This is a genomic window from Pseudomonas sp. NDM (genome assembly GCF_003105095.1).
GTDB lineage: Bacteria > Pseudomonadota > Gammaproteobacteria > Pseudomonadales > Pseudomonadaceae > Aquipseudomonas > Aquipseudomonas moraviensis_A.
On sequence record NZ_QETJ01000008.1, the window covers coordinates 1 to 57671 of the forward strand.

The following is a 57671-nucleotide window of genomic DNA, read 5'->3' on the forward strand; positions in this document are numbered from 1 at the left end:
AGGCTCGCTCCCACATTTGATACGCGTTCCCCTGTGGGAGCGAGCCTGCTCGCGAAGGCGGATTCAAATTCAATCGATAACTCCTGACGGGTTGGAAGGCCCTCCATATCCCCGCGACTCTGCACCGCGCGACTGCCAATCCAGTTCGCCCGCTGCACCGCCTCGGCAAAACTTTGATGCTCGAGAAGGGCGCTGATCATCCCCACCGCAAAGCCATCTCCGGCACCCACCGTATCGACCACGTTGGTCACCGGCACGCCAGCGACAAAACCCTGATCCAGCTGCGTGCGGTAGTAAGCGCCTTCAGGCCCGAGCTTGATCGCCACCGCTTCCGCACCTTGATCAAGATAAAACGCAGCGATGTCCGCCGGGTCGTCAAAACCGGTGAGCAAACGTCCTTCGCTCAAACCCGGCAGCACCCAATGAGCAAGGGCGGCGAGGCGGTTGATCTCGCGGATCATCTCGCCCTCGCTGGCCCAAAGGCTCGGGCGCAGGTTCGGATCGAACGACACACTGCGTCCGGCGTTGCGCATGCAGGTCATCAGTTCAACGGACATGTCCCGCGCCGAAGCCGACAGCGCCGGCGGAATGCCGGTGGCGTGCAGATGGCGGGCGCTGAGCAGGTTGTCGGTGATGGAGCGCGGCGACAGATGGCTGGCCGCGGAGCCACGGCGGAAATACTCGACTTGCGGGTCGCTGCCATCGTCATTGCGCGATTTGAACTGGAACCCGGTCGGATGGGTTTTATCGACTTCAACGTGGCTGCAATCCAGACCTTCCTTGATCAGCGTCTCGACCACAAAGCGCCCGAGTGAATCATTACCGACGCGGCTCAGCCACGCGACATTGAAACCCAGCCGCGACAAGCCGATCGCGACATTGCTGTCGGCCCCGGCAATACGTTTATGAAACTGCTCGACCTTCGCCAGATCACCGGTCTGCTCGGCAACCAGCATCGCCATGGTTTCACCGAAAGAAAGAATATCGATCTCAGACATGAGCTGGCTCCAGGCGCGATTGCCCCAGGCGGGCGAGGGCGGCGACGTGTTCGCGGGTCAGTTGCACCAGGTCATCGCCTTGCAACGGGTATTCGGCGGCGCGCATAACGCCTTGGTCCATGTGCCGCAGCAGTTGTTCCCACAGATGCAGGTCGCTGATGGCTGGCGGTACGGCGACCAGTTTGCCGTCGGCTCGGCGCGCAACGGCCTTGCAATGCACATAACCGACATGTCGCCCCAGCGCGCGGGCGGCACTGGCGGCGGACTGGTCCTGCCAATGCCAGTTGCCAATGTCGAAGGTCATTTTGATCGGCAGGTGGTGCTGTTCGACGGCGGCGAAGAAACGCTGAAACGGCTCGATGCGCCCGCCATGCAAGGTCTGGTCGTTCTCTACCAGCAATTGCACCGGGCTTTGCTGGAGTCGCTCGGCCAGTGCCTGCAAATCAGAGTTGTCGGTGAAGTAGCCGAGCGACACTTTCAGCCATTTCGACCCGAACGCCTGGGCCTGATGCAGCGCAGTAATCAATTCGGGATTCGGCTGCGCTTGCCCTGCGAGCCACAGTTCGGTGGGCGAGGAATAAATGCTTTGCAGGCCTTGCGCTTGCGTGGCCTGGGCCAGTTGCGCCGGATCCTCACGGGTCAACAGCTCTTCACGCCACTCGATGCGATTGGCCCCGGCCGCCGCGAGAATATCGATGAAGGAATCCTGGCCACGCTGGCGCACAAGGTCGGCACCGTAGCTGGACAGACTGATGGAAACGGCTGGTTTGTTCATTGTTATTGACCTCTGAAACCGGTTTCATTTTTGTTCAAAAAAATATCGGGTGTTTATGTGTTGTTCTCTCGGGTGCTATCGCGAGCAGGCTCACTGCTTTATTTGCAATGCGCTCTCCTGTAGGAGTGATCCTGCTCGCGATAGCGTCAGCTCAAACACCACAAATCCCCAGAGTAGACCCCCGCTCAATCAGCACCGGCGCAAAATCCATCACCCGCGCCACCTCGTTATCCCCGCGCAGGCGCCTGAGCAGACACTCAAACGCCCACGCACCAATCTCTTGCGTCGGCTGCGCCAGCGCAGTAATCCCGCTGCCCACCAACGGATACCAATCCAGATCATCCAGGGCGATAAGCCCCACATCCTCGAACAACCGGCAACCGATTTGGCGTAACGCCGTCGTCGCGGCTAACGCTGCCACACCATTGGCGCAAAACAGTGCTTTCGGCCCTGCATTGGTCGTGTTCATGAACTGCTGAAGTTGGCTCGCCAGACCATCACCGGTTTCAACAACTGCCCCGGTTAACCCCGAGCGCTGCGCGATCTGTGCCTGGAAACTGCTGACCCGTTCGATCCGCGAACTGGTGCCATCAAACGGTTCGGTGATTAATAAAACATCGCGATACCCTCGCTGCCCGAGGTGCGCGAGCGCCATCTCCACCGCTTGCGGGTTATTCAGCCCGACCATGTCGCTGTCGAGGCCGTCCACCTTGCGATCCACCAGCACCAGCGGCATCTCGCGGCGCAGTTCGTGCAATTCGTCACGGTGGTGGCCAAGCGTGTTCACGATCAGCCCTTCTATGTTGTACGAGCGCAACAGCGCCAGATGCTGGCGCTCCTGCTCGTCATCGCGGTCGGTGTTGCACACCACCAGGCTGTAACCGTGCGCACGGCAGGCGGTTTCCACCCCGTGCATCACGGCAATTGAATAAGGGTTACGGATATCGGCGACGAGCATGCCGATCAGGCGCGTGCGCCCGCGCTTGAGCCCACGGGCCATCTGGTTCGGGCGGTAGCCAAGTTCGCTGATGGCCTGCTCGATGCGCAGGGCGATTGCTTCGGAGAGCAGGGCGCGGTCATCACCGATGAAGCGCGATACGCTGGCCTTGGACACGCCCGCGCGTTCGGCGACATCGAGCATGGTGACGCGGCTGCGCTGGGCGGCGGAAAAGTCGTGCACGGTCTTAAACCTTGTTATTGGATTTATAGGCCCAAGGCGGAAAGATGCCCTGAAACCGGTTTCAGGAAACACCAGAAACAAATAGGGCGTCAAGTGAATGATCGTGAGATTGCCCGCTGATACCGACGGGCGGGCGCTGCCTACCCGAATAATCCGGCAGCGATGTTGATCGAAAAACCCAGAATCGCAGTGTTGAACACAAAGCCGATCAGGGACTGCGCCAGTACGATTTTGCGGATGCCCCGCGTCGCTACGCCCACATCCGACGTTTGGACCGCGACGCCGACAGTGAACGAGAAGTACAGAAAATCCCAATAATTGGGGGTGGTCAGACCCTCGGCGAAACGCAGGGCGGGCTCCTTACCGTCCCAGGTGTAAAACAGCCTGGCGTAGTGCACACAGAAAATCACCCCGATCAGCAGCCATGAACCAATTACCGTGAGTGCTGTGAACGCGTAATGGAGCAGTTTGTGGGTGCTATCCAGATCCTTGCTGCCGGCCAGTTCGAAGGTGATGGTGGCCAGACTCGCCAGCGCGGCAATGCACACCACGAACAACACCAGGCCGGCGTTTTCGTCTTCGACTTCAGCGATGCGTTTGACGTCCGGGGCCTTGGCGCTCACGGTCAGCCAGAACATCAGGATCAGGTAAGTCCATACACCGGCGTTCCAGCCGATGAGGATTTTGCTGACGATCGAATCGGCGGGGAACAGCAGGCCGGTGGCGAGTCCGAGCAGAGCGGCGGCGGAGAGGCGAGGGTGGGTGCGGGCGAGGAAGCGCATGGAGACTCACGTTGGAGAATGGTCTCTGCACCATAGCGTACGCAACCCTGATTTTGTAGGAGCTGCCGATGGCTCGGGCCGCGATCGGACGATCTTTTGGTTTTAGCTTTTCAAAATCAAAAGATCGCAGCCTCGTTGCACTCGACAGCTCCTACATTTGGATCAGTGGGGTTTGGTGAATCGTTGTACGAGTTTCATCACTACGACGAAGAATACGGGTACGAAGATCACCGCCAGCGTCGCAGTAATCATCCCGCCGATCACGCCAGTGCCGATCGCCTGCTGGCTGGCCGAACTGGCACCCGTGGCAATCGCCAACGGCACCACGCCAAGAATGAACGCCAGCGACGTCATCACGATCGGTCGCAGACGCAGACGCGCTGCCTGCAACGTCGCATCGATCAGGTCATGACCTTCGTCATACAGGCTCTTGGCGAACTCGATGATCAGGATCGCGTTCTTCGCCGACAGACCGATGATCGTGATCAAACCAACTTTGAAGAACACATCATTAGGCATCCCACGCAACGTCACAGCCAACACCGCACCGAGAACACCCAGCGGCACGACCAGCAACACCGAGGTTGGAATCGACCAGCTCTCATACAGCGCCGCCAGACACAGGAACACCACCAGCAACGACAACCCGAGCAGGATCGGCGCCTGATTGCCGGACAAGCGTTCCTGCAACGACAGGCCGGTCCATTCCTGGCCCAGACCTTTCGGCCCTTGCGCCACCAGCCGTTCGATTTCCGCCATGGCCTCACCGGTACTGTGCCCCGCTGACGGTTCGCCGGAAATAGCAATGGCCGGGTAACCGTTGTAGCGGGTCAGCTGCGCCGGGCCTTGAATCCAGTTGGCCTGGACGAACGCCGACAGCGGCACCATGCTCCCGGCGTTGTTGCGCACGTGCATTTTCAGCAAATCATCCACCTGACTGCGCTGATCACCTTCAGCTTGCACCACCACCCGCTGCATGCGGCCCTGATTGGGGAAATCGTTGATGTAGCTGGACCCCACTGCGGTGGATAACACGTTACCAATGTCGGCAAACGAAACGCCCAGGGCATTCGCCTGTTTACGGTCGACGATCAGCTGCACTTGCGGCGCTTCCGCCAGTGCGCTTTCCCGGACGTTCATCAATAACGGACTTTTCTCGGCCGCGGCGAGCAGTTCCGTACGCGCCTGCATCAACGTCGCATGCCCGAGCCCACCACGATCCTGCAAGCGGAACTCGAAACCGCTGGACGTGCCGAGCCCATCCACCGGCGGCGGCAGTACTGAGAACGCCATGGCGTCCTTGATCTGGCTGAGGGCAGCGTTCGCGCGGTCAGCGATCGAACTGGCGGCATCGTCACTGCCGCGTTCCGACCAATCCTTGAGGGTCGAAAACGCCAGCGCTGCGTTCTGTCCGCTACCGGAGAAGCTGAAACCGAGAATCACCACACTGTCACTGATCCCCGGCTCACCCGCGTTGTGCGCTTCGAGCTGTTCGGCCACTTGCACCGTGCGGTTCTTCGTCGCCCCCGGTGGCAGTTGGATATCGGTAATGGTGTAGCCCTGATCCTCGGTCGGCAGAAAAGAGGAGGGCAGGCGCGCAAAACATATCCCGAGCCCGATCAGCAGGACGACGTAGATCAACAGGTAGCGACCGGTGCGCTTCAGCGCATAGCCGACCCAGCCCTGATAGCGATCGGTCAATTGCTCGAAACGACGATTGAACCAGCCAAAGAAGCCCGATTTCTCGTGATGTTCGCCCTTGGCAACAGGCTTGAGCAAGGTCGCGCACAACGCCGGCGTCAGCGTCAGGGCGAGGAACGCCGAGAACAGGATCGAGGTGGCCATCGATAGCGAGAACTGCTGGTAGATGACCCCGACCGACCCTTGCATGAACGCCATCGGAATAAACACTGCGACCAACACCAGAGTAATGCCGATGATCGCCCCGGTGATCTGCGTCATGGCCTTGCGCGTGGCTTCCTTGGGTGACAAGCCCTCGGTGGCCATGATCCGTTCGACGTTTTCCACCACGACGATGGCATCGTCGACCAGAATGCCGATGGCCAGCACCATACCGAACATGGTCAGCACGTTGATCGAGAACCCCAGCGCCAGCATGGTCGCGAACGTGCCCATCAGCGCCACCGGCACCACCAGCGTCGGGATCAGCGTGTAGCGCACGTTCTGCAGGAACAGGAACATCACCGCAAACACCAGCAGCATCGCTTCGCCGAGGGTATAGATCACTTTGGTGATCGAGACCTTGACGAAGGGCGAAGTATCGTAAGGAATCTTGTATTCCACGCCGACCGGGAAGTAGCGCGCCAGCTCGTCCATCTTCGCCCGCACCAGCGTCGCGGTGTTCAGCGCGTTGGCACCTGGTGACAGTTGCACGCCGACGGCGGTGGACGGTTTACCGTTCAGGCGTGTGCCGAACTGGTATTCCTGACTGCCGATCTCCACCCGCGCGACGTCACCGATGCGCACCGTGGAGCCATCGCGATTGGCCTTGAGCACGATGTCGGCGAATTCCTGGGGTGTCGACAATTGCCCTTTGACCAGAATCGTCGCGGTGATTTCCTGCGTTGAAGGTGACGGCAGATCACCGATGCTGCCGGCGGACACCTGGGCATTCTGCGCCACGATGGCTGCGTTGACGTCTGCCGGTGTCAGATTGAACGCGATCAGCTTCTGCGGATCGATCCAGATGCGCATGGCCCGTTCGGCGCCGTACAGCTGGGCCTTGCCGACACCGTCCAGACGCTTGATCTCATTCATCACGTTGCGCGCCAGGTAATCGCTGAGCGCGACGTCATCGAGCTTACCGTCGCTGGAGGTCAGGGTGATCAGCAACAGAAAACCGGAAGAAACCTTCTCCACCTGCAGACCTTGCTGGTTGACCGCTTGCGGTAGACGCGACTCGACAACCTTCAGACGGTTTTGCACGTCGACCTGCGCCAGCTCGGGGTTGGTGCCCGGCTGAAAGGTTGCCTTGATCGTCGCACTGCCAAGGCTGCTCTGCGATTCGAAATAGAGCAGGTGATCGGCACCGTTAAGCTCTTCCTCGATCAGGCTGACCACGCTTTCATCGACGGTTTGCGCCGAGGCGCCTGGGTAGACGGCGTAGATTTCGATCTGCGGCGGCGCGACGTCGGGGTATTGCGCCACCGGCAACTGTGGGATGGCCAGCGCACCGGCCAACAGGATGAACAACGCGACCACCCAGGCGAATACCGGGCGGTCGATAAAGAACTGCGGCATAGAAAAGCGTCCTGCTTACTGACCAGGGGTCTGGGCAAGTGGAAGAGGGGTTTCGTCGATCTGTACTTTTTCCCCGGGACGGGCGTGTTGCAGGCCTTCGATGACAATACGGTCGCCGGGCTTGAGGCCGCCGGTGACGATCCAGCGATTGTTCTGCACCGCACCCAGTTGCACCGGTTGCTCGGCAACGCGCATCTGTTCGTCGACGGTCAGCACTTGGGCAATGCCGGCGCTGTCACGCTGCACCGCGCGTTGCGGCACGGTGATGCCGTTCTGGATGGTCGCCTGTTCAAGGCGTACCCGGATGAAGCTGCCCGGCAGCAGGTCGAGATCGGGGTTGGGGAATTCGCTGCGCAGGATGATCTGACCAGTGCCCGGATCGACTGTGATGTCGCTGAATAACAGTTTGCCGGGCAGCGGGTACAGGCTGCCGTCATCTTGAATCAGTGTGGCCTTGACCTGATCCTGACCGACTTCCTGCAACTGCCCGGAACGGAATGCGCGACGCAGTTCGTTGAGCTCGCGGGTCGACTGGGTCAGGTCGGCGTGGATCGGGTTGAGTTGCTGAATCAGCGCCAGCGGCGTGGTTTCGTTCTGCCCGACCAGCGCACCTTCGGTGACCAGCGCGCGGCCGATACGCCCGGAAATCGGCGCGGTGACAGTGGCGTAGCCGAGGTTCAGTTTCGCCCGTTCAAGCGCTGCCTTGCTGGCCGCGACATCAGCTGCCGTTTGCCGGGCAGCGGCGCGGGCGTTGTCGTAGTCCTGACCGCTGATGGCCTTGTCTTCGATCAATTGCCCGTAGCGTTGTTCTTGCAATCTGGCCTGAAAGGCATTGGCCTCGGCTTTGCGCAGTGCGGCTTCGGCACTGTCGAGATCGGCCTTGAACGGCGCCGGGTCGATGCGGAACAGCACATCACCCTTTTTCACGTCGCTGCCTTCGCGATAAGTGCGCTGCAACACCACGCCGGCCACTCGCGCACGCACTTCGGCAATCCGTGGCGCGGCGATGCGCCCGCTCAATTCGCTGCTGATCGATAGTGGCTGGGTTTTGATGGTCTCGATGCGTACCGTGGCTGGTGGCGCTTGCTCTTCGGCATTCGAGGACGAATCACAAGCGCTCAGCGTCAGCGCCAATGCGATCAGGCCGAGCCCGGCCAGCAGTTTTCCAGACATGTACAACCCCCAATATTGAAGGCCGCATCCTACGGCCAGACGGGGAGGTTAGCGGTGAAGCTTTGTAGTTGCTGTGTGAAATTGTGTAAGGGTTTTGCTCAGTGGCGGTTGAGGGCGTATATCCTGCAGGCCTTGAAATTTATTGCGACAGTTCGATCGCTTTCGCACATTTCAATGTGCGAGCGAATGAGCCCTGACTGTCGCCCCAGCATTTTTCTGGAACACCCCATGCCCAACATCCTCCTGGTCGAAGACGACACCGCCCTCGCCGAACTGATTTCCAGCTACCTGGAACGCAACGGTTATTCCGTCAGCGTCATTGGCCGTGGCGACCATGTGCGCGAGCGGGCGCGGATCAGTCCGCCGGATCTGGTGATCCTCGACCTCATGCTGCCGGGCCTCGATGGCCTGCAAGTCTGCCGTTTGTTGCGCGCCGATTCGGCGACGCTGCCAATCCTCATGCTCACGGCCCGCGATGACAGTCATGATCAGGTGCTGGGCCTGGAGATGGGCGCTGACGACTACGTGACCAAACCCTGCGAGCCCCGGGTGCTGCTGGCGCGGGTGCGTACGTTGCTGCGACGCAGCAGCCTCGGCGAACCGCTGGCGGTCAATGACCGGATCATAATGGGCAATCTGTGCATTGACCTGTCCGAACGCACCGTGACCTGGCGCGATCAAGCGGTCGAACTGTCCAGCGGCGAATACAATTTGCTGGTGGTGCTGGCGCGGCACGCCGGCGAAGTGCTGAGTCGCGATCAGATTCTGCAGCGACTGCGCGGTATCGAATTCAACGGCACCGACCGCTCGGTGGACGTGGCAATTTCCAAGCTGCGGCGCAAATTCGATGATCACGCCGGCGAGGCGCGCAAGATCAAGACCGTGTGGGGCAAGGGCTATCTGTTCAGCCGCTCGGAATGGGAATGCTGAACTGATGTTTCGCATCCTGTTTCGCCTGTATCTGGTGACGATCGTCTCCTATAGCGCGGCGATCTATCTGGTGCCGGATCTGGTGGTGATGGTTTTTCGGGATCGCTTCGTCACCTACAACCTGGAGTTCTCCCGAGGCCTGCAATCACTGATCACCCGTCAGTTTCATGCCGCGCCGCAAGAACAGTGGCCGGCGATTGCTGCGTCGATGGACAAGGAGTTCCAGCCTTTGCACATCGTCCTGACGCCAATCGACGACCCGGTATTCACGCCCATTGAGCAGGAACGATTACACCGTGGTGAAAACGTTGTGCGTATCGGCGACTGGGGCTGGCGGACGCTGGCGGTCACTCCGCTGAATGCGGACATGGCCGTGCGCATGGTCGTGCCGCCGGATCCGGTCGACGTTGACCTGTTGTACTGGAGCATCAACGTGCTGATCGGCGCGATGTTGCTCGGCTGCCTGCTGCTTTGGCTGCGCCCGCACTGGCGCGATCTGGAACGCTTGAAAGGCACCGCTGAGCGCTTCGGCAAAGGCCATTTGAGCGAACGGACCAAAATCGCGCCCAGTTCGAACATCGGCAGTCTCGCCAACGTGTTCGACACCATGGCCGGTGATATCGAAAACCTGCTCAACCAGCAACGCGACCTGCTCAACGCTGTTTCCCACGAACTGCGTACGCCGCTGACGCGTCTGGATTTCGGCCTGGCGCTGGCGCTCTCCGAAGACTTGCCGGCCGCCAGCCGCGAGCGCTTGCAGAGCCTGGTCGCGCATATTCGTGAGCTGGATGAACTGGTGCTGGAATTGCTTTCCTACAGCCGCTTGCAGAACCCCGCGCAATCGCCCGAGCGTATCGAGGTTTCGCTGGACGAGTTCATCGACAGCATTCTCGGGAGCGTCGATGAAGAGCTGGAGTCGCCGGAGATCGTTATTGATGTGTTGCTGCACGGTCAGTTGGAGCGTTTTTCGCTCGATCCACGCCTGACCGCGCGGGCGATCCAGAACCTGCTGCGCAACGCCATGCGCTATTGCGGGAAGCGCATCCAGATTGGCGTGCAGGTGAATGCCGAGGGCTGCGAGATCTGGGTCGATGACGACGGCATCGGGATTCCCGACGACGAGCGAGAGCGGATATTCGAGCCGTTCTATCGACTCGACCGCAGCCGTGATCGCGCCACCGGTGGTTTTGGTCTGGGCCTGGCGATCAGCCGCCGGGCACTGGAAGCGCAGGGGGGCGTGTTGACCGTGGAGCCCTCGCCGTTGGGCGGCGCACGGTTCCGGTTGTGGTTGCCCACCAACGCCTGAGATTCATGTCTCTGAGTAGTGACCCGGGGGAGCTGGCTTGCTCGCGAAGGCGTCGGGTCAGTCAGCGCATATTCAGCTGATATACCGTCATCGCGAGCAGGCTCGCTTCACAGTGGGATTGTGTTTTCCGACCAATGGAAACGTTTTGCACCGGTTTCATAGGGGTACCTGTCAGGTTTGACAGTAGGCAACCGCAGCCGATGGGTGTCTCATGCGCAGGACATGCCTCTTCGCCACCCATCGCATCGGATCCCGATTGGAAAAGGATGACCACCATGAACGTCAAGACCCTCGAAAAACCACGAATCCCTGGCATGAGTCAGCCAGTCCTCGGACCGGAAAATGCAGACGCCGGGCTGCCTCTGGCACTCACTTATCTGTACCCCGAGGGGGTGAAGGTGTTCATCGAACCCGCCACTACCGCGCAGGACGATGACACCTATGTCGTGCGCTTGAACGGAGAGCGGGTTGCTGACAAAACCATCGCCATCGGCGAGACGACTCAACAGGTAATCGTTTATGTGGCTGCGGATAAATGGAAGAGTCCGCTGAACGTTCTCGAGTACGGGTTGGAGCGAGGAGGCATGGAGCTCGAAACTTCGGCGCCTTTGACGGTCATTTATCACGACAAGCGTCCGGGTAACGTGGACCGTTTTCCTGAGGAGGCAGGCCATTCCGAATTGGTGCTTGAAGTGGATCAGGATGCAGTGGATGAAGGTATCGACGCTGAGCGCGCGCTTGCAGGTGTAAGCGCCAGGGTGGCCTACCCGTTGATGAGAGCGTTCGACACCATCGTGTTGTATTGCAATGGTAAAACCTTGCGCCACCCGGTCAGTGAGGAAGAGGCGAATCGACAGCAGCCCATCCAGATGATCATCGATGAGGCAACCTTCGACGAGGCGGGTGACAGTCCGCGCTTCGAAGTGCGTTTCACGGTACTTGATCGCGTGGGCAACAGTCCGGATGTCAACAGTCCTGCCTCGGCCAGCCAGTACCTTTATGTCAATCGGAAGGGCAATTGGTATGACCCGCCGATCCTCAGCGAGAAGCCCGATGATCCTGACGATGACGTCAGGATCATCGACCTGAACAAGCTGGCTGGTGGACCAGCGATTGCACAAATCTATGTATCGCGCAGTTGGCTCAGAGACGATGAAATCCGTTTGACGGGGCGCTTCTACGCTGAGGACGGAGTGTTACTGGACCATTTGACGCTGAGCGAAAAAGTGAAGAATGCGCCGTTTTCCTACTCGATCCCTGTGCCTTACGCAGCGTTTGCCGCCGCCGCGAAGGGCCATGCAGTGTTTACCTATAGGCGCGTCAGCCAAGGGGCCGAGCTCGATCGGTCCTACGCCCTGAAAGCCAGCATCACTGGCGAACCCGCTGTGACACTTCCGCCACCTGCATTGGTGGGCTCCGGTTACCTGATCGACCCTCTGGATGTGCCCAACGGCGTGACAGCCCGAGTCGAGTATCTGGAGGATCAACCGGGTGACGAAGCGCGATTGTTGATCCAGGGCGCAGCCGGGCCCGTCTCGCCGGTCTTTGCTCCAACCGCATTCAACAAGAATCACCGGGCCAACTTTCTGATCGAGTCTCCAGTGCTGGCGGCCAGTCATGGCAAGACAATCCAGCTGTCATGGGAGCTGCTGCGTGGTGCGGCCCCTCAACCCTCCATGCACCGTGACGTGGTGCTCAAGCGGATCGAGGATCGGGATCGACGGCTGCCGACACCCGATATTCCTCAGGCCCGCAACGGGATACTTGATCTGGCTGATTTTAGCGGTGGTGCGCAGGCGCAATGTGCGGTGTGGCCATCGATGGCGGTGGGGCAGTTGCGTTGGTTCCGCTTGTACGGCACCGGTATCAACGGTGACGATCACCCGATTGTCATCGCCAAGGCTGCTCCAGTGACAGCGCCGGAGAAAGACAGTGGGCTGGATAATGCGCTGCCTCGCAGCGAACTTCTGAAGCTCAAGCCAGGTACGCCCCTGCGCATGGAATTGAAAGTTGCCTATGACGGGCTCGATGATGAAACCACGGCGGTGGTGTTCAATGCGCCGACATTTACCGTGCTGAATTCTCCAGCGACGCTAATGGAAGATTTCACCGGGGTACCGAATCAGACGGCACGGCAGGGCGCAATCATGGAAACGCCCACTATGCAGATCACGTTCAAATCCGGTGACGGCGAATGCGCGATCATGCCGCGTTCCGACATCGGCGAATCCTTTCCCGGCCAAATCGAAGGTCAGGTACTGAGCATCGGTCGCGACGCGTTTGGCCAGGCTGCGCAAGTCGTAGAAATAAAGCTGAAAAATACCTGCTCGCGAATCAGCTTCTTTCATTTAAGCGTGAACTATGAGGACAGCACCGTGGCTTACTTCGCCAGCAACGGGACGCTCCTGGGGCGTCGGACGTTAGGCATGTCGTACGGCAAACCGGTCAATGTTGCCTTTGATGCACCGGGGATCGCACGCCTGGAGTTCCACATGCCGACGCCGGACTGGTTTTCCCTCGATACTTTCAAAGTGGATGCCTGATTCCCTCAGGGCACTAACCGATGAACCGCGATTTCAATAGCGGTGCCATCTGCTAGGCGATAGGCATAAATAGTACGGTCGGCGTCCGGCAGCAGGCTGCTGGTTTGCAGCACGCATTTCTGCGTTTTGCTGTCCCAGACCTGGCCTTTCGGGCATTCGGGTTTCTGGACGGGGTCTTTTTCGTCACCACTGGCCACGACCAATTGGCTGGACATCGCCGCGACCAGCAGCAACGGGGCGGCGAACATAACGGGACGGATATTCATGGAAGGCTCCACAGAAGGTTGTGTTTCACTTTGAACACCCACAGGGTGAATTTTTATTCATTGCTTTATCAGTGACTGTTCAAGTTCAGCGTAAATTCAAGCGCTATGCTCGGAAGCGTCTGCCGTTGATCCGATGTTTTGCCTGAAGGAGCATTGTCATGAACGATCAGGTCCATCACTCAGCCGCTGCCGGCTACAAAAGCGCTGCCGACACCTACGTCAAAGGACGGCCGGACTATCCGCCGCAGGTCAGTCAATGGTTGACCGCGATGCTGGGCCTGGATGGGCATAAAACCGTGATTGATCTGGGTGCCGGAACCGGCAAGTTCACTGGCCGGCTGCTGGCGACCGGCGCGCAAGTCATCGCCGTCGAACCGGTGGCACAGATGCTGGAAAAACTGTCTGACGCATGGCCCCAGGTCTTGGCGGTGAGCGGCACCGCAACCGACCTGCCGTTGCCGGATGCTTCAGTGGATGTGGTGATCTGCGCACAAGCGTTTCACTGGTTCGCCAGCACCGAGGCGCTGACAGAAATCGCGCGGGTGCTCAAGCCCGGTGGCAAGTTGGGGCTGATCTGGAACCTGCGTGACACTGAAGTCAGTTGGGTGCCGAAACTGGATGCCATCGTCAACGCGCTGGAAGGTGACACGCCGCGCTATTACACCGGCGTCTGGCGCGAAGCGTTTCCGCACCCTGCATTCGCGCCCTTGCAGGTTGAACGGTTTCACCATGGTCATACCGGATCGCCGGAAGACGTGATCTTCAACCGTGTGCGTTCCACCAGTTTCATCGCCGCGCTGCCGGAGGCGCAGCGGGCGCAGGTTGATGAGCAGATTCGTGCGTTGATTGCCGCAGAACCAGAATTGCGCGGCAGGGACACGGTGACAGTGCCTTATGAAACCGCCGCGTTCGTCGCCGTAAAAAAGGCTGAATCCCATGACATTCCATTGTAGGAGTGAGCCTGTTCGCGATAACGGAGCGTCAGTCACCTCATCTTTGGCTGACACTCCGCCATCGCGAGCAGGCTCACTCCTACAGGGTTTTCAGGTGTTCATAGTATCTGGCTGCACTTTTCCACTGCCTTGCGCCGCTCGCGAACCCCACGCACCACCAGATACAACAACGGCCCGATCGACACGAAAACCGCGGTCAGCAACAAATACGGCAGTACCGACCAAACCGACTGCCCACGCGACCGCGCGTCCTTGACCATCCAGATGCCCGCCATTGTCGCCAGCAGGTACAGATCAATCACCACCTGCGCGGTATCGGGCCGCGACATCAGGCTGATGCCGAAGTCGATCAACGACTGTTCGGCTTTAAGCATCACAGAAACGGTGTAACCGGTAAAAGCGAGCAAAGCCGTGAGGGGCAGGGCGATAGACATCATGCAATCCTTCCTTGGTGTGATGAGAGAGTCGCCAAACTAACGCCGCTGCCAGGAATTGGCCATTGACTTGCCAGCACCGCGCAGGCTAATTTCCAGCCCATGACTTTCCCCGTATCGCGCTGCCAGCCAATGATTATTACCGCCATTCCTCATTTGGCGGGCTAGCTCACGACTGCAGCACCCAACCCGCCCTTGAGGCGGGTTTTTACTTTCTGTCTCCGGGGTTCTGAAAAATGTCAGGAGACGACCATGCCGCACAGCCCCGACCAGCAAGCCCTGCTCGAGCACTACGTGAAAAAGATCCTCGCCGCGCCGGTGTACGACATTGCGGTGCGCACGCCGTTGCAGCCAGCTCCGGCGTTGTCGGAAGCGCTGGGCAATCGGGTCCTGCTCAAGCGCGAAGATCTGCAACCGACGTTTTCTTTCAAGATCCGTGGTGCTTACAACAAACTCGTGCAACTGAGCGATGAGCAGAGAGCGCGGGGAGTGATCACCGCATCGGCGGGTAATCATGCCCAAGGTGTAGCGCTGGCGGCGCGGGAGTTGGGCATCGCTGCGACGATCGTCATGCCGTCTACCACTCCTGAGCTCAAAGTACTCGGCGTGCGCAGTCGCGGTGCCGACGCATTGCTGCGCGGCGAGAGTTTCCCCTTTGCATTGGCTCATGCGCTGCAATTGGCCGAACAGACCGGATGCACCTTTGTTTCACCCTTCGATGACCCAGATGTGATCGCCGGACAGGGCACCGTGGCAATGGAAATCCTGCGCCAGCATCAAGGCGCGCTGGATGCGATTTTTGTCCCGGTCGGCGGCGGAGGCTTGGTCGCAGGCATCGCGGCGTACGTCAAATACCTGCGTCCGGAAGTACGGATCGTTGGCGTTGAGTCCGAGCATTCGGCCTGCCTGCAAGCCGCTTTGAGGGCGGACGAGCGGGTGGTTTTACCGAGCGTCGGTACCTTCGCCGATGGCGTGGCGGTGGCGCAGATCGGTGCATATGGCTTCGAGATCTGCCGTTTTTGTGTAGATGAGGTAATCACGGTCAGCAATGACGAGCTCTGCGCGGCGATCAAGAACATTTACGACGACACTCGCTCGATCACCGAGCCATCCGGTGCCCTGGCTGTTGCGGGGATCAAACAGTACGTGGCGCGCAGTGGCGCCAGTGGCCAGACCTTCGTCGCCATCGATTCAGGGGCCAATATCAACTTTGACAGCCTGCGCCATGTCGCCGAGCGCGCCGCTGCTTGCAGCGTGCCGGCGTGATGGTGCCCAGCGGTTAATCCTGCAGAGCGGTGCCGACTTTGTCCGACGCCGACCAGATGCGATAGCGCACTTCTACGTCCGAGGGCGCGTACACCACGACTGGCAACTTGCTGTTGTAGCGCAACATGAAGCCGTCACCGACCACCGGAACGAAAGCGCGCTTTTTCTGGCTCCCGGGCGGGCAGGCCATCAGCGTGCTCATCGGGCCAATGACTTTTTCCAGACGGTAGAACGGATAGCCCCAGCCTTGCAGATTCTTTTCATCGAGCACACCGCCCAGACGCTGGCGGTTGCAGTCCACTTCGAGGGTTTTGCCGGCGAGAATTTCAACCTGAAAATTCTCTTCCTGCTCTTGCTTGGGCAGATGGATGACCTGTCGGGTGAACCCGGCTTCGGCTTTGGGATAAGGCGCGACGTCTTCGAGCTTGGCGGCATGGGCAAGCGTGGACAGGCTGGCTATGAGCAGGCCAGCGGTCGCGCAAATACGTAAGGAATTCATGGAAGCCTCCGTGCGGGTTGAATTGGAACGGAAGACATTCTTGCCGCCATGGTCTTCGAAAGCAAATTCACCCGGGATTGCATATTGCAGGAGATGGGTGGTCGATTCATGCATTTTGCAAATAGCAAAATGCTGGCGACGCTTCCAAGTGCTTGATTTCGCAAGAGGCGAAACGAGCCGACCAAAGGCACGTTTTATGCGTTATTCAAGTGCGGCGCACCGGATTTGGGCGCCTACACTCCAATAGGCATTTCGCAGTACCACCACTTGCCGCATCAGGGAAGCAGCGGGGGCACACCCGTGAAGGCGCAGCAAAGGGTCAGCGTGAATACTTGATTGGCAATCGCACAGAAAGGAGAGGGTTCGCCATGTTTTTATCTGCCTTGGAATTACGCAATATCATTGAAAGCAGCTTCCTGCCGAAACGCTGCCAGTGCACGCTCACACCAGACTTGTCGATGTCCGTTAAAGTATTTGGCGATCATCGAACAGACCAGGCCGAGCTTTACGTCAGTGGCATCGATGCCAGCGGCCTGAATAGCTGCCGTGAAATCAATAACCTGGTTGCAGGCCTGCGTGCCGATCTCGCACAGCAAACCGCGACCCATCAAACCAGCGCTCGTTCTCGAGCCGTTTAACCCACCGTTTCACCCAGTTCGACCGTCACGCGCCGGGCCTGCACAAACCAAGGCCCAGCGCGAATTCGACCAGCACCGCGAGCAAAATCCCGGGGCCGGCGTGGCCATTGAGCCACTCGCCAAAACCCAACGCCGCCAGACCGAAACAGCCGACAATGAAACCAATTAGTCTTCAACGGCTAAGTTTGTCAGGAAAGAAAGAGAGAGGGGGGTGCGACGCAGCCCATTCCTGAGAAAATTTTTTGGCTGCTTCAATCTGTTCAGCAGTCATTTTGGCGGCGATTCGAGGCAGCGTGTATTCAACGTTTTCCTTCATGCCACCACCCCCGTCCAGTTCTGACAACCAGTATATAAGCGCATAGCCTTTTATAAGGTCGAGGGGATATCCGTATGTATTAGGCTCATGTGCTAAGTCAGCACCGTATCCGAAAACAGTAGTTGCATACCCTGTTAACGCCGCCTGTTCATTCCAGTGGCGAAAACCCTCTATATCGCCGCGCTCATACAATATTGCAGCGTATTCCATCATCGACTTAGGGTAGCCGCCTTCAGCAGACAGCTTAAACCACTTTTCAACTGCTTCGCTTCGTTTCCAAGGCATGAGAAAACCATCACCTTGTTTGAGGGAGACCGCCATCCAGTATTGCGCAAATGCATTTCCCGCAGAGGCGGATTTTTCTAACCACGTATCATCTAGCGTGATTTCATACATTATGCACATTGCCTCCGCATCACCAGCCTCGGCTTTTTCTTGAGCTATTTTTTTTGCCTGATTTAACCATTCTACTGGTTGCTTTTGAGAAGGAGGGCAATCGTTGGATATCTCACACATATCATGCTCAATGCGACCCAATTGGATCATGGCATAAAGATCGTTCTGGCCTGCTGACGCCTCATACCATTTTCTGGCCTCCTCGTTCATGTAATGATTTTTCTTACGAAGAGCTTCTCCTAAATAATATTGAGCTTCATGGTCTCCCGCTTCTGCTGCTGTTGTTAAAAACGGGATTGCAGAAGTGGCTTTGTATTGGTTGTATAAAATCAGTCCCGTTTTTTTTGCTGAGCTTTGCTCAGTTGTTAATTCGGCGCTTGCATAGCAGTTGAGCGTGAAAAGCATCAATAGAGTAAAAGCTGTTCTGATTAACATGGGTGTCCGAGCCGGATGATTATTTTGGAGGGCCAACATAGGTAGCTTTGCCGGATGGTATATAGGTGCGCCCGTAATATTGGCTCCGTTGGCAAAAGATGTCCCGCTTTTCGCCTAGTAATTTGACGTGGGATGAATATCGACTTCGCATGACATCACCATCACGCTGCTCCAAGCGAAGGACTGCTTCGCTCATGAAGTTGTCAAGTGCCAGGCGGCTTTCACAATATTTTTGATCAGCGTTCGCTGGTTTTAAACCGAATTTGTTCATGCACATGCAAATTTCTTCGAATTGGCTCTGTGCCTGGTCAAGAGATTTTTGCTTTTGGGCATTATTCACGATCCAGCCCAATATTTTTTCAACTGCTCTTTGTTGAATCAGATGAGCCTCATCAGCGTTGTATTTTCGTTCTTTTTTATCCGATGTATTTGAGGTAGATGATGCTTTAACAGTAAAATCGTCTGGTGGACTGATCAATGTCAAGAGAAGAGGACCAAGCGCTCCCGGGATTGCGTTGACACACCACTCCTCGATTTCTGCTTGTTGCTCATAAAACATAATCGTGTCTGCTATCAATCCACCTTTTCCCGTGGAGGTTAAACTTTCATAAAGGCTCATCACTGCATCCACCCCCATGAGATAAATCATACCGACATCGAAGCCGGAGATAGCAAGCGAGTTCATCTTTGATAAGTAAGCGTACGTCTCATCCTCAATGACAAAAATCGGGTTCTGATTGTTTTTATACAGCTCTCTGCGGAACATGTTCAGCAGCTCGGTGACGGCATCGTAGCCGACTTCGAACTTGAAGGAGCCACCGACGCCTGGGCCCGCGATCAACGCTGCCTTGAGCACCAGAATCAGACGGCCCTCGTGCAGGGAAATACTCGCTTCAGCCCTCGCTCCGAGACCGGCAGCGGCGTTGAGTTCCACAGTCAAACGCGCAAGGCTGAACCATTCGCTGGCTTTCATTCCAGCAGCTTTTCCGGAAACGGGCGCTTTGGTTAGCAAGGCTACTTCGGAGGGTGGAGCCCAGTTTAGTGCTCCGGTAATCATGATCCCGGTTTGCAGACCTGCGAACAGATTGAACGCTGCCTTTGCGCCATCCTGTATTTGAAGCGTTTCTGGTACTTTTTTAATTTGGCCGCTTTTTTCAGTTCTTGCGTAGCTGCGCTTGTCAGGGTTGCGCACAACCGGTTCCGGAGGCGCTAAATGGAACCCAGCGTTGCTGACATCCAATGCAATTTCTGAAGAAAGCAACAACGATGCTCCGGCATAGCCCCAAGCCTTCGCACCTAAATAGAGCGAAAAGCGTCCAAGGTTCATCTTTTGTTGTATGTTTTCTGCATTTCGGTAGGTGATGACGATCTCTTTCGCGCTGGCACGATCTGGCAAGTCGACTTTAAAAAGTTCGACCTCACCTCTGGCAAGATCAACGGCAAAAGTAGCCTTGGCCGAGGCTTGGAACCCTTCTGCCAATGTCCAGTCCGGCCCCTCTACTTTTGTCGACGAATGCAGGGTCTCCGTGGTGGAGGGCATCAGACAACGAACCAACTGGGCTTGCGGTGTGATGTCGAAGATGCGAAAGGTCTTGCGTACGTTGTCCTTGAACAATACTTGCTGCAATCGATCCCCCCATTCTTTACGGGTACCAGCGTTCTCCAGCGCAGTGACCTTGTACTTTTTGTTTTCAAGGTAGGCGTTGAATTTTTCGATCTCGAACCACCCTTCGGCTGAGAACCAATCGCTTTCCTGATCCTTGATTCTTAACGCACCTTCGCCTTTCAGCCACTGGCCAAACAAGCTCAGTTCAGTGTCCGTCGTTGCTTTTCCATCGCTATTGCCCGGACGCTTCGCCAGATCTTTGACCTTGGCGCCAACTTTCTTCCAGTCATCCTTAACGGTCTGTTTGAGTCGTGGCAGCGAGTACATGCTGAGATAGGTCAGCGGTTTTTTCAGGCTGTCGGCCATGCTCATCTCGGCCAGCGGGAAGCCGTTTTTGATCAAGCGCTCTTCAGGTCTAGCCTGAAATTGCTCTGGCTCCCACAACAGATGACGGCGAACAGTTGCCGATTCCACATTGCTCTCAGCCTGAAGGCGTAGTGTTTCTTTCGAAGCCTGCAAACGGTCCCAGTCGGCACGTTCATTAGTGACCAGGTTGGTGGGCGCCTTGGCTTGTCGGCCACTTGCCTCGATCCATCCTTTGTACTTGGCGCTGAGGCGTTCATTGGTCTCTTTTTGCTCTTTCTCGAGCGCCATATACTGTTTGAACAGGTCGACTCCACTTTCGACTGATCCGCCCTCAGGAATCAGCGCGAACTCCGGCAATGCGATTCCATATTGTGCAACGTCGGTGATGGCGTCCAGATAAGCGCTGTAAGTCGCTTTCCTTTCCTTGCGTTTGATTTCCTGGTCGCGCACATAGGTGCAGAGCATCAACTGATTGTTAGTGCCGCACATCGCGATCTCGTCGATTCGCTTTTTATCTTGAGCGAGCATCGGCGCGAGCTCTGCCGAGGTTAACGTGGTGAGATCCTTGTCCACTAACAGCGCTTCTCGCGCTTTCAAATACTTTTGAACGGCTTCACGGGCCGCGATGGCTTTGGGCGCATAAAGGTTGCCGCTTTCGTACGCGTAGCCTTTTTCCTTAGCGGCGGCGATGGCCATGCGCCTGAGCTTTTGCCATTCGCTATGCATGCCGCGTACGCGGGTTGCAGCATCCCGGGCGGACATGAAATGGTTTCTTTTAAGCTGATCTTGCTCAAGAGCGGTAAGCGGAGTGGAAGAATTTTCTGGCGCTGTGGTTTTTAAGTTCTGCTGAGCCTCTAGAAGTGCTGCATCCAGATTGCTGATACTCGGATGTTGAGCTTCGATTTCTAGCATCCGAGCTTTCTCGTCACCCTCAAGAAAGTTTGCCAGCTTAGGCTCCAGGAAATACTCAAGAAGTCCCGACTCGTATAGCCCTTTTTTTCGTTCTTCGGGAGATTTGCTTGAGCTGACCTTCTGTTCCAAGTCACTGGAAGCTTCTTTCAGGGCGGAGTTTGTCCGCTCTGGTAGTAACCAGAAGGATTCATTTTCCGTATCGTAAATTGCACTGCCATAAATGGTGGAGCAGGGCGTTTTCACTTTGTCGTGATCGCCTGGTGTGTCTTCCGGCGCTTCGGGCTGTTCACCAATATCCCGAGGCGGTTTTACACAAGTTTCATCGGCAACTACCGGTTTTGCAGGTACCGACTCGGTGTTAGGTGCTGCGCTGGTATTTTGTTCCATTTCGCTTCCATTCATTCTTAACGGACGGGTTCATCAAGCAACGCTGGTGGTGAGTTGCTGCAGCTGCTGTACTTTGATGAACGACTCTTCCCTGGATTGCAGGATGGCCATTGCCTGTGGCTGTGTTTCCAGCAGCGGGCCGTTGGTGATTGGCCCCAGTTTCAGCAAGTGACGGCCTTCGTAAATATTGTGGGCGACCAGCACATTGAGGTTTGCCACAAGGTTGGGCAGATGCTCATCGCTCGGCTCGCCGTAATCTGCGTGATGTTCATCTGCCCAATAAACCCAACCCAAATGCTCTTGAACCTTTGCCGCTGGTGGCGGCAGGCTGAACACCGAAGTATCGCCCAGCCATTCGACTTCCGAGACGGCGCGCCAACTGAGCCATGGACCTTTATTGCGCCCAAAATGAACCGGCGCTGGGCTGTATACGTGCTGCCAGGGGCCGAATAGCTGATGGGAGTTGTCGCCAGCGGTATAGGCCAGCGCGGCCCACAGGCTTGGCTTGTGGTAGCTCAGCAGGCTCTGTCCGCCTGAACCATCATTGGCGCGCAGGAGCCAGCGCGCGTGGGCCAGCGCTTTGTCAGGATCAGCTGTGGAAAGGGCAATGCCGGAGAAGTTTTCCTCGCACAGTTTTGCTGCCTCGGCCGCGAGGCGACTGCCCCACGGTGCGGTCACCCAGAGCGGCCCATCCGCGGCAATCTCAGCGAAGGCGGTTTTGAGGAACAGGCTCTGTGCATCTACCACGGGTTCACCGACACGATAAAGACGGCTCATCGCGTCAGGCTGTCGAACCGGGTCAATAATGAAACACAGCGTCAATTCAGAACTGTCTCTCGGTAGATCAACGAACCCATGGCGTGGGGCCTCAAGAAGGGCGCTGAGCGCTTTTACATGCATGTGCAATCCTTACGGCTGCAGGCGCCGTTGCTTTGCTTGCCGCACAACGGCGTTATCCCGGACTCGTTCAGACGTTTAGGCAGCGGGGCAGGGACTGTCCCCGCCTTATCCGCATCCACAACCTTCATCGGCCCCGGCAACAACGGCGCCGCCGGCGTGCCCACCCCAGGCGAGCCGCCAGTATTGACCTTCACCTCAGCACCGCTGATGGTCACTCCACCCGCATCAACTTTCACAAAACTCCCGCCAGCCTTGGCGGTAAGTTCCATGGCGCCTTCGACCACGACTCTCTGGCCGGCGTAATAATGGATTTCGTTGCCGGCCTCCACAAACTGCCCAGTCCCAACCTTCACATGCTGCGTCACACCGACCGTCAGGTGATCATCCGCGCGCATCTCACTGATGCGATCCAGATGGGTAATCCGGTGCTCTTCAACCTTGAATTCGCTCAACACATTAGCTTCAACGGTGTCATGCCGTTCGTTGCCGACGCGGATTTTCTGGTCGTGTTCGATGTTTTCGTCCCAGTCGCGCTGGGCGTGGATGTAGATCTGTTCGGCGCCTTTCTTGTCTTCGATGCGGAATTCGTTATAGCCCTTGCCGCCCGGGGAGCTGAGGGTTTTGAAGGTGCTGCGGGTCTTGTTGGCGGGCAGGTCGTAGGGGACGACGTTTTCCTTGTGGTACAGGCAGCCGGTGACGAGGGGCTGGTCGGGGTCGCCTTCGAGGAAGGTGACGAGGACTTCCATGCCGATGCGCGGGATGGCGATGCCGCCGTAGGCTGCGCCGGCCCAGCCGCTGGCGACGCGCATCCAGCAGGTGGTTTTGTCGTCGGACTGGCCGTCGCGGTCCCAGTGGAATTGCACTTTGATGCGGCCGTACTGGTCGCAGTGGATTTCTTCACCGGGCGGACCGGTGACGACGGCGGTCTGGCTGCCGAGGACTTTCGGTTTCGGGTGTTCGAGGGCAGGGCGGTAGTGCGCGTCCCACGGGGTGGCAAGGAAGCGGTTGCGGTAGCCCTGGTGGAAATCGCTTTTGTTGTCGGTGACGTCGCTGGTGACGTTTTCGCCGAGCACTTGCGGTTGTTTGCCTTCGTGGAAGACTTCCAGCAGCAGCCACAGGTCGTTCCACTCGGCCCGCGGGTGTTCGGCGAGGGTGAGGAAATGGCCGCTGGTGAGGGTCGGTTCGTCACCTTTGCCTTCGGCGAGTTTGTAGTCGCTGCGATGGCGCTCCAGGGCGCGGGTCGAGAGGAACTTGCCGCGCTCGCGAGTCGTGAAGCGGCCGGGGTAATCGTAGTCTTCCAGATCCGGGGCGAATTCGGATTTGACCGCGCCTTCCGGCAGCAACTTGGGTTTTTCGAAATCGTAGTCGCGGCGGGTGACGCGGGTGGTGCGGGTTTCCAGGCGCAGGTTAAAGCGCTTGATCACCGGCTTCTCGGCGGCCATGCCGGAGTCCTGCTGGTAGCTGACCGGTTTCAGTTTGCGGAATACGGTCTGATCGTCGCCGAACACCAGTTTGTGGCCGCTGCTGCTGTGCTGGAAGTGGAAGTGAATGCCTTCCTCTTCGCACAGACGCTGGATGAAATGCAGGTCGGACTCGTCGTATTGCACGCAATAATCGCGTTCCGGGTACTCGGCGCCAAGCTGGAAGCTATAGGCGTCGGAGAGAATGCCGCGATCTTCCAGCACCTGAGCGATGATTTTCGGCACCGTCAGTTGCTGGAAGATCTGCTGATCATGGTTGTGCTGCAGATAGGCCAATTGTGGCATCAGGCTGATGCTGTAGCGGGTCAGGGTCTTGCCGGAGTCGCCCTGCTCGATGCGATAGACCTGGCCGTGAATCTTGCCTTCGCCGGTGGCGCCGAACGTCAGGCAGGCGCGCTTGTGCAGCAGCTCTTCGAGCTTCAGATCGGGGCGGGCGCTGACCAGTTCGAGGTCGAAACGGAACGGTTCGTTGAGGGCTTCGCGACCGGTGAAGCTGAGGACTTGCAGGTCGGCGTTGGCGTCTTCGATCGAGAGGGTGATGTGGGTTGCGTTGGCGTCCAGCATGCCTTGAATTCCGTCCGTTGAATAAGCAGGTGATGGATGTTGCAGGATTAGACGGCCTCATTCAAGGCGCAAATGGCGTAGGCGTGAGGCCTCAGTGCCATAGGGAAAACCCTTAGGAGGGCGGTTTCGGCCAGTGAAGCCGGGCAGTGAATGGATTTTTAGTGTCTGATCGGGCGCTATCGCGAGCAGGCTCACTCCTGCATTGGATGGGTGGCGGGCATGATTACCGCGTCCACCGAAGATCTCTTGTAGGAGTGAGCCTGCTCGCGATGAGGCGTTCGGATCACTCTACAACCAATGCCAGAACCGGCTCCAGAACCCGCGATTGAGGTCTTCCTTGCACCCGGCATATTGCTGCGCGTACAGATCCGAGCGGTTCTGCACCTTGCGTGCGGTCGGCAGTAGCCACGCTTTGCTCGCGTAGGTCTTGTTGCGAAAGCCGCCCCAGCCTTCGTGGTAGTTCAGGTACTGGTTGTAGGCGTCGTATTTGTACACGCCGTTGATCGAGGTGGTCTTGTCCATGTACCAGCCGACGAAGTCGATGGCGTCGTCGAAGTCTTCGCGGTCGGCCCAGTTGCGACCGGTGCTTTTCTGGTAGTCGGCCCAGACTTCGTCCTTGGCTTGCGCGTAGCCGGACGCGGTCGAGACGCGGCCCCAAGGAATCACCCAGAGCAGGTATTTGCGAGGCGTCTTGGCGTCGTAGCGATAGCCGGACTCTTGGTACATGATCGCGAAGGGCACCTGGATCGGCACGCCCCAGCGTTTCTGCGTGACTTGCGCGGCGTCGTACCAGTCGCTTTTCTCGCGGAAGATTGCGCAGATGTCTTCCGGCGAGCGGGGCGGCGAGGTGCCGCAACCGCTCAGCAGGGTGGCCAGGGTCAGGAGGGCGAAGATGTGCCTGCGATTCAAAAGCTGTTTTCCGTCGTGCGCAAAAAGGCCGACAGTCTACGCGCTCAGCTCAATTGATGACGATAGGGCAGATCCGGACCGGTTTTGCTACACGTCAGCGCGGCGGCTTGCACGGCGAACCTGAGCATGCCGTCAATTTGCTCGCGACTGAGCTGCTGCACGCCTGCGACCGAGTCCAGCGAGTGCTCGGTCAGCCAAGTGATCAGCGCTGCCTGGAAGGTATCACCGGCGCCGACGGTATCGGCAATCGTTACCGGGTTGGCCGGCACCGACCATGAGCCGTGGGCGCGACTGAACACGGTCGCGCCGTCGCCGCCGCGCGTCAGGAAGACGATCTGGCAGCGATGTTCGAGCCAGCCTTCAATCACCTGCTGCGGATCCTGCTCGGGATAAAGCAGGCTCAGGTCTTCGTCGCTGACTTTGATCAGATCGGCCAGTCGCACCAGCGTGGCGATGCGCTCGCGCCATAGATCGATGTTCGGCTCGGGATTGAGGCGCACATTGGGATCGAGGCTGATCAGGCGTTTGCCGCTTTCACGCTGGACCAGTCTCAGCAGCGTGTCGCCAATCGGCTGCACCACCAGCGAAAACGAGCCAATGTGCAGGCCGCGAACCTCGTCGCTGAGTGCCGGCAGATGCGCCTCGCTCAACTGCCGGTCGGCACAACCCTCGCCACGGAAGCTGTAATGCGGCGAACCGTTGGCGCCCACGGCGACCATTGCCAGGGTGGTCGGCGCGGCGAAATCCACCAGATAGTCCGGGCGCACGCCTTCGTCCTGCAGCACTTGCTGCAGTCGGCGGCCGAGGTAGTCAGTGGACAGGCCGCCGAACAACGCCGAGTCCACGCCCAAACGCCGCAAACCCACGGCAACGTTGAACGGCGAGCCGCCGGCAATCGCTTTGAAATTGACTTTGGAGGCCAGACCGCTGGCATCGTTTTCGCTGAAGAAATCAAACAGGGCTTCGCCACACACCAGGTACATAGTTGTTTGCTCGTTATAGGGTTGCGACATGCTGTTGATAGCGTTCGTAGGCCTGCTGGAACGCCGCGACATTGGCGGCAATCGGCAGGGTTTCACTGCGCGCGTCGAGTTTCACGCAGCGTTCGCACAGAGCGGCCAGGGAGACATCGTCACCGTTCAAACGCAACGCGCACCACGCTGCCTGAATCGCTGCGCCCAGTGCGGCGGCTTCGCTTTGTTCGGTGCAGATCACCGGGGCGTTCATGATGTCGGCGACGATCTGCCGCCACACCGCGCTCTTCGAGCCGCCGCCGATCAGGCAGATGCGCAGGCTTTGTAAACCATTCTGACGGAGCAAATCCAGCCCGTAGCGCAAACCGAAGGTGGTGCCTTCGACGGCGGCGCGGCACAGATTGGCCCGGGTCAGATTGTCCATGGTCAGCCCGTGCAGGCTGCCGGTGGCGTGGGGCAGGGCGGGGACGCGTTCGCCGTTGAGAAACGGCAGCATGCTCACGCCTTCGGCACCGATCGGCGACTGCGCGACCAATTCATTGAAGGTCTGCAGATCGAGCTTGAACAATTCACGAATCGCGCCGGTGGCGTTGGTCAGGTTCATGGTGCAGATCAGCGGCAGCCAGCCACCACTGGACGAGCAGAACGTGGCCACCGAGGCATCGGCGCTGACCTTCGGCGCGTCGGAAAAGGCGTAGACCGTGCCGGACGATCCGAGGCTCATGGTGATCGCGCCGGGCTGGATATTGCCGGTGCCGATGGCGCCCATCATGTTGTCGCCACCGCCGCTCGAAACGACTGCGTTGGGGTTGATGCCGAGTTGCTCGGCAATCGCTGGCAGGAGGGTGCCCACGGCGGCGTGCGCGTCGATCAGCTCCGGCAGCGCGGTTTGCAAACGGCCGCTGGTGTCGATGTCGCGCAGGATCTGCAAATCCCACTGACGCGTGCGTACGTTGAAATAACCGGTGCCGGACGCGTCGCCGTATTCGCTGCAGGCGCGGCCGGTAAGCCAGTAGTTGAGGTAGTCGTGGGGCAACAGAATGCGCGCGATACGTGAGAAGACTTCCGGATGCTGCTCTTTGGTCCAGAGCAGTTTCGATACCGTGTAGCCCGGCGCAATGACCACGCCGAGGCGTTCCAGCGAACCTTGCTCACCGCCCAGTTGCGCGAGCAAGCGGTCGTTTTCCGGCGTGGTTTCGGTATCGCACCAGAGCTTGGCCGGGCGCAGCACTGCGCCTTGCTCGTCGAGCAGAACCAGACCGTGTTGCTGCCCGGAGACGCCGACGCCGAGAATCGCCTGACCGTCGACATTGGCCGCCTGCAATGCCTGGCGAGTGGCGCTGACGAAAGCGTCGAGCCACTGCTGGACGTCTTGTTCGCGGCGGCCATTGGCGCCGCTGATCATCGTATGGGGCGCCGCGCCCAGACCGAGCACCTGACCGCTGTCGGCATCGAGGATGATCGCTTTGGTGCCTTGGGTGCCGCAGTCGATACCCAGGAAGAGCTTTGTTGTTGTCATGTATGGGCCTGTCAGATTGCGCTGAAGATCAAGAGCTACCCCCTCACCCCAGCCCTCTCCCCCAGGGGGGCGAGGGGGAAAGGGAGCAGATTGTCATGCTTTTCAAACTCTTTATTCGACTCGGAATTTCAGGTCGATGAATAACGGAAGAACCCCGCGGTCGGTCCCCTCTCCCCCCGGGAGAGGGCTAGGGTGAGGGGCTTTTCAGCCGAGCACCCGTTCCAGAGTCCGCGAAACCCCAACCTCGCGCAGACTCTGGCAGCACCATTCGAACGCCGCAACAAACTCCGCCGAATTCGCGATCGCCGTGCCGAAAATCTCTTCCACGCCCAGTAGGCGTTCGCTGATCAACTCATCGTCCGCGACCAGTCCCTGACAGAAAGCCGCTCGCGGATCCGGAATCGAATACGTATCGCCGTTCTCGTCCACGCCCTTCAAATACAAGGCCCACGCCGCGACGACCAGTGCCGCGCGTTTGGTCTCTTTGCCATCGGCAATCAACCGATTGATCGTCGGCACGGTGAATTTGGGAAACTTTGACGAGCCATCCGAACACACCCGCTCAAGCTGATCGGCAATCGCCTGATTGGAAAACCGCGCCACCAGCGTGTCCTTGTACTCGCTCAGATCGATGCCCGGCACCGGCGCCAGTTGCGGCGTCACATCCAGGTCCATATAGGTGCGCATGTACCGCACGAACAGCGGGTCGTTCATGGTCTCGTGGACGAAGCGATAACCCTTGAGAAAGCCCAGATACGTCAGCGCCAGGTGACTGCCGTTGAGCAGTTTGATTTTCATCTCTTCGTACGGCGACACATCGTCGGTGAACTGCACCCCGACCTTTTCCCATGCGGGGCGGCCGTTGACGAACTTGTCCTCCAGCACCCACTGCACAAACGGCTCGCAGACCACCGGCCAGGCATCGTCAACGGCGTGTTTGTCGGCCAGTTGCAGGCGATGTGCGGTGCTGGTCATCGGTGTAATGCGGTCGACCATGGCGTTGGGGAAACTGACGTTCTGCTCGATCCACCCGCGCAGTTGCGGATCACGCAGGGCGGCGAAGGCCAGCAGCGCCTTGCGAGCGACCGCGCCGTTGTGCGGCAGGTTATCGCAGGACATCACCGTGAACGCCGGAAAGCCCGCCGCTCGGCGTTTGGCCAGTGCGGCGCAGAGGAAACCGAACACGGTGCCCGGCGCTTCGGGATGGGCCAGGTCGTGTTGAATCTGCGGCAGATGTGCCATGAACTCGCCGTTGCTGTCGTCGATGCAGTAACCGCCCTCGGTGATGGTCAGGGAGACGATGCGGATCTGCGGTTCGGCCAGTTTGTCGATCAGCGCCTGTGCACCATCTTCGGCGAGCAGCATGTCGCGGATGGCGCCGATGACGCGCACTTCGGTGTCGTCGCTGTCGCCCAGTTCGAACAGAGTGAACAGATAATCCTGCTCGCGCAGATCATCGCGAGCGCGGCGGTCTTCCGGGCGCAGGCCGACGCCACAGATGGCCCAGTCGAGCGCTTCGCCAGTGTTCATCAAGGCATCGGTGTAATAGGCCTGATGCGCGCGGTGGAAGCCACCGACGCCGATGTGCGCGATGCCCTGGCGTGTGTCGCCGAGGTCGTAGCCGGGCAGTTGCACTTCGGCGGCGAGGCGATTGAGGTTCTGTTGGTTGAGTTTCATCGGATAGTCTCGAAATCAGGCGGCAGCGCGCAGTGGGCGGGTCAGCGCCACACCCTCGGCGTCGAACAGATGGCAGTGAGTCGGGTCCAGGCGCAGGTTCAATTGTTCGCCATAACGGCTGGCCAGATCGCCGCGCACGCGCATGGTCAGGGCTTCGCCGGCGCTGGTGGTGACGTGGCAGAAGGTGTCGCTGCCCAAGCGTTCGCTGACGTCGGCAGTCACCTGCAACGTGCAGTCGCCGGTTTGCGCCAGCTCCAGGTGTTCCGGGCGAATGCCCAGCGTCACCGCGCTGCCGACGCTGAGGTTGGCGGCATTGAACGGCAGGGGGATGCGCGTGCCGGCGTCCAGCGCAACTTCGCAGCTGGCGCCGTCGATGCGCGCGATCTTGCCTTTGAGGAAACCCATTTTCGGCGTGCCGAGAAAGCCGGCGACGAACAGGTTGGCCGGGTGGTGATAGAGGTCCAGCGGCGAGCCGACCTGTTCGATCCTGCCGCCGTTGAGCACCACGACCTTGTCGGCCATGGTCATCGCTTCGACCTGATCGTGGGTCACGTAGATCATCGTTGCTTGCAGGTCTTTGTGCAGGCGCAGCAGCTCCAGACGCATCTGCACGCGCAACGCGGCGTCGAGGTTGGACAGCGGCTCATCGAAAAGGAAAATCTTCGGGTTGCGCACGATGGCACGGCCGATCGCCACGCGCTGGCGCTGGCCGCCGGACAGCTGTTTCGGTTTGCGCTCGAGCATCGGCCCGAGTTCGAGAATGCGCGCCGCTTCGCCGACCTTGCGCTCGACCTCGGCTTTCGGCACGCCGGCCAGATCGAGGGCGAAGGACATGTTCTTCTTCACGGTCATGTGCGGATACAGCGCGTAGGTCTGGAACACCATCGCCAGATCACGCTTGGCCGGGCTGACTTCAGTAATGTCGCGGCCGTCGAGTTCGATGGTGCCGCCGCTGACTTCTTCCAGCCCGGCGATCAGCCGCAGCAGGGTGGACTTGCCGCAGCCCGACGGGCCGACGAAGACCACGAACTCCTTGTCGTTCACTTCCAGGTCGATGCCCTTGATGATGGAAAAGCCTTCGAAGCCTTTTTGCAGATTCTTGATTTTCAGGTTGGCCATGAGATGGGCCTCCGTGGTTTTCATTCTGTTAAGCCGGACGCGCTTTTCTGTAGGAGTGAGCCTGCTCGCGATAGCGCAATGTCCTTCAACATTGATGTCGACTGACACGGCCGAATCGCGAGCAGGCTCACTCCTACAGGGGAATGTGTTCGCTCAGGGGTATTCATTTGACGGCACCAAACGACAGCCCGCGCACCAGTTGTTTCTGGCTGATCCAGCCGAAGATCAGAATCGGCGCGCAGGCGAGGGTCGAGACTGCCGACAACTTGGCCCAGAACAGACCCTCGGGGCTTGAGTACGAGGCGATCAACGCAGTCAGTGGCGCGGCATTCGACGAGGTCAGGTTCAGCGACCAGAACGCCTCGTTCCAGCACAGGATCAGCGACAGCAGCACGGTCGAGGCGAGGCCGCCCTTGGCGATCGGCAGCAGCACGCGCACCATTTCCTGCCACAGCGTCGCGCCGTCAAGCCGGGCGGCTTCGAGGATGTCTTTGGGAATGTCCTTGAAGTAGGTGTAAACCATCCAGACCACGATCGGCAGGTTGATCAGCGTGTAGATCACGATCAGCGCAATGCGCGTGTCGAGCAGGCCAAAGCTCTTGGCCAACAGATAAATCGGCATCAGCACGCCCACCGGCGGCAGCATCTTGGTCGAGAGCATCCACAGCAGCGTGCCTTTGGTGCGCTGGGTTTCGTAGAACGCCATCGAGTAGGCCGCCGGCACCGCGATCAACAGACACAGGGCGGTGGCGCTGAAGGAGATCACCACCGAATTCCAGGCGAAATTGAAATAGTCGCTGCGCTCGTTGATGTGCAGGTAGTTCTCCAGCGTCGGTGTGAAGATGAACTGCGGCGGCGTGGCGAAAGCGTCGATTTCGCTCTTGAAACTGGTCATCACCATCCAGAAGATCGGGAAGAAAATCACGATCGCGATGGCCCAGGCCAGCGTGCCGAGCAGCAGGCTTTGCAGGCGGCGGGATTGTTGGAGCGTCATGGCAGGCCTCACGCTTTGTCAGTCAGGTTTTTGCCGATCATCCGCACCAGAATGATCGCGGCGATGTTGGCGATGACCACGGCAATCAAACCGCCCGCCGAAGCCATGCCGACGTCGAACTGCACCAGCGCCTGGTTGTAGATCAGGTAGGCGAGGTTGGTCGAGGCGTAGCCGGGGCCGCCATTGGTGGTGGTGAAGATTTCCGCGAATACCGAGAGCAGGAAGATCGTTTCGATCATCACGACCACGGCGATCGGCCGTGCCAGATGCGGCAGCGTCAGATGCCAGAAGATCGCGATCGGGCCGGCACCGTCCAGGCGTGCGGCTTCCTTCTGTTCCTGATCCAGCGACTGCATCGCCGTCATCAGAATCAGGATCGCGAAGGGCAGCCATTGCCACGAAACGATGATGATGATCGACAGCAGCGGGTAGTGCGCCAGCCAGTCCACCGGTTGCGCGCCGAACAGCTTCCAGATGTAGGCGAGGATCCCCGAAACCGGGTGGAAGATCAGGTTCTTCCAGATCAGCGCACCGACCGTGGGCATGATGAAGAACGGCGAAATCAGCATCACTCGCACCAGACCGCGACCCAGAAATTCGCTGGCCTCCAGCAACGCGCTGATCAGCACGCCGAAGACCACGCTGATCAGCAACACGCTGCCAACCAGCAACAACGTATTGGTCGCACCGGGCATGAAACCCGAATCGGTAAGGAAATACGTGAAGTTCTCAAGCCCCACGAATTCGTTTTCGCCGGGGTAGAGCAGGTTGTAGCGGATCATCGAAAAGTACAGGGTCATGCCCAGCGGCACGATCATCCACAGCAGCAAGAGTGCCACCGAAGGACTGACCAGAAACCAGCCTGGGTTGCGCACCCGAAGCTTGCGCTGGGGTGGCGACAGATCGATGTGGGCTTTGGCAGTTGAAGTATTCATGGCAGTAACCGATTCGACAGGCGAATGAAGATCCCCTGTAGAAGTGAGCCTGCTCGCGATAGCGCAATATCATTCAACGTTGATGTCGACTGACACGGCCTAATCGCGAGCAGGCTCACTCCTACAAAGCAGGAGCAAGCTTTGCGGATTACTTCGGATAACCCGCGCGCTTCATCTCACGTTCCGTGGTCTGCTGCGCCGCTGCCAGCGCCTGATCCACCGTGGTCTGGCCGATCAGCGCGGCCGAGAACAGCTTGCCGACCTGGGTGCCCACGGCCTGGAATTCAGGAATGGTCACCAGCTGAATGCCAATGTACGGCACTGGTTTGAGCGTCGGCTTGCTCGGGTCGGCGGCCTTCAACGACTCCAGCGTCACTTTGGCAAACGGCGCGGCGCTCATGTACGCGTCGCTGTAGGTCGAAGCGCGGGTGCCCGGTGGCACGTTGGCGATGCCATCGGTCTTGGCAACCAGTTCGCCGTACTCTTTGGAAGTGGCCCACGCGCTGAAGGTTTTCGCCGCATCCTTGGCCTTGGAGCTGGTCGGAATCGCCAGCGCCCACGAATACAGCCACGCCGAGCCTTTGTCGGTGACCTGATGCGGGGCGAAGGTGAAGCCGACGTGATCGGCGACCTTGCTCTGGGTCTTGTCGGTGACGAACGAGCCGGCGACGCTGGCATCGACCCAGATCGCGCATTTGCCACTGTTGAACAGGGCGAGGTTTTCGTTGAAACCGTTGCTGGATGCGCCCGGCGGGCCGGATTTCTTCATGGTGTTGACGTAGAAATTCAGCGCATTTTTCCATTCCGGCCCGCTGAATTCCGGTTTCCACTGCTCATCGAACCAGCGCGCGCCGTAGGCGTTGGCGACCGTGGTGACCAACGCCATGTTTTCGCCCCAACCGGCCTTGCCGCGCAGGCAGATGCCGTATTGCTCTTTGTCTTTCTGGGTGAGTTTTTCCGCGAAACCGGCGATCTCTTCCCAGGTCGGACGCTCCGGCATGGTCAGCCCGGCGTCCTTGAACAGGTCGGTGCGGTAGTAGGTGATCGAACTCTCTGCGTAGAACGGCAGCGCATACAGCGAACCTTTCACCGACAGGCCTTCGCGCACCGAGGGGAAAACGTCGTCCAGAGCGTAACTGGCTGGCAGATCCTTCATCGGCTCGAGCCAGCCCTTGCCCCCCCAGAGTGCCGCTTCGTACATGCCGATGGTCAACACGTCGAACTGTCCGCCCTGGGTGGCGATGTCAGTGGTCAGGCGCTGACGCAGGACGTTTTCTTCCAGCACCACCCAATTGAGCTTGATGTCCGGGTGCTCGCTCTCGAAGGTCTTCGAGAGTTTTTGCATGCGGATCATGTCGCTGTTGTTGACGGTGGCGATGGTCAGGGTCTGGGCGCCAAGGCTGACGCTGCTGAGGGTCATGCAGGTGAGAGCGAGCAGAGCTTTTGCAGTGGGTTGCATCGTGCACTCCTTTTCTGACACCCGTCGGGGCAGAAGGACAGTTATTGTTTTTGTGTCTTCCGAATGCAGGAAGAATCTGCGCTGATTACAGCCTTCAATGGCAGGACTGACAAATCATCCCTAGCACTTTTGTTGATACTTTTTTGCACTGGGGTTTGCTTGGGGGAACGCAGGGAAGGGGTTTTGCGCGAGGGAGCGTTAGCGAATGCGTACAGATTTCTGATGCCAACACAGCCCCTGTAGGAGTGAGCCTGCTCGCGATAGCGGTGTTTCACATTGCAAATGTGTTGGCTGACTCAGCGCCATCGCGAGCAGGCTCACTCCTACAGGGGCTTTGTTTATCAGCCGTGGTTTTGTTCTGTCAGGCGCTGCACCGCCAGCCGTCGATAGTGCGTAGGCGTCATGCCCTTGAGCTGCTGAAAGCGCCGATTGAAGTTGGAAATATTGTTGAAGCCCGACTCGAAGCACACCTCAGTCACCGGTTTGTCGCCGTCGGCCAGCAGTTCACAGGATTTGCTGATGCGCAGGCGATTGACGAACTCGATGAAATTGCGTCCGGTGGCCTGTTTGAACACTCGACTGAAATAGGTCGGCGTCATGCCCAAGTGTTCGGCCACCTCTTCCAATGAAATATCTCGGGCGTAGTGACTGAAGATGTAATCGACCGCACGGTTGGTGCGGTCGATGTTGTGTTCGTCGGCCAATTGCGGCGTGGTGGCGCCGGACAGCAACTGGAAGTCGTCACTGGCCGCGAGCAGTTCCATCAGGATGAAAAAGTGCCCGAGGCGGGTGATGCCGCTGCTGTCGGCGATGCGTTGCATCAGCGTCATGGCCTGGCGGATCGTGCGTTTGCAGCGGAACTCGATGCCGTATTGCGCACGCTCAAGCAGCGGCGCGAGACTTTTCAGTTCAGCGAAAACCTGGTGCCCGCTTTCGAATAATTCGTCGGTAAAGTTGACGAGCATGTCGCGTTTCTCGACCACTTCATCTTCGGCGACCTGGCTGATCCAGTTGTGCGGCAGGTTGGGCCCGGTGAGAAACAGGGTTTCCGGATAGAAGTTGCCGATGTAGTCGCCGATGAACACCTTGCCGGAACTGGCGACGATCAGGTGCAGTTCGTATTCCTTGTGAAAATGCCAGCGCACAAGCGGGCAGGGGAAGCCGTGCTGGCGATAGATGATGGACAAACCGTTATGGTCGTCCATCAACTCGTAGGAAGGATCGGTCACGCGAGCGGTTCGGGTCATGACGGGCACTTTTTTATTATCGCTGCGCGATCATGCCTCGTTTTTCGACATTTGTGCCACTTCTGCACGGTCGCCCGTTTACGCCGCTTGGTTGAGCTTGGCGCGAGCCTTTTGCAGGTTGGCCATCTGGCAGAAACGCACGATGTGCGAGTTTTTGATGAAGTCGAAATTGATGATGTTGCACTTGCGCGCCCAATCCGACTGAGCCGGGTCGAACCAACTGTCGAGACTGTCGAGGATTCGCTGCGGGCCGCCGAGGGTGTAACTGGTTGCCGACAGCGACCACGGGCGAAGCGTACTGACGGCTGTGCTCAATACGTTGGTGATATAGCCATGCAGATCCGAGGTACTGACGTGCGATTGACCGATCCATTTGTGATTGATCTGGCTGTAGAAACGATAGTCCCGCGTGTCCCAGGTCATCGGCGCGGCCACCATGATGCGTTGCAACGGATTGATGGCTTTTAGTTGGCCCAGCGTCAGATGCAGATTGTCGGTGGGAATCAGTCGCTCACCGAGGTTTTCCACTAACGCCGCTTTGAATTCCGCGTGATTGAATGGATCTTTAGCGCCGGAAAGTTCATGAAAGTCGAGGATGATGAACTCATCCGGACTTCTTTCATAAAATCCCTTCACGTCCCGTATAAGGTCTTCGAGAGTTCGTGAAGAGGTATATCCATTGTGGTGGAAGCGGAATTTGGCCAGTTGGTTTGCTTTGTTGTCGTAAACGAGGCGCACGTCGAGTGCGCGCGCGCCGCGATTCAACTGCGAATAAAAGGAAACGTCCTGACAGGCAAGCCAGTTTTTCCCGGGAATCAGCGCGTAAGAGGCATCCCAGTCACAGCCGGCGTTATGCGCACCGGGCAGAGTCATTTCGAAGAGTGAAAGATTGTCAATGTCTGGCGCGTCAGCCATCCACTGATAGGTTTGAATGTTGTCGAAGTTTTCCATGTTGCATATCCTGCGAATGAAGTTAATGAAAAAGTTGCGCGCAGGATGTTTATAAGCATATTCAACGGGTCGAGAAAGTGTGCTTTTAATGCAAGTGATGTAGTTGGAGCAATTATCAATCCGCTGGATGTAATTGGTTCTTGGCCTCAATCCATTGAGCCATGTACTGGGTACTTTTCAGTGTGTGGTGTCGTAACATGGCACCAGTAAAGTTATTGTTTCTAAGTTGTGCCAGGTTTTGTCGGCAATCGTTGATCCTGTCGATCAGACGAGGGGCGTGCACGCTGCGCTGATAACGCTGCTGCAAAAGTGTCGACGCCTCAATCTGCGCTTGCTGCCAGCGCAGCGGATTTTCGTACAGTTGCACGGCCTGTTCGGCAAAGCTGTTCGCGTCGAGGGCAACGGCTCCTGGCCACGGCGTGTCGCCATGCATGGCTTCGGCGCCAATCGGCGTGGTGACACTGGGCGTGCCGCACAGCATGGCATCAAGCAGTTTGCCCTTGATGCCGGCGCCAAAGCGCAACGGTGCCAGGCAGACTCGGGCTGCAGACATCACCTCGAGGGCATCTTCGGCCCAGTCCATGATGTGAAAGCCTTGCGCGGGATTGTGCAGCGCTGTGGCCTTGGGCGGCGTATAGGCACCATAGACATGCAGTTGCGCGCGAGGCAGCCGCGCGCGGATCAGCGGCCACAGGGTGGTTTTCATCCAGAGCACGGCGTCCCAGTTCGGCGCGTGGCGGAAGTTGCCAATGCTGAGGAAATGCGCGCGTTCGGCGAAGCCTGGCAGGGCGGTTTCCGGAAGATCGATCATCAGCGGACACCAGTGCAGGATTTGCCGTGGCAGGCCGAATTGCCCTGCGAGCAAGTCGATTTCGACTTCGGAAATCATCAGATTCAAGTCACACCGATACAGCGCAGCGATTTCCCGTTTGGCCAGATCGGTGCCGGCCATCAACTGGAATTCTTCGTGCAATGCCGGTGCAAACAGCCCGGTGAAATCAGTCTGCTCGTCGTTGCTTTTCAGCCGGTCCTTGAGGCGCTGATGACGCGCATGACGCAGGCTTTGCAGATCAGAAGTTTCCAGGATACGCAGGGCGTCCGGACAGTGTTTCTCCACGCGCCAGCCAAACTGTTCTTCCATCATGAACTGATCGAACAGCACGATATCCGGCGCCAGCGCGCTGATGAACGCGTCGAAACTGCTGTTGTTGAGCTGAATCGGCACTTCCTCAATGCCCATCGCTGTCAGGTCAGCCTTGTGCTCACCCGGGCCGGCCGGGCTGCTGAAGGTGACTTTCCATCCTTGCTCCAGGAACGTCTCGAGGATCTGCATGACATGCCCGCTGGCCGCTGAGGATCGGGGCTCGGGCCAGACGTAGCCGATGACCAGAACTTTGGTGTTATGCGAATGGCTCACGACTGATCCTCTGACCCATGGAAAAGGGTGCAATTAAATCACAGCGAGGTGATCGGATTGCACCCTGTTCACCGCCAGGCCGTTTCAGTGCTTAGCTGACGGGTTTGGCGAGATTGAGCAGCAGCGGCCCCTGCAGGAACTTGCCAGCAGCGGTGTTCCTCACGGCCTCATCGATGGTCTTCATATTGAAGCTCAAGATGGCCGGACGGGTTTGCGCTTGATCGAGCAGGGACACCGCGAGCATGTAGGACTCGGCGTTGGCCAGCGCAGGATGTTTCTGCACCAGTTTCGGCAGACTGGCCTTCACCCGGTCGTACTCGACGAATCCCTCCCGGTGCGCACTTGCATGATGTGGATTGATCAGGTTGTCCGGATGTGCCTTGCGCGCATCACGGGCCAGCTCGAGCAATCCGACGGCATCGAATTCTGCGTGATACAACTCGGGGTAGACCTTGCCGTAATACAGATCGAGGGTGTCCGGGCCACCGTGGGACATCTCATGAATCAAAACGTCGGCGACGCAACCGACGTCGTAGCGTGACGACTTGTAGAACTCGTTCAGATTGTCCGGATAGATCGACAGAAACCTGACGGCCGATTCGTCGATTTTCTCGCCGGTGCGCAGCGCCGTCTTCCAGCGCTTGTACGCCGCAGGCGACAGCGAGGCGATCACGTCCGGCTGATGGGGGCGGAACGTTACGTTACTGAAGCTGATCGATTCGAGATCCTTGCGCATGGTGCTGAAGTGTTTTGACAGATGTTGGACCACTTCATCGGAATCGTTGCCGAATACATGCTTGAGCACCGCGCTGATGTCGTCGTTGGATGACCGCTGCGACAGCGCGCTGATGGCGTTGTCCAGTTTGGTCCGTGCACGGGGAATGGCTTTTTTCAGATAGCCCCGGGTGTAACTGAACGGCTTGAAGCGGCCGAACAGGCGCCGCAGCGGGGAGAAATTCCCGAGGTCGAGTATTTTCAGGCGCGGCCCCCAGGCGCCGCCGGTGCGGATGTTCAGCGCGTGCCAATCGTGGTTGCGCTCGAGCACTGCGATGTCGATCGCCTCGCCAAGCGCGTCGGCCCCTCGCCAGGTCGCCTGACGCACATCGCGGGTGTGGGAAAGCTTGATCCAGTCACGACCCTCAGTGCCATGCATCAATCGTCTCAATTGCACGCTGGCGCTGTGCGCGGCGTCGAGCGCGTTTTCCCCGGCAAATACGACTCCGCGCTTGACCAGACGCAAGCCCTTGCGGGCAAGGGTGGGCACGCCGTCGAGCGGGTTGATCAACGACACGGCTGCTCGGGCCACGGCTTTCGCGACCTTCAGCAGTTTGAGGGTGGTCGACCCGGTCTTGGCGATGATGCTCGCTGCCGACGCGCCAAGACCGACCAGCAGACCGATGACCGACAGGCCGTCCAGAACGCAGCCACCGATGCCTTCGGCCACACGATCGGTGCGTCCGGAACGAATGTCTTCAATGCACTGTTTGAACGGCACGATGACATTGACTGCCAGGTTCTCGACGGTTTCCCTGGTGTCGCGCCATTCTTCCAGGCCGTTGCGTACATCCAGAGCGGCATACAGCTCTTCGCGGCGGGCAACCGGATGGTTGTCCAGCACGCACTCGGCGATCTCATCCAGTTGCGCTGAGAAGAACAGCGGAACCGCGCGCACATCGGTCGCTTCGAGTTGCAACTGCCAGAGCTTTTCAACCACCACTCTGGATGTCACGCCCTGACGTGGTTCGCTGCCTTCGCGGTAGGCGGCGTAATCCAAGGGCCACTCGCTGGCTTTGTTTTTGTCCTGGAAATCGTATTTGCTGCCGGTATACGAGAGGGTCGGACGCTGGTTGAGCAGGCCGCTGTCTTGCAACCGGACCGCCAGATCGGGACGCTCGCAGCAGAGGCCGCGCAGCGTGAACAGTTCGTAGGCGCGGACCTGATCGCCGTGGGTGCAGCACAGAATGATCCCGTAACGCCCGTTGGCTTCATCCCGCTGGATTTGTGTTTCCTGATTCGGATTGAGTGGATTGACTTCTTTCCTGACGGTGTAAAGAGTCATTTTTCCGCGGGTCAAGGCGAGACGATCGCGCTCCGGCATTTGCGTGATCGCCATTTTGATCAGTGACGACAAGCCCTCGCGCACGTTCTCGTAGTAACGATCAAACGCCTGTTCAAACAGTGGCAACGGCGATTGCAGTTCGGCCAGGCGGGCGAAAGCATCGGCTGGGGGGTGGAAGTTATCGCGGGTCTTGAATTTGTCCGACAGCTGTCCGTCCTCAACCAGATCCCCGGAAAGATACAGATCGAGAATCGACAGGCGCATGCGCAGCAGACCATTGATTGCGTATTCGTTGTTGTCAGTGGCACTGGCGAGGAAGTCCCAGAACTCGCTGAGGATTCCCGCTGGATGCGCAGCCTTGAGACCTTCCAGCCAGCTACGTTCGCCGAAACTGTCCAGGTACTTTATTTCGAAGGCCTGCTGTTCGAGATAGGGGCCGGCGGGCATCACTTCCTCCAGTGCCCGCAAGGCGATTTTGCGCCGGTCGGGGGGCGCGCTGGACAACCCGGTCTCAGATTGGGCAAGGGCTCCCATGTAGCGCGAAAAATACGCGCTGGCCTTGATCACCGCTGCCTTGTCGTAGTCCTTGGCACTGCGGTAGGGGATAACCCCGGTCAGTACCGCCCAGTCCACCACCGCCGCGATCGCTGCCGTTTCGTACAGCTTGTCGAGCTCGGGGGAGGCCGGAGTCAGTTCGGAAAACGTCTTGAGTTGCGCAAATGTCATGGCGCGCGTGCTGCCAGGGGCGGCGTGTTCGATGACCGCGACGGTCTGGCGAACAGTTACCCAGCCAGGCTTGTCCAGCGTCAGCCCGGGCGGGATCTGTCCGATCAGCAGCTCCGGAGCTCCGCCCGCCAGTAACAGATGCGCTGCCAGTGGGGCGTTGTGCGCTTCGCTCAGGCCTTGGTCAACCAGATGCTGTTCGAACAAGACGCGTACTTGCGCGGCGCTTCGTCCGGCATTCGCTGGCTGATAGAAGTCATAACCCGCGACAAGGGGTTGATCGGACCGCAATTGCATGTCGATGATCAGCGCCGCCAGCACCAACTCGTCGAGCTGGCGATCGCGGACGTCCGGGTCATCGGCTTCCAGATGCCAGCCGAGCCGCTCATGCAACGTGGCTCCGAGTGCGCGAGCGGTCTTGCCACGCAGGAAGTTTTGCAGAAACTTGTCTGCGTGCTCGCGTATGTCCGGCGCCGGGATCAGGTTGAAGTTGGCGAACGCCAGTGCCTGCAACAGGCTAGTCGCACCTCGGGTCAACTCATGCACGGTATGGGTGATGACGTGGCGGTCTGTGATCGATAAATGAAACGGCGAGGATTGATCGGCGTGGAGCAGTTCGTGGTAATCGCCCAGGATGGGTGGCTCAGGCAGTTCGAAGGCCAGCCATTCGATCAATGACCTGGTCTCGCCAATAGTGGTCGGCACGTTATAACCGTGGAAACTCAACCACTGCACTATGCCGATCACTTGGCCGGAATAAACCACCCCGCCAATGCTTTTTGCCAGATCGGCAAGCATGTTGACTTCTTCGGAAAAGATTGACGTTTGCGCGCTATCGAATGCAACGCTGAACCGATGGGATTCAAACTCCGAAGCATAAACAATGAAAATGCTGGCGTTGGCGTCAACCCCTAGCTGGATATCAGCGGCATACGAGTGTTTGCGTAATAGCTGAGCAAACTCGGGGGCCTCGATCATTGTTTCAAAGGCATTGCGTGCCGGCTCACAGCGTACATCAAAACTGCTGCCGATAACCCTGGGTATGAAACGATCCTGCACATTGAATACGCTGCTGGAAGGCAGGGAGGCGCTTGCCGAGTAATCACCGGCAGAGACACTGAATTCACTCGCTTCAAGAGCTTTGGCAAGCGCCCCGGCAATAAGGGCGCGTTCCTGTTTGTTGTATGCGGAGCGATCGACGGCGGCAGGCACGTCGGATGAGATGAACTGCATGGCTCTATCCTGAATGAATATGGAAAGTTCCTTGGCGGTATTCGTTATTTATTAACGTGGCCAAAGTTCATTCAGGATAGAGATGCAGCTCGGATAATGGCGGTGATAGTTGATTACCGGGTGTTATCGGATATGACAAGTTGCTTCCAGTGAAACAACTATCAGGATTTTTTCAGGATGCTTTTGACTTTGTCGCGCAATTGATCGATGGAAAACGGTTTGCCGATGGCATGCATGTCGGCGGGCACCGGAATATTTTCGGCATAACCGCTGGCAAACAGGATGGGCAGAGCAGGGCGCAGTTCCCGCGCCCTGTCAGCGAGTTCGCGGCCATCCATGCCAGGCAGGCCATGGTCGGTCATCATCAAATCGATCTGCTCGCCAGCGTTCGCGAGAATCTTGAGTGCCGCATTACCGTCTTCAGCCTCCAGCACAGTGAATCCCAGCTCCTCAAGCACATCCACGATGAGCATGCGCACGATGTTGTCATCTTCTACGACAAGGATGGTGGAGGCATTGGCAGACATGGCGGGACTCTCAAAAATTGAAATCGGGGGATACCGGGTGATCGAAATTGCCGGGCTCTTGCATGAGTAAGTGGCGCATAGCCACAAGTTCCCAGGCTGATACAAAAAAGAACACGTACGTGCGGTGCGGCAAGGATAACCGTTGGCGTCGTCCAATGCGCAGGCGTGCGTAGGAAAATGCCATCAAATGTGTGAGAAAAATGGATCCATGCCAGGGTTTTGGGGCAAACTCTCGGGTTTTCAACAGTTCGACAAGGCTGCCCCATGTCCTCTCCGTCCTCGGTTGATGAACAACGGTTCCGCAAACTCCTGAGTCGCAACGTCAGCCTGCCGCTGGGCGTCGGCGTGCTCAGTGCGGTGTTTTTCGTCTCGCTGATCACTTATTTGCTGTCCGTCATCCAATGGGTCGAGCACACCGACCGGGTGATCAATAACGCCAATGAGGCGGTGAAACTCACCGTCGATCTGGAAACCGGCATGCGCGGTTATCTGCTCAGCGGTGACGAGCACTTCCTCGACCCATATGAAATCGCCAAACCGCGTATCGATGTCGCCCTCCATACGTTGCTGGAGCTGACCGCCGATAATCCGGTGCAGACCGATCGCCTGCGGCGTTTGCAGGCGTTGCAGGTGGAGTGGGCCAATTACGCGCAGTCGATGATCGATCTGCAGCGCAGCAGCGGCGATTATCGCGGTGCGGTCAAGGCCGGGCGGGGCAAGCGCCTGACCGATGAAATTCGCAAGCAGTTCGAAGACGTCATCGAGACCGAGCAGGTGCTGCGTGCCACACGCAACGAAGACGTGCGCCGCACTACGATCTGGAGCATCACGCTTTACCTGATCTTCATCGTCGGTATCAGCGGGTTGCTGGCTTACATCGGTCGACGGGACCTGGTCAATCTCTCGACCAATTACAGCGCCAACCTCGCTGCGCAACAGGCCAGCGCCGAGCGTCTGGAGAAACAGGCGTGGCTGCGTAACGGCCAGACACAATTGGCCGAGCAGGTGCTGGGGCAACTGACGCTCAATCTGCTGGGGCGCAACATCCTGCAATTCTGTGCGCAATACCTCGGCACCGCCGTCGCCGCTCTCTATGTGCGCGAAGAGCATGGCGGCCTCAAGCGCGTCGCTACTTACGGCTTCTCACGCGAGCAGGAAGAGCTGAATCAAACGATTTACAGTGGCGAGGGCATCGTCGGCCAGGTCGCAGAACAAGCACGCTTGATCCGTCTCGATTCGGTCCCGGCCGACTATTTCAAAGTCAGCTCCGGCCTCGGCGCCGGCCTGCCGCACAGTGTGCTGGTGGTGCCGACCAGCGATGACGACCGGGTCAACGGTGTGATCGAACTGGGTTTCCTGCGTCCGCTGAGCGAGCGCGACATCGAGCTGCTGGAGCTGATTGCCGGCAACATCGGCACCTCGATCGAAGCAGCACGCTACCGTCAACGTTTGCAGGAAGTGTTGGCCGAAACCCAGCAGCTCAATGAAGAGCTGCAAGTGCAGCAGGAAGAGCTGAAGACTGCCAACGAAGAGCTGGAAGAGCAGTCGCGGATTCTCAAGGAATCCCAGGCGCATCTGGAAACCCAGCAGGTGGAGCTGGAGCAGACCAACGAGCAGCTCGCCGAACAGCGCGATGCGATGGACAAGAAAAATACCGAACTGAATCAGGCGCAGATCCAGCTCGAAGAGCGTGCCGAAGAGCTGCAACGCTCGAGCAAGTACAAGTCCGAATTCCTTGCCAACATGTCCCACGAACTGCGCACGCCGCTGAACAGTTCGCTGATTCTGGCCAAGCTGCTGGCGGAAAACCCGCAGCAGAATCTGTCGGCGGAACAGGTCAAGTTTGCCGAATCGATCTACTCGGCGGGCAACGATCTGCTCAACCTGATCAACGATATTCTGGATATTTCCAAGGTCGAGGCCGGCAAGCTCGAAGTGCTGGCCGAAAACACCCGCGTCGATCGTTTGGTCGACGGCTTGCGCTCGATGTTCGAGCCGTTGGCCGCCGATAAGAAACTGGCCTTCAGCGTCGAGGTTCAGCCGGACGCGCCAGCCTTGCTGTTCACCGACCGCCAGCGCCTGGAACAGGTCATCAAGAACCTGCTGTCCAACGCGATCAAGTTCACCGAGCACGGCGCAGTCAGTCTGACCATCACCGCGCAGCCGAACGACCACATTGCCTTCAGCGTCAAGGATTCCGGGATCGGCATCGCCGCCGATCAGCAGGAAAGTATCTTCGAGGCGTTCCGTCAGGCGGATGGCACCACCAACCGCAAGTACGGCGGCACCGGTCTGGGCCTGTCGATCTCGCGAGATCTGGCGACACTGTTGGGCGGTTCGATCAGCGTCGACAGCGTACCGGGGCAGGGCAGTACATTCACCCTGGTGTTGCCGCGTCAGTACCACGAATTCGGTGACTCGCCGGCGGCGCCGCTGACCTTCCACCCGGCACCTGCGACGCCGACACCGCTTGCCGTTGCGGCGCCGGTGGCATCGGCAATTCCGGCGGTCATCCCGCGCTTCGCCGATGACCGCAACAAGGCGCCGTTCGCCACCCGCTGCATTCTGGTGGTGGAAGACGAGCCGAATTTCGCCCGTATCCTCTATGACCTGGCCCATGAGTTGGGCTACATGTGCCTGGTTGCCCACGGCGCCGACGAAGGCTACGACCTGGCCCGCGAGTTCGTGCCGGATGCGATCCTGCTCGACATGCGCCTGCCGGATCACTCTGGCCTCACCGTGCTGCAACGCCTGAAGGAACGCGCTGAAACCCGGCACATTCCGGTGCACGTGATTTCCGTCGAAGACCGCGTCGAGGCCGCCATGCACATGGGCGCCATCGGCTACGCGGTGAAGCCGACCACCCGCGAAGAGCTCAAGGACGTGTTCGCCCGTCTCGAAGCCAAGCTGACGCAGAAGGTCAAGCGCGTGCTGTTGGTCGAGGATGACGATCTGCAACGCGAAAGCATCGCGCGGCTGATCGGCGATGAAGACATCGAAATCACCGCGGTCGGTCTGGCACAGGACGCGCTGGAGCTGCTGCGCACGACCATCTACGACTGCATGGTCATCGACCTGAAGCTGCCGGACATGCTCGGCAACGATCTACTCAAGCGCATGTCCACCGAGGACATCTGCTCGTTCCCGCCGGTCATTGTCTACACCGGACGCAACCTGACCCGCGATGAAGAGGCCGAACTGCGCAAGTATTCGCGTTCGATCATTATCAAGGGCGCGCGCTCGCCGGAGCGGCTGCTGGACGAGGTCACACTCTTTCTGCACAAAGTCGAATCGCAGCTGTCCCATGAACGGCAGAAGATGCTCAAGACCGCGCGCAGCCGCGACAAGGTCTTCGAAGGTCGCAAAGTGCTGCTGGTAGACGACGATGTGCGCAACATCTTCGCCCTGACCAGCGCACTGGAACACAAGGGCGCGGTCGTGGTGATCGGCCGTAATGGCCGCGAAGCGATCGAGAAACTTCACGAAGTCGAGGACATCGACCTGGTGCTGATGGACGTGATGATGCCGGAAATGGATGGCTTCGAAGCCACCATGGAAATCCGCAAGGATCCGCGCTGGCGCAAGCTGCCGATCATCGCGGTGACGGCCAAGGCCATGAAGGACGATCAGGAGCGCTGCCTGCAGGCAGGCGCCAACGATTACCTGGCCAAGCCCATCGACCTGGATCGTCTGTTCTCGCTGATACGTGTGTGGTTACCGAAAATGGAACGCATCTAGTGGAACGCAGCAGTTCAGCCGAGCGCAACAGCGAAATCGAATTACGCTTGTTGATCGAGGCGATTTACCTGAAATACAGCTATGACTTTCGCGACTACTCCGGCGCTTCGATCAAGCGCCGGGTGCAGCACGCGCTGAGTCAGTTCGAATGCGCGACCATCTCGGCGCTGCAGGAGAAAGTCCTGCACGACCCGACGGCGTTCATGCAACTGCTGCAACTGCTGACGATCCCGGTCAGCGAGATGTTCCGCGATCCCTCGCACTTTCTGGCGATCCGCAACGAAGTGGTGCCGCTGCTGCGTACCTATCCGTCGCTGAAGATCTGGATCGCCGGCTGCAGCACGGGCGAGGAGGTCTACTCGATGGCGATTCTGCTGCGCGAAGAAGGCCTGCTCGACCGCACGATCATCTACGCCACCGACATCAATCCGCGCTCGCTGGAAAAGGCCAAGCAAGGGATTTTCTCCATGGAAAATGTCCGCGCCTACACCGCCAATTACCAGCAGGCGGGCGGCCAGCGCTCCTTTGCCGATTACTACACGGCAGCCTATGGCTACGCGATTTTCGACAAGAGCCTGTGCGAGAACGTGACGTTCGCCGACCACAGCCTGGCGACCGACAGCGTGTTTTCCGAAACCCAGTTGATCTCTTGCCGCAATGTGCTGATCTACTTCAACAAGAAGCTGCAGGACCGGGCGTTCGGGCTGTTTCATGAATCGCTGTCGCATCGCGGCTTTCTGGTGCTGGGCAGCAAGGAAACCCTGGATTTTTCCAACTACTCGAACCAGTTCGAAGCGTTGGTCAAACAAGAACGGATCTACCGCAAACTATGAACGACACCCCGAGCCTGCCTCGCATCGAGGCTGTCGTGATCGGCGCCTCCGCAGGCGGTGTCGAAGCCTTGCTGACCCTGCTCGGGCCGCTGCGCAAAGGCTATGTGCTGCCGATCATCATCGTCCTGCATCTGCCGGAAGAGCGCCGCAGTCATCTGGCTGAAGTGTTTTCCCGGCGCCTGGCGATGCCGGTAAGAGAAGCCGAAGACAAGCAGGATATCGAAGCCGGCACGGTGTACTTCGCCACGCCCGGTTATCACTTGTCGATCGAAGCGGATCGCAGCCTGTCGCTGAGTCTCGAGGATCGCGTGCACCATTCGCGGCCTTCAATCGATTACCTGTTCGAGTCCGCCGCCGACGTCTACGGCCCGACACTCGCCGCCATACTGCTGACCGGCGCCAATCAGGATGGCGCGCGCGGGTTGGCCTGCGTCAAGCGCTGCGGCGGCCTGAGCATTGTTCAAGATCCCAAGGATGCACAAGTCGCCACCATGCCCCAGGCTGCACTGAACGTTCTGCAGCCGGATCATGTCCTACCCATTCACGGCATCGGCCGTCTGCTAGTCGAGCTGGAACGAATCGCATGCTGAGTAATATCCAAGCCAAACTGTTGATCGTCGACGATCTGCCGGAAAACCTGTTGGCGCTGGAAGCGCTGATCAAGCGCGAGGATCGCACGGTCTACAAGGCTCTGTCGGCGGACGAAGCACTGTCGCTGCTGCTGCAACACGAATTCGCCATGGCCATTCTCGACGTGCAGATGCCCGGCATGAATGGCTTCGAACTGGCCGAGTTGATGCGTGGCACCGAGAAGACCAAGAACATCCCGATCATCTTCGTCAGCGCCGCCGGCCGTGAACTCAACTACGCGTTCAAAGGCTACGAAAGCGGTGCGGTGGACTTCCTGCACAAGCCGCTGGATATCCACGCGGTGAAGAGCAAGGTCAACGTTTTCGTCGATCTGTATCGCCAGAGCAAGGCCATGAAGCAGCAGGTCGAGGCGCTGGAGCAGGCCCGACGCGAGCAGGAAGCGCTTTTGCAACAGCTGCAAAGCACTCAGCTTGAGCTCGAGCAAGCGGTGCGCATGCGCGATGACTTCATGTCCATCGTTGCCCACGAAGTTCGCACACCGCTCAATGGCCTGATTCTCGAAACCCAGCTGCGCAAGATGCACCTGGCCCGGGACAACGCCTCGGCGTTCACCCTCGACAAGATGCAGGCGATGGTTGACCGCGATGAGCGACAGATCAAAAGCCTGATCCGCCTGATCGAAGACATGCTCGATGTCTCGCGGATCCGCACCGGCAAGCTGTCGATCCGCCCGAGTCGTTTCGATCTGGTGCAACTGGTCAGCAATCTGCTGCAGAACTTCGCCCCGCAAATGGAAGCGGCGGAGACCAGTGTGTCCTTTGAGGCGACGGCGCCGGTTGAAGGTTGCTGGGACGAATTTCGCATCGAGCAAGTGGTGTCCAATCTGCTGACCAATGCCTTGCGTTATGGCGGGCGGAGCCCGATTCAGGTGCGCGTTTATCGCGAAGGTGAAGAGGCACGGGTCGAAGTTCAGGACCACGGCATCGGTATCAGCGCCGAGAATCAGAAGCGTATTTTTCAGCAGTTCGAACGGGTGTCCGCCAAGACGGTGGTGGCCGGGCTCGGGCTGGGTCTGTTCATTTCCGAGCAGATCGTCGCCGCCCATGGCGGCTCCATCGTCGTCGAGAGTGAAATCAACGAGGGCGCCCTGTTTCGCGTTTGTCTGCCGATCCAGGAAAACGGCATATCCGACGCAACCTCTGAGTGACCACACGGTCGTATCAGCAGCTATTGACCGAACATAGGCTTCCCATGAGCGTAGATGCGCAAGATGTAGTACTCGTCGTCGAAGACGAACCGGTTATCTTGATGGTCCTGACGGATTACCTGTCAGGGCAGGGCTATCGCGTGTTGCAAGCGGAAAATGGCGAGCAGGCTTTCGAGATCCTCGCCAGCAAACCTCACCTGGACATGCTGATTACCGATTTTCGCCTGCCGGGGGGAATCTCCGGCGTGCAGATCGCCGAGCCGGCCGTCAAATTGCGACCGGACCTCAAGGTGATCTTTATCAGCGGCTACCCGCAGGAAATCCGCGAGACTGGCAGTCCGATCACCAACAAGGCACCGATTCTCGAAAAACCGTTCGATCTGGATGTGTTGCAGGAAAAGATTCAGGAATTGCTGGCCTGATTAAAACGACGGGCGCCGTAATCCGTCATCACGGCGCCCGTTGTTTTAGCTATTGATCATCTCGCGCACCTTGGCGGTGAGCAGATCAAAGGTGAAGGGCTTGGTGATCATCTGCATCCCCGAGTCGAGGAAGCCACCACGCACCGCCGCGTGCTCGGCATAACCGGTAATGAACAAGACTTTCAGACCCGGTCGATATTGCCGACCGACCTCCGCCAGTTGCCGACCATTCATGCCCGGCAGACCGACGTCGCTGATCAGCAGATCGATACGCTGCGTCGAGTTGAGGATCGGTACCGCGCCATCGGCGTCACTGGCCTCTACGAACGCGTAACCCAACTCACTGAGCACGGCGCTGACCAACACCCGCACCGCCGGGTCGTCTTCGACGATCAACACGGTTTCGCCGTCCATCGCGTAGGGCGCCTGTTGCGAATCAGAGACCGGTTGCTCGGCTTCCTCACCGCGAAAACGCGGCAGATACAGTCTGACAGTGGTGCCCTGATCGACTTCACTGTCGATCGAAACGTGCCCGCGCGATTGCTTGCTGAAGCCATAGATCATCGACAGGCCCAACCCGGTGCCCTGGCCGATCGGCTTGGTGGTGAAAAACGGATCGAACGCGCGGCTGACTACGCTCTGCGGCATGCCGCTGCCGTTGTCAGTGACGCTGAGCATCACGTAGTCGCCCGGTTCCAGATTGCTGTAAGCCGCAGTGAAATCGCGATGCAGAACCTGATTGCTGGTCTCCACCACCAGTTTTCCGCCCTCGGGCATCGCATCACGGGCGTTGATTACCAGATTGAGCAGGGCGCTTTCGAGTTGATTGGGATCGGCTTCGGCCACCCAGAGGTTGTCGTCCAGGCGCATTTCCAGATGAATGCTTTCATTGAGGCTGCGTTGCAGCAGCTCGCCCATCGATAGCACCAGCGTGTTCATTTGCACGGCTTTCGGGTCGAGTGACTGACGGCGCGAGAACGCCAGCAGGCGATGGGTCAAGCCGGCGGCGCGGTTGGCGGACGTCACGCCGAGATCGATCAGGCTGTCGAGATCCTCGGTACGCCCCCTGGCCAGACGTCGGCGCAGCAGTTCGAGGCTACCGATAATGCCGGTGAGCATGTTGTTGAAGTCGTGGGCGATGCCGCCAGTGAGTTGGCCGACCGCTTCCATTTTCTGCGATTGGCGCAGCGCTTCTTCGTTGTGGCGAAGTTGCGCGGTGCGTTCTTCGACCTGCTGCTCGAGGGTTTCCAGGGTCGATTGCAGGCGTCGTTCGCTTTCACTCAGGTCGATCAGACGATCGCGCGCTTCATATTGTCGTCGCCGCCCGCGCAGGGCGGCGGAGACCAGACTGACCAGCGTCGCGGGATGGAAAGGTCGTTCGAGAAACGTCACGTTGCCCAGCAGCGCGCTCAGTCGCGACGGCGGCCCCTGTTCCTCGCCGCCGTGATGAGTCAGCAGGACGATTGGCAGATCCGACCATGCGGGTTGCTGATCGAGGTATTCGATCAGATCACCGAGTTCCGGCCCGCGCAGCGCTTCGGCGGCAATCAGCAGCAGCCCTGCGCCGAGTTCCAGCTCGGTCCGCAGGGCGCCAAGATCCGGCGCAATCAGGCCACCGTATCCGGCCTCATTGAGGATCATCAGCGCAATCTGACTGTCGCGACCCATGGGCGCCAGAATCAGCACCCGTTCGGCCAACGGGGTATTGACCGTCACAAGCTTTCATCCTCGAGCAGCGGATTACCCGCTCCGATGTAGGTCGGCACGCCACGCAGCACGCCCTGGAAGGATTCCAGCGGTTGACCGATGGTCATGCCGCGCGAGGAAATCCGGTATTCGCGAATGGTCGATTCGTGGCTACCGGTGCGTTTTTTGATAATCGAAATGGCCCGACGGACCTTGCCCAGGGCTTCGAAGTAACGCAACAGAATCACCGTGTCGGCCAGGTAGGTGATATCCACCGGCGCCTGCATGTCGCCGACCAGACCGTGCTGGGCAACTGTCATGAAGGTCGCCGCGCCTTTACGGTTGAGGTACAGCAGCAGCTCATGCATGTGCAGCACCAGCGCGTTTTCTTCCGGCATCGCCGCTTGATAACCGTTGATGCTGTCGATAACGACGGTCTTGATGTCGCGCTCGTCAACGCAACGGCGCACGCGATGCGACAACTCACCGGGCGACAGCTCAGCGGCGTCCACTTGCTCGATCAGCAGATTGCCAGTCGCCTGCAAGGCTTTAAGGTCGATGCCGATATGGCGCATACGCTCGAACAGCAAGCCCAGCTCTTCATCGAAAATGAACAGCGCGGCTTTCTCGCCGCGAGCCACCGCAGCGGCAGCGAAGATCATCGAAATCAGTGATTTGCCGGTACCGGCCGGGCCGAGAATCAGCGTGCTTGAGCCGGTTTCGATACCGCCACCGAGCAGGGCGTCCATTTGCGGGATACCGCTGGACAACTGCAGACGTGCGTAATCGCCGCGATGTTCGGCCGCCACCAGGCGTGGAAAGACGTGGACGCCGTCGCCCATGATGGTGAAGTCATGGAAACCGCCACGGTATTTCTGTCCGCGATACTTGACCACTCGTACTCGACGACGCTCGGCGCCGTAGCTCGGTGTCAGCTCTTCAAGGCGGATGACGCCGTGGGCGACACTGTGCACGGTTTTGTCGAGGGACTCAGTGGTCAGATCATCGAGCAACAGGACGGTGGCGTCGTAGCGCACAAAGTAGTGCTTGATCGCCAGGATCTGCCGACGATAGCGCAAGGAGCTTTGCGCCAGCAGACGGATTTCCGAGAGGCTATCGAGCACCACGCGGGTCGGTTTGAAGCGCTCGACCACTTCGAAAATCTGCTTGGTCGCCTCACCCAGCTCAAGGTCCGAGGAGTACAGCAGACTTTGCTGGTGCTCGGCGTTCAGCAGGCTTTCCGGCGGCGTCAGTTCGAAGATCTGGATGTTCTCGTTCAGCTCCCAGCCATGGGAGAGTGCACCTTGACGCAGTTCTTTCTCGGTTTCCGAGAGAGTGATGTACAGGCAGCGTTCCCCCTCCAGCGCTCCGGCGCGGAGGAAATGCAGAGCTACCGTGGTTTTGCCGGTCCCGGGTTCACCCTCGAGCAAAAACACATGGCCGCGAGACAGGCCACCGGCGAGGATGTCATCCAGACCTGCGATGCCAACGGCAGCTTTCGCACTGATCAACTCGTTTGATGTAGTCAAAAAATGCCCTCTTATGACTAGGGTAATCGGCGGCTGGCTTAGGTGAGCCGCCTGAGTAACTTGACCTCAGGGCGTGTTCACGGTTCCGCTTTTTCTTTGGACAGGTGGCCGATTGCACCCGCTATAGCTTGATTAAAGACCTTGTTGCAGGGCCGGGTCGTCTGGATTCAGTTGTTCGAGTTGCGCCAGCAGAATCTGTACATTCTGCAACTGGCCGCTTTCCTTCCAGTAATTGATCAGCAGCACCCGCGCCTTGCGGTCGGCGGGGTGGCGCTGGACGATTTCCTGCAATTGTTTCTGCGCCGCTTCCAGCTCTTCCGCGCTGTGCAGAGTGGTGGCAAGGTCGTAGCGATAATCCTTGTTGTCGGGCTCCAGCTCGACGGCTTTGGACAGGCCCAGCAGCGCGTATTCGCGCTGGCCGTGATGCAGCAGCCACAGACCGAGGGCGTGCTGCAGATAGGCCGAATCAGGCTGCGCCTTGAGCTGGCGGGCGAGTAACTGGCGAGCGGCATCGCTTTGCCCCTGGCGATCGAGTACATCGATCTGCATGACCAGCGCCGGCAGGTTGCCGGGCTCCAGGCGCAAGGTATTGTCCAAGGCCTCTTGAGCCTGTTTGTACTCGGCGTTGTGAATATACAGGCGGGCCAATTGCGCATAATGGGCGGCGCTTTCCGGCTGGCTTTCGAGATTCTGCTGCCAGCCATCGATGGCCTGCTGCAGCGGCGCAAAATACAGGCCTAGCTCGTCAGGCGTCAGGCCGAGCAGGGCGTTGATTGCGGCGAAACGGACCGTTTGTACTTCATCGTCGAGCAACGGCCCGAGCAACAGACTGCGCTGCCCGCCGGGTACGAGGCCGACGATGCTTTTGATCGCCGCGACGCGCACTTGTGGCGCTTCGTGGTGCAAGTCGATATCAGCGAGTTTTAGTGCCTGCGGACTCGGATAATTGGGCAGCTCGCCATGCAGCCAGACCCGGCGCTTGACCGAGATGTCCGGGCGGCCCAATTGCTGGTACAACTGGCGCGCCGCTCCGGGTTCACCGGTGCGGGCGGCGTTGAGCGCTTCGCTGTAGCCATGTTTGATAGCATCGGGAATGGTCGGTGTGCTGCTGCGCAAGGACAGCCAGATGACGCCGAGGATCAGTACGAGGCCTAGGCCGATCAGCAGGTTGCGGCGGGACTGAGTCATGCGGGTTTCCGAAAGCTTCGAACTTGAGCAGAGCGGCAAGCTTCGGTCAGCTTGGCGCGTGAGTCAAACCCTTGCCAGCGAAACGTCCTACGACACGTGTCGACTGTGAAATCCGTCAGGCTTTTGTGGCAGTGTCTACGCTTGCAGAAGTCGTTTTAAAGAGTGTGCCCATGTCAGCGCTGTTCACCTATTTCAAGGCTTTGATCCATCCCGGTCAGGCTGTTTTGCTGTTTGCCCTGCGGACCATCGCCGCCGGGCTGTTGACCCTTTATCTGGCGTTCATTTTCGATCTCGAACAGCCGAAATGGTCGATCATGGCCGTGGTGATTGTCAGCCAGCCACTGGCGGGGATGGCGCTGGCGCGCAGTTTCGGTCAGGTGATCGGCACCACCGTGGGTGCGGCGGTGGCAGTGCTGATCATGGCGATATTTCCTCAGGCGCCGCTGCCGTTCATTACCACATTGGCGTTGTGGCTGGCGCTGTGCACGGCGGGCGGCACGTTGTTGCGCTACACCAGCTCCCAGGCGTTCGTGCTCAGTGGCTACACCGCAGTGGTCGTAGCATTGCTGGCGATTCCGGATCAGGACGGCACCTTTTTGCTCGCCGTCACCCGAGTCACCGAAACCCTGCTGGCGGTGGCCTGCGTGTGTGTGGTCAGCTTGCTCACGGCCCGGCCTGAAGCGGTTGCCAAGGGCTATTTCGCCAAAATCGATCAGGTGATCAAACTGGCGGCCAGCCACGCCGCCGAGGTGCTTCGCACGGAAAAAGGCGAAGCCGAGTTCCAGCGTCGGCAGATGCAACTGCTCGGTGAAATCAGCGCACTGGAAGGGTTGCGGCGCCATTTGTATTTCGATGCGCCGCGTCTGCGCAGTGCCGACAACCTGGTATTGCTGCTCGGCAATCAGCTGATGTTGCTGACGTCGCGACTGACCGCGCTGCGTCATCAACGCGAATTGCTCATCGAGCGCTGGGAGGGCGATCTGCCGCTGGAGGTTCAGCAACTGCGGGCCGAGGAACTGGCATTGCTGGAGCAATTGGCGCAACAGGGTCGCGCGCTGTCTGGCGCCGATCGGCAGCGCTTCGTCACGTTGCAGCAACAGTTCGAAGCCTTGGCCTACAAGGCCGAGCAGCAGACCGAGAACATGAGCGCGACCCTGCGTTCACTGGCGTGGGCGTTGCGTTGGGAGCAGGCGCGCCTGCTGCAGCAACTCGACCAGATTCTCGAACTGAGCGACGCCATACAGGAAGGGCGCCCGGCCAGTTGTCTGTATCGCGGCCAGAGCAGTCCGTTGCACCTGGATTTCACCCTGGCCTCGATGAACGCGATTCGCGCTTTTACTGCGCTTCTGGTCAGCGGGCTGATCTGGATCGAAACCGCGTGGGATGGCGCCCGGGGCGGGATGATTCTGGTGGGGATTCTCTGCTCGCTGATGGCGACCTTCCCGCGTCCGCTGATGGCTGCGCAAAGCTATGCGCGGGGCCTGGGCCTGGCGCTGGTGGTGTCGGCGCTCTATCAGTTCATGCTGGTGCCGGCGATCAGTGATTTCGAGATGCTCGCCTTGCTGCTCGCGCCGCTGCTGTATGCCATTGCCGTGGGCATTTCCAGTCCGGCCACCGCCGGGATAGGCATGGGCCTCGGCCTGTCGAGCTTTCTCATGCTCGGACCGCAAAATACCGGCACCGGGCAGAACACGGCGATCCAATGGTTCGAATTTGCCGGCGCTTATGTCAGTGCAGCGATGCTGGCCCTGATCGTCTATGCACTGATCTTTCCCTTCCGCCCGGACTTGCGCATTCGCCGTTTGTACGGCGAAGCGCGGGAGCAGGTGTACCAGCTCAGCAAAATGCCGGCGACCGATGAACAACAATTCGCCTTCGAGAGTCGGATGACCGATCGCCTGACCAGCATGCTCGGCCTGCTCCCAGCGGCGAACGACCGCGCCATGCAGCGCCTGTACGAAATCAGTCTGGCTTGCGTGGCCGTGGGCGTCGCCATGCATCAACTGCGGCAGCAGGCTTTGAACAATGGATTGCTCACCGACGCGTTCGGCCAGCGCCTGGCGTCGGCGTTACGCAAAACCGGTCGCCTGGTTGCCGGACGCGGTGATGTGCAACTCGCCGCACTGCTTGCCACGCTGCACCAACTCGGAGATGAGCTGGACGAGCTGCACGCCGACAGTCACGAACATTTATGGTCGGTGTTCCGTATGCGCGTGGCGCTGCTGATTGTGGTGTCGTTCCTCGAGCGCCACGGCGAGCATCTGCAACCTCAAGTCCTGCAAGGAGAACCGCAACTTGCCCATTGATTTCGAGATTGGCGGCGTCTATCTGCCGCCGATTGCCCAAGCGCTGTTACTGGCGATTCCGATTTTCATGTTGCTGGACTGGTGCCTGCGGCGCCTGGGCGTACTGCGCCTGGTCTGGCATGAAGCGCTGTTCGAGGGCGCGCTGTACGCCTGTGTCTGTGCCACGCTGATTCTGTTGATGGGAGCCTGATGTCTTGAAAGCGCTAGTTGCACGAATGATGACCGTGGCAGTGGTGATCCTGGCGATCGTCCTTGGCTGGTTCGCCTGGGAGTATTACACCCGCGCGCCGTGGACGCGGGATGCCCGGGTGAGGGCGGATGTGGTGACGCTGTCGGCAGATGTTTCGGGGCGTATCGTCAAACTGGCGGTGCAGGACAACCAGCATGTCGACAAGGGCCAATTGCTGCTGGAGATCGATCCGGCGCGCTATCAATTGGCGGTCGAGCATGCCCGGCGTTCGGTGGAAGTGTCCAAGGCTTCGCTGGGGCAATCGCAAGCGGCGATCGTCGCCAGTGAAGCCCTGCTCAAACAACGCCAGAGCGAAGAACGTCGGCGACGCACGCTGAAGCAAGGCTTCGCGATTTCCGGTGAGGAGTGGGAGAAATCCAGCACCGACGTGGCGGTTGCCCAGGCGGATCTGTTGCGCAATCAGGCCAACCTCGGGCTGGCTGAGGCCAATGTGCAACTGGCGATTGCCGCGCTGACTCAAGCCGAACTGGATCTGCAGCGCACCCGTGTCGAATCGCCGGTCAGCGGTTACGTGACCAACCTGCTGACCCGCCAGGGTGACTACGCGCAGGCAGGCGGAGCACTGCTGGCGCTGGTCGACAGTGATTCGTTCTACGTCAGCGGTTATTTCGAAGAAACCAAGCTGCCGCGAATCGAGGAGGGCGACCGGGTGCGCATTCAGTTGATGAGCGGCGAGAGCTTCGGTGGCACGGTAGAAAGCATCGCCTTCGCCATTGCCGACCGCGAGAACGCGCCGGGCAGTCGACTGCTGGCGAACATCAACCCGAGCTACACCTGGGTGAAACTGGCGCAGCGGGTGCCGGTGCGCATTGGCATTGATGGTGATTTTGCCGGCAAGAACCGCCTGCGCGCGGGCACGACGGCCACAGTGACGGTCCTGGAGGATCACAAATTTCAAGACCGCCCATGAACCACTGTGGGAGCGAGCAGCCTCGCTCCTACAAGGAATTCAAGCGCTGCTCAAGGGCATAAAAAAACCCCGCGACCGAATGATACGCGGGGCAAAAAAATTGGTTGGTTGCGGCCAACCAAAGGAGCTCTTTAACAATCTTTACTGGCTGGCGACCGTCTCCGGTTGCCAGCCACCGCCAAGGGCCTTGTAGATCGCGACAATGCCGCGATACAGCTCGACTTCGGCCTGGGCCTGACTGTCTTCGGCGTTCAGGCGTTCACGCTGGGCGTCGAGCAGGACGAGGAAGTCGGTGGTGCCTTCGCGATAGCGGATTTCCGCCAGATCGGCAGCCTTGCGGCTGGATTCGCTCTGACGAATGAGCGAAATCAAGCGTTGCTGACGTTTGCCGTAATCACTGAAAGCGTTTTCCGATTCTTCCAGAGCCAGCAGCACTTGCTGCTCGTAGTTGGCCAGTGCGCCTTCGGCATCGGCGTCAGCGCCACGCAGACGAGCGCGGACGCTGCCGAGGTCAAACGCAGCCCAGGTAATACTCGGGCCGAGCGCCCAGGCGTTGGCCGCCGAGGAACCGATCTGCGAGCCGCGCCCCGCCGTCCAGCCGAGGAAGCCGCTGAGGCTGACCCGGGGAAACAGGTCGGCTTTGGCCACGCCGATGCGCGCAGTGGCCGAAGCCAGTTGCCGCTCGGCGCTGAGGATGTCGGGACGACGTTGCAGCAGTTCACCCGGATCACCGATCGGCAGCGCTTTGGCAATCGCCGGCAAGTCTTTCGGACTCAGATCCACGGTCAGTTTGTCCGGGCGTTCACCGAGCAGGGTGGCAATACGGTTTTTCTGCCGGACCTGTTCCGCCTGCAACTGCGGCACGCTGGCTTCGACGTTGGCCAGACGTGCATCGGCGCGC

42 protein-coding genes and 2 pseudogenes (1 of these 44 running past the window's edge) are annotated in these 57671 nt (G+C 59.0%); 14 read left to right on the forward strand and 30 right to left on the reverse strand.

The window, feature by feature from the left end; genetic code table 11:
* The 6 genes from DCO47_RS03635 to DCO47_RS03660 form a co-directional block, all read right to left on the reverse strand.
* Positions 1–998: sugar kinase (locus tag DCO47_RS03635; protein WP_133247388.1), on the reverse strand; the 998-nt coding region annotated here is incomplete at its 3' end.
* A complete protein-coding gene (locus tag DCO47_RS03640) occupies positions 991–1773 on the reverse strand; it encodes a sugar phosphate isomerase/epimerase (RefSeq protein WP_065616265.1) in 783 nt (260 codons plus the stop codon). The genes DCO47_RS03635 and DCO47_RS03640, both read right to left, overlap by 8 nt.
* A gap of 151 nt (positions 1774–1924) precedes the next feature.
* Positions 1925–2953, reverse strand: coding sequence for a LacI family DNA-binding transcriptional regulator (locus tag DCO47_RS03645; protein WP_116657469.1), 1029 nt, complete (start codon positions 2951–2953; stop codon positions 1925–1927).
* A 140-nt stretch (positions 2954–3093) separates the two neighbouring features.
* A complete protein-coding gene (locus DCO47_RS03650; protein ID WP_064362718.1) occupies positions 3094–3735 on the reverse strand; it encodes a DUF1345 domain-containing protein in 642 nt (213 codons plus the stop codon).
* Between the two features lie 162 nt (positions 3736–3897).
* On the reverse strand, positions 3898–6996 hold the full coding sequence (locus DCO47_RS03655; protein WP_042606874.1) for an efflux RND transporter permease subunit: 3099 nt from the start codon (positions 6994–6996) through the stop codon (positions 3898–3900).
* 15 nt (positions 6997–7011) lie between these two features.
* On the reverse strand, positions 7012–8169 hold the full coding sequence (locus DCO47_RS03660) for an efflux RND transporter periplasmic adaptor subunit (protein WP_116657470.1): 1158 nt from the start codon (positions 8167–8169) through the stop codon (positions 7012–7014).
* A 228-nt stretch (positions 8170–8397) separates the two neighbouring features.
* Here DCO47_RS03660 and DCO47_RS03665 point away from each other — a divergent pair, with 228 nt between their 5' ends.
* From DCO47_RS03665 to DCO47_RS03675, 3 genes are all read left to right on the forward strand, one after another.
* Positions 8398–9099 carry a response regulator transcription factor gene (locus DCO47_RS03665; RefSeq protein ID WP_116657471.1) on the forward strand — a complete coding sequence of 234 codons (702 nt, stop codon included), beginning with the start codon at positions 8398–8400 and terminating at the stop codon, positions 9097–9099.
* Positions 9100–9103: 4 nt separating this feature from the next.
* On the forward strand, positions 9104–10405 hold the full coding sequence (locus tag DCO47_RS03670) for an ATP-binding protein (protein WP_116657472.1): 1302 nt from the start codon (positions 9104–9106) through the stop codon (positions 10403–10405).
* 275 nt (positions 10406–10680) lie between these two features.
* Positions 10681–12948 carry a hypothetical protein gene (locus DCO47_RS03675; RefSeq protein WP_116657473.1) on the forward strand — a complete coding sequence of 756 codons (2268 nt, stop codon included), beginning with the start codon at positions 10681–10683 and terminating at the stop codon, positions 12946–12948.
* A 50-nt stretch (positions 12949–12998) separates the two neighbouring features.
* On the opposite strand, the pseudogene DCO47_RS03680 reads toward DCO47_RS03675, so the two are convergent.
* Positions 12999–13214, reverse strand: a pseudogene (locus tag DCO47_RS03680) (hypothetical protein); the annotation flags it as partial.
* Positions 13215–13372: 158 nt separating this feature from the next.
* Between DCO47_RS03680 and DCO47_RS03685 the strand changes: the two are divergent.
* Entirely contained in the window at positions 13373–14167 is a 795-nt protein-coding gene (locus tag DCO47_RS03685; RefSeq protein WP_116657474.1) for a class I SAM-dependent methyltransferase, read from the forward strand.
* A gap of 98 nt (positions 14168–14265) precedes the next feature.
* On the opposite strand, the gene DCO47_RS03690 is transcribed toward DCO47_RS03685, so the two are convergent.
* Positions 14266–14604, reverse strand: coding sequence for a DUF2834 domain-containing protein (locus DCO47_RS03690; protein WP_116657475.1), 339 nt, complete (start codon positions 14602–14604; stop codon positions 14266–14268).
* A gap of 249 nt (positions 14605–14853) precedes the next feature.
* Between DCO47_RS03690 and ilvA the strand changes: the two are divergent.
* A pseudogene (gene ilvA, locus DCO47_RS03695) lies at positions 14854–15843 on the forward strand (threonine ammonia-lyase, biosynthetic); the annotation flags it as partial.
* 37 nt (positions 15844–15880) lie between these two features.
* Here ilvA and eco read toward each other — a convergent pair.
* The gene (gene eco, locus DCO47_RS03700; RefSeq protein WP_116657506.1) at positions 15881–16366 is read right to left on the reverse strand and encodes a serine protease inhibitor ecotin; all 486 of its coding nucleotides are present in this window, start codon (positions 16364–16366) and stop codon (positions 15881–15883) included.
* Positions 16367–16734: 368 nt separating this feature from the next.
* On the opposite strand from eco, the gene DCO47_RS03705 reads away from it, so the two are divergent.
* Positions 16735–17004, forward strand: a complete 270-nt coding sequence (locus tag DCO47_RS03705) for a DUF1652 domain-containing protein (RefSeq protein WP_116657477.1) — start codon at positions 16735–16737, stop codon at positions 17002–17004.
* A 172-nt stretch (positions 17005–17176) separates the two neighbouring features.
* On the opposite strand, the gene DCO47_RS03710 is transcribed toward DCO47_RS03705, so the two are convergent.
* The 17 genes from DCO47_RS03710 to DCO47_RS03795 all read right to left on the reverse strand — a co-directional run bounded on the left by DCO47_RS03710 (position 17177) and on the right by DCO47_RS03795 (position 42110).
* Positions 17177–18151 carry a tetratricopeptide repeat protein gene (locus DCO47_RS03710; protein ID WP_116657478.1) on the reverse strand — a complete coding sequence of 325 codons (975 nt, stop codon included), beginning with the start codon at positions 18149–18151 and terminating at the stop codon, positions 17177–17179.
* 19 nt (positions 18152–18170) lie between these two features.
* The gene (locus tag DCO47_RS03715; protein WP_116657479.1) at positions 18171–21422 is read right to left on the reverse strand and encodes a hypothetical protein; all 3252 of its coding nucleotides are present in this window, start codon (positions 21420–21422) and stop codon (positions 18171–18173) included.
* Between the two features lie 33 nt (positions 21423–21455).
* On the reverse strand, positions 21456–22322 hold the full coding sequence (locus DCO47_RS03720; protein WP_116657480.1) for a DUF4123 domain-containing protein: 867 nt from the start codon (positions 22320–22322) through the stop codon (positions 21456–21458).
* Positions 22313–24367: a type VI secretion system tip protein VgrG gene (locus DCO47_RS03725; protein ID WP_116657481.1), complete on the reverse strand. Its 2055-nt coding sequence runs from the start codon at positions 24365–24367 to the stop codon at positions 22313–22315. The genes DCO47_RS03720 and DCO47_RS03725 overlap by 10 nt, the downstream gene beginning before the upstream one ends.
* A 288-nt stretch (positions 24368–24655) precedes the next feature.
* Positions 24656–25276: a lipoprotein gene (locus DCO47_RS03730; RefSeq protein WP_042606888.1), complete on the reverse strand. Its 621-nt coding sequence runs from the start codon at positions 25274–25276 to the stop codon at positions 24656–24658.
* A gap of 44 nt (positions 25277–25320) precedes the next feature.
* The gene (locus DCO47_RS03735; protein WP_116657482.1) at positions 25321–26259 is read right to left on the reverse strand and encodes a carbohydrate kinase; all 939 of its coding nucleotides are present in this window, start codon (positions 26257–26259) and stop codon (positions 25321–25323) included.
* 13 nt (positions 26260–26272) lie between these two features.
* A complete protein-coding gene (xylB, locus tag DCO47_RS03740; RefSeq protein WP_116657483.1) occupies positions 26273–27769 on the reverse strand; it encodes a xylulokinase in 1497 nt (498 codons plus the stop codon).
* Between the two features lie 204 nt (positions 27770–27973).
* Positions 27974–29446, reverse strand: a complete 1473-nt coding sequence (locus DCO47_RS03745; protein WP_065616284.1) for a mannitol dehydrogenase family protein — start codon at positions 29444–29446, stop codon at positions 27974–27976.
* A 15-nt stretch (positions 29447–29461) separates the two neighbouring features.
* Complete coding sequence (locus DCO47_RS03750) at positions 29462–30565, reverse strand: ABC transporter ATP-binding protein (RefSeq protein ID WP_116657484.1); 1104 nt, start codon at positions 30563–30565, stop codon at positions 29462–29464.
* Between the two features lie 163 nt (positions 30566–30728).
* Complete coding sequence (locus tag DCO47_RS03760) at positions 30729–31559, reverse strand: carbohydrate ABC transporter permease (protein ID WP_116657485.1); 831 nt, start codon at positions 31557–31559, stop codon at positions 30729–30731.
* A gap of 8 nt (positions 31560–31567) precedes the next feature.
* The gene (locus DCO47_RS03765; protein ID WP_041480415.1) at positions 31568–32494 is read right to left on the reverse strand and encodes a carbohydrate ABC transporter permease; all 927 of its coding nucleotides are present in this window, start codon (positions 32492–32494) and stop codon (positions 31568–31570) included.
* Positions 32495–32642: 148 nt separating this feature from the next.
* Positions 32643–33953, reverse strand: coding sequence for a sugar ABC transporter substrate-binding protein (locus tag DCO47_RS03770; RefSeq protein WP_042610085.1), 1311 nt, complete (start codon positions 33951–33953; stop codon positions 32643–32645).
* Between the two features lie 341 nt (positions 33954–34294).
* Positions 34295–35200: an AraC family transcriptional regulator gene (locus DCO47_RS03775; protein ID WP_064362681.1), complete on the reverse strand. Its 906-nt coding sequence runs from the start codon at positions 35198–35200 to the stop codon at positions 34295–34297.
* A gap of 78 nt (positions 35201–35278) precedes the next feature.
* Positions 35279–36151, reverse strand: a complete 873-nt coding sequence (locus tag DCO47_RS03780) for a phospholipase (RefSeq protein WP_116657486.1) — start codon at positions 36149–36151, stop codon at positions 35279–35281.
* Positions 36152–36266: 115 nt separating this feature from the next.
* Complete coding sequence (locus DCO47_RS03785) at positions 36267–37568, reverse strand: glycosyltransferase (protein ID WP_116657487.1); 1302 nt, start codon at positions 37566–37568, stop codon at positions 36267–36269.
* A 91-nt stretch (positions 37569–37659) separates the two neighbouring features.
* The gene (locus tag DCO47_RS03790; protein WP_116657488.1) at positions 37660–41583 is read right to left on the reverse strand and encodes a hypothetical protein; all 3924 of its coding nucleotides are present in this window, start codon (positions 41581–41583) and stop codon (positions 37660–37662) included.
* A gap of 161 nt (positions 41584–41744) precedes the next feature.
* Entirely contained in the window at positions 41745–42110 is a 366-nt protein-coding gene (locus DCO47_RS03795; protein ID WP_116657489.1) for a response regulator, read from the reverse strand.
* A 264-nt stretch (positions 42111–42374) separates the two neighbouring features.
* Between DCO47_RS03795 and DCO47_RS03800 the strand changes: the two genes are divergently transcribed.
* Genes DCO47_RS03800 through DCO47_RS03820 form a run of 5 tightly spaced genes read left to right on the forward strand, consistent with a single transcriptional unit; the run spans position 42375 to position 48901 of the window.
* Complete coding sequence (locus DCO47_RS03800) at positions 42375–45848, forward strand: response regulator (RefSeq protein WP_064362672.1); 3474 nt, start codon at positions 42375–42377, stop codon at positions 45846–45848.
* The gene (locus DCO47_RS03805; RefSeq protein ID WP_064362669.1) at positions 45848–46681 is read left to right on the forward strand and encodes a protein-glutamate O-methyltransferase CheR; all 834 of its coding nucleotides are present in this window, start codon (positions 45848–45850) and stop codon (positions 46679–46681) included. The genes DCO47_RS03800 and DCO47_RS03805 overlap by 1 nt, the downstream gene beginning before the upstream one ends.
* On the forward strand, positions 46678–47271 hold the full coding sequence (locus DCO47_RS03810; RefSeq protein ID WP_042610077.1) for a chemotaxis protein CheB: 594 nt from the start codon (positions 46678–46680) through the stop codon (positions 47269–47271). Before DCO47_RS03805 ends, DCO47_RS03810 begins: the two co-directional genes overlap by 4 nt.
* On the forward strand, positions 47265–48479 hold the full coding sequence (locus tag DCO47_RS03815) for a hybrid sensor histidine kinase/response regulator (protein WP_042610076.1): 1215 nt from the start codon (positions 47265–47267) through the stop codon (positions 48477–48479). The genes DCO47_RS03810 and DCO47_RS03815 overlap by 7 nt, the downstream gene beginning before the upstream one ends.
* 44 nt (positions 48480–48523) lie before the next feature.
* On the forward strand, positions 48524–48901 hold the full coding sequence (locus tag DCO47_RS03820) for a response regulator (protein ID WP_039761562.1): 378 nt from the start codon (positions 48524–48526) through the stop codon (positions 48899–48901).
* A gap of 45 nt (positions 48902–48946) precedes the next feature.
* On the opposite strand, the gene DCO47_RS03825 is transcribed toward DCO47_RS03820, so the two are convergent.
* From DCO47_RS03825 to DCO47_RS03835, 3 genes are all read right to left on the reverse strand, one after another.
* On the reverse strand, positions 48947–50617 hold the full coding sequence (locus tag DCO47_RS03825; protein WP_065616291.1) for an ATP-binding protein: 1671 nt from the start codon (positions 50615–50617) through the stop codon (positions 48947–48949).
* On the reverse strand, positions 50614–52116 hold the full coding sequence (locus DCO47_RS03830; RefSeq protein WP_116657490.1) for an ATPase domain-containing protein: 1503 nt from the start codon (positions 52114–52116) through the stop codon (positions 50614–50616). The genes DCO47_RS03825 and DCO47_RS03830 overlap by 4 nt, the downstream gene beginning before the upstream one ends.
* A 132-nt stretch (positions 52117–52248) precedes the next feature.
* Entirely contained in the window at positions 52249–53304 is a 1056-nt protein-coding gene (locus DCO47_RS03835) for a tetratricopeptide repeat protein (protein ID WP_116657491.1), read from the reverse strand.
* A gap of 170 nt (positions 53305–53474) precedes the next feature.
* Between DCO47_RS03835 and DCO47_RS03840 the strand changes: the two genes are divergently transcribed.
* From DCO47_RS03840 to DCO47_RS03850, 3 genes are read left to right on the forward strand one after another with little or no spacing between them, the layout of a single operon-like run.
* Positions 53475–55610: an FUSC family protein gene (locus tag DCO47_RS03840; protein ID WP_116657492.1), complete on the forward strand. Its 2136-nt coding sequence runs from the start codon at positions 53475–53477 to the stop codon at positions 55608–55610.
* Positions 55600–55800 carry a DUF1656 domain-containing protein gene (locus DCO47_RS03845; protein WP_016774855.1) on the forward strand — a complete coding sequence of 67 codons (201 nt, stop codon included), beginning with the start codon at positions 55600–55602 and terminating at the stop codon, positions 55798–55800. Before DCO47_RS03840 ends, DCO47_RS03845 begins: the two co-directional genes overlap by 11 nt.
* Positions 55801–55825: 25 nt before the next feature.
* Positions 55826–56770, forward strand: coding sequence for a biotin/lipoyl-binding protein (locus DCO47_RS03850; RefSeq protein WP_371919856.1), 945 nt, complete (start codon positions 55826–55828; stop codon positions 56768–56770).
* A 141-nt stretch (positions 56771–56911) separates the two neighbouring features.
* Here the strand turns inward: DCO47_RS03850 and DCO47_RS03855 are convergent, their stop codons facing one another.
* Positions 56912–57671 carry the 3' portion of an efflux transporter outer membrane subunit gene (locus DCO47_RS03855; protein ID WP_116657493.1) on the reverse strand. Its footprint extends 662 nt past the window's final position, so only the last 760 of its 1422 coding nucleotides appear in the window; its start codon lies off the right edge, out of view — the gene reads right to left on this strand; it ends in the stop codon at positions 56912–56914.

Bases quoted from the DNA above. Each gene is read 5' to 3' on its own strand.
- DCO47_RS03640 (WP_065616265.1), bottom strand. From the start codon at position 1,773: ATGAACAAACCAGCCGTTTCCATCAGTCTGTCCAGCTACGGTGCCGAC.
- DCO47_RS03650 (WP_064362718.1), bottom strand. From the start codon at position 3,735: ATGCGCTTCCTCGCCCGCACCCACCCTCGCCTCTCCGCCGCCGCTCTG.
- DCO47_RS03655 (WP_042606874.1), bottom strand. From the start codon at position 6,996: ATGCCGCAGTTCTTTATCGACCGCCCGGTATTCGCCTGGGTGGTCGCG.
- DCO47_RS03660 (WP_116657470.1), bottom strand. From the start codon at position 8,169: ATGTCTGGAAAACTGCTGGCCGGGCTCGGCCTGATCGCATTGGCGCTG.
- DCO47_RS03665 (WP_116657471.1), top strand. From the start codon at position 8,398: ATGCCCAACATCCTCCTGGTCGAAGACGACACCGCCCTCGCCGAACTG.
- DCO47_RS03670 (WP_116657472.1), top strand. From the start codon at position 9,104: ATGTTTCGCATCCTGTTTCGCCTGTATCTGGTGACGATCGTCTCCTAT.
- DCO47_RS03675 (WP_116657473.1), top strand. From the start codon at position 10,681: ATGAACGTCAAGACCCTCGAAAAACCACGAATCCCTGGCATGAGTCAG.
- DCO47_RS03685 (WP_116657474.1), top strand. From the start codon at position 13,373: ATGAACGATCAGGTCCATCACTCAGCCGCTGCCGGCTACAAAAGCGCT.
- DCO47_RS03690 (WP_116657475.1), bottom strand. From the start codon at position 14,604: ATGATGTCTATCGCCCTGCCCCTCACGGCTTTGCTCGCTTTTACCGGT.
- eco (WP_116657506.1), bottom strand. From the start codon at position 16,366: ATGAATTCCTTACGTATTTGCGCGACCGCTGGCCTGCTCATAGCCAGC.
- DCO47_RS03705 (WP_116657477.1), top strand. From the start codon at position 16,735: ATGTTTTTATCTGCCTTGGAATTACGCAATATCATTGAAAGCAGCTTC.
- DCO47_RS03710 (WP_116657478.1), bottom strand. From the start codon at position 18,151: ATGTTAATCAGAACAGCTTTTACTCTATTGATGCTTTTCACGCTCAAC.
- DCO47_RS03715 (WP_116657479.1), bottom strand. From the start codon at position 21,422: ATGGAACAAAATACCAGCGCAGCACCTAACACCGAGTCGGTACCTGCA.
- DCO47_RS03720 (WP_116657480.1), bottom strand. From the start codon at position 22,322: ATGCATGTAAAAGCGCTCAGCGCCCTTCTTGAGGCCCCACGCCATGGG.
- DCO47_RS03725 (WP_116657481.1), bottom strand. From the start codon at position 24,367: ATGCTGGACGCCAACGCAACCCACATCACCCTCTCGATCGAAGACGCC.
- DCO47_RS03735 (WP_116657482.1), bottom strand. From the start codon at position 26,259: ATGTACCTGGTGTGTGGCGAAGCCCTGTTTGATTTCTTCAGCGAAAAC.
- xylB (WP_116657483.1), bottom strand. From the start codon at position 27,769: ATGACAACAACAAAGCTCTTCCTGGGTATCGACTGCGGCACCCAAGGC.
- DCO47_RS03745 (WP_065616284.1), bottom strand. From the start codon at position 29,446: ATGAAACTCAACCAACAGAACCTCAATCGCCTCGCCGCCGAAGTGCAA.
- DCO47_RS03750 (WP_116657484.1), bottom strand. From the start codon at position 30,565: ATGGCCAACCTGAAAATCAAGAATCTGCAAAAAGGCTTCGAAGGCTTT.
- DCO47_RS03760 (WP_116657485.1), bottom strand. From the start codon at position 31,559: ATGACGCTCCAACAATCCCGCCGCCTGCAAAGCCTGCTGCTCGGCACG.
- DCO47_RS03765 (WP_041480415.1), bottom strand. From the start codon at position 32,494: ATGAATACTTCAACTGCCAAAGCCCACATCGATCTGTCGCCACCCCAG.
- DCO47_RS03770 (WP_042610085.1), bottom strand. From the start codon at position 33,953: ATGCAACCCACTGCAAAAGCTCTGCTCGCTCTCACCTGCATGACCCTC.
- DCO47_RS03775 (WP_064362681.1), bottom strand. From the start codon at position 35,200: ATGACCCGAACCGCTCGCGTGACCGATCCTTCCTACGAGTTGATGGAC.
- DCO47_RS03780 (WP_116657486.1), bottom strand. From the start codon at position 36,151: ATGGAAAACTTCGACAACATTCAAACCTATCAGTGGATGGCTGACGCG.
- DCO47_RS03790 (WP_116657488.1), bottom strand. From the start codon at position 41,583: ATGCAGTTCATCTCATCCGACGTGCCTGCCGCCGTCGATCGCTCCGCA.
- DCO47_RS03795 (WP_116657489.1), bottom strand. From the start codon at position 42,110: ATGTCTGCCAATGCCTCCACCATCCTTGTCGTAGAAGATGACAACATC.
- DCO47_RS03800 (WP_064362672.1), top strand. From the start codon at position 42,375: ATGTCCTCTCCGTCCTCGGTTGATGAACAACGGTTCCGCAAACTCCTG.
- DCO47_RS03810 (WP_042610077.1), top strand. From the start codon at position 46,678: ATGAACGACACCCCGAGCCTGCCTCGCATCGAGGCTGTCGTGATCGGC.
- DCO47_RS03815 (WP_042610076.1), top strand. From the start codon at position 47,265: ATGCTGAGTAATATCCAAGCCAAACTGTTGATCGTCGACGATCTGCCG.
- DCO47_RS03820 (WP_039761562.1), top strand. From the start codon at position 48,524: ATGAGCGTAGATGCGCAAGATGTAGTACTCGTCGTCGAAGACGAACCG.
- DCO47_RS03835 (WP_116657491.1), bottom strand. From the start codon at position 53,304: ATGACTCAGTCCCGCCGCAACCTGCTGATCGGCCTAGGCCTCGTACTG.
- DCO47_RS03840 (WP_116657492.1), top strand. From the start codon at position 53,475: ATGTCAGCGCTGTTCACCTATTTCAAGGCTTTGATCCATCCCGGTCAG.
- DCO47_RS03850 (WP_371919856.1), top strand. From the start codon at position 55,826: ATGATGACCGTGGCAGTGGTGATCCTGGCGATCGTCCTTGGCTGGTTC.